39 protein-coding genes, 4 tRNA genes, 1 pseudogene and 1 riboswitch (2 of these 45 running past the window's edge) are annotated in these 57,671 nt (G+C 46.3%); of the genes and pseudogenes, 32 read left to right on the plus strand and 12 right to left on the minus strand.

Annotated elements, in window-relative coordinates; all coding sequences use genetic code 11:
- Positions 1–809: the 3' portion of a sensor histidine kinase gene (locus ACLD5M_RS03355; RefSeq protein ID WP_308581823.1), read on the plus strand. It extends 499 nt beyond the left edge of the window; the window shows 809 of its 1,308 coding nt (coding positions 500–1,308); the start codon falls outside the window, past its left edge; its stop codon occupies positions 807–809.
- Between the two features lie 16 nt (positions 810–825).
- On the opposite strand, the gene ACLD5M_RS03360 is transcribed toward ACLD5M_RS03355, so the two are convergent.
- Positions 826–1,080 carry a DUF2530 domain-containing protein gene (locus ACLD5M_RS03360; RefSeq protein WP_102694917.1) on the minus strand — a complete coding sequence of 85 codons (255 nt, stop codon included), beginning with the start codon at positions 1,078–1,080 and terminating at the stop codon, positions 826–828.
- A 233-nt stretch (positions 1,081–1,313) separates the two neighbouring features.
- Between ACLD5M_RS03360 and ACLD5M_RS03365 the strand changes: the two genes are divergently transcribed.
- The 3 genes from ACLD5M_RS03365 to ACLD5M_RS03375 all read left to right on the plus strand — a co-directional run bounded on the left by ACLD5M_RS03365 (position 1,314) and on the right by ACLD5M_RS03375 (position 4,584).
- Complete coding sequence (locus tag ACLD5M_RS03365) at positions 1,314–2,600, plus strand: CHAP domain-containing protein (protein ID WP_410314609.1); 1,287 nt, start codon at positions 1,314–1,316, stop codon at positions 2,598–2,600.
- Positions 2,601–2,730: 130 nt separating this feature from the next.
- Positions 2,731–3,447: a C40 family peptidase gene (locus tag ACLD5M_RS03370; RefSeq protein ID WP_004137023.1), complete on the plus strand. Its 717-nt coding sequence runs from the start codon at positions 2,731–2,733 to the stop codon at positions 3,445–3,447.
- A 111-nt stretch (positions 3,448–3,558) separates the two neighbouring features.
- The gene (locus ACLD5M_RS03375; protein ID WP_004137025.1) at positions 3,559–4,584 is read left to right on the plus strand and encodes a universal stress protein; all 1,026 of its coding nucleotides are present in this window, start codon (positions 3,559–3,561) and stop codon (positions 4,582–4,584) included.
- A gap of 390 nt (positions 4,585–4,974) precedes the next feature.
- Here the strand turns inward: ACLD5M_RS03375 and ACLD5M_RS03380 are convergent, their stop codons facing one another.
- Both ACLD5M_RS03380 and ACLD5M_RS03385 read right to left on the minus strand, forming a co-directional pair.
- The gene (locus ACLD5M_RS03380; protein ID WP_410314610.1) at positions 4,975–6,276 is read right to left on the minus strand and encodes a glycosyltransferase; all 1,302 of its coding nucleotides are present in this window, start codon (positions 6,274–6,276) and stop codon (positions 4,975–4,977) included.
- 148 nt (positions 6,277–6,424) lie between these two features.
- Positions 6,425–6,844: an OsmC family protein gene (locus ACLD5M_RS03385; protein ID WP_410314611.1), complete on the minus strand. Its 420-nt coding sequence runs from the start codon at positions 6,842–6,844 to the stop codon at positions 6,425–6,427.
- 97 nt (positions 6,845–6,941) lie between these two features.
- On the opposite strand from ACLD5M_RS03385, the gene ACLD5M_RS03390 reads away from it, so the two are divergent.
- The 18 genes and pseudogenes from ACLD5M_RS03390 to ileS all read left to right on the plus strand — a co-directional run bounded on the left by ACLD5M_RS03390 (position 6,942) and on the right by ileS (position 40,000).
- A complete protein-coding gene (locus tag ACLD5M_RS03390; protein WP_116793839.1) occupies positions 6,942–7,814 on the plus strand; it encodes a thymidylate synthase in 873 nt (290 codons plus the stop codon).
- 94 nt (positions 7,815–7,908) lie between these two features.
- A complete protein-coding gene (locus tag ACLD5M_RS03395) occupies positions 7,909–8,568 on the plus strand; it encodes a dihydrofolate reductase (protein WP_410314612.1) in 660 nt (219 codons plus the stop codon).
- 61 nt (positions 8,569–8,629) lie between these two features.
- Entirely contained in the window at positions 8,630–9,184 is a 555-nt protein-coding gene (locus ACLD5M_RS03400; RefSeq protein ID WP_410314613.1) for a low molecular weight protein-tyrosine-phosphatase, read from the plus strand.
- Between the two features lie 118 nt (positions 9,185–9,302).
- The gene (locus tag ACLD5M_RS03405) at positions 9,303–10,670 is read left to right on the plus strand and encodes a dipeptidase (RefSeq protein ID WP_410314614.1); all 1,368 of its coding nucleotides are present in this window, start codon (positions 9,303–9,305) and stop codon (positions 10,668–10,670) included.
- A 52-nt stretch (positions 10,671–10,722) separates the two neighbouring features.
- Positions 10,723–11,364, plus strand: a complete 642-nt coding sequence (locus tag ACLD5M_RS03410; RefSeq protein WP_410314615.1) for a DUF3043 domain-containing protein — start codon at positions 10,723–10,725, stop codon at positions 11,362–11,364.
- Between the two features lie 178 nt (positions 11,365–11,542).
- Entirely contained in the window at positions 11,543–12,385 is an 843-nt protein-coding gene (locus ACLD5M_RS03415) for a DUF4191 domain-containing protein (protein ID WP_373276884.1), read from the plus strand.
- Positions 12,386–12,440: 55 nt separating this feature from the next.
- Positions 12,441–12,557: riboswitch (TPP riboswitch) on the plus strand.
- Positions 12,558–12,651: 94 nt separating this feature from the next.
- Positions 12,652–13,260, plus strand: a complete 609-nt coding sequence (locus tag ACLD5M_RS03420; protein ID WP_004134507.1) for an ECF transporter S component — start codon at positions 12,652–12,654, stop codon at positions 13,258–13,260.
- A 54-nt stretch (positions 13,261–13,314) separates the two neighbouring features.
- Complete coding sequence (locus ACLD5M_RS03425) at positions 13,315–16,029, plus strand: ATP-binding cassette domain-containing protein (RefSeq protein ID WP_410314616.1); 2,715 nt, start codon at positions 13,315–13,317, stop codon at positions 16,027–16,029.
- Between the two features lie 296 nt (positions 16,030–16,325).
- Positions 16,326–16,398, plus strand: a tRNA-Arg gene (locus ACLD5M_RS03430).
- Between the two features lie 1,076 nt (positions 16,399–17,474).
- Entirely contained in the window at positions 17,475–22,634 is a 5,160-nt protein-coding gene (locus ACLD5M_RS03435) for a Rib/alpha-like domain-containing protein (protein ID WP_410314617.1), read from the plus strand.
- A 164-nt stretch (positions 22,635–22,798) separates the two neighbouring features.
- Positions 22,799–24,505 (plus strand): SpaH/EbpB family LPXTG-anchored major pilin, encoded by a 1,707-nt coding sequence (locus ACLD5M_RS03440; RefSeq protein WP_410314618.1) that lies wholly within the window; start codon positions 22,799–22,801, stop codon positions 24,503–24,505.
- Positions 24,506–25,199: 694 nt separating this feature from the next.
- Positions 25,200–26,363 (plus strand): class C sortase, encoded by a 1,164-nt coding sequence (locus tag ACLD5M_RS03445; RefSeq protein WP_410314619.1) that lies wholly within the window; start codon positions 25,200–25,202, stop codon positions 26,361–26,363.
- Positions 26,364–27,249: 886 nt separating this feature from the next.
- A pseudogene (locus tag ACLD5M_RS03450) lies at positions 27,250–33,449 on the plus strand (S8 family serine peptidase).
- A gap of 729 nt (positions 33,450–34,178) precedes the next feature.
- Positions 34,179–34,252 (plus strand) — tRNA-Lys (locus ACLD5M_RS03455).
- Positions 34,253–34,362: 110 nt separating this feature from the next.
- On the plus strand, positions 34,363–35,763 hold the full coding sequence (xseA, locus tag ACLD5M_RS03460; RefSeq protein WP_410314639.1) for an exodeoxyribonuclease VII large subunit: 1,401 nt from the start codon (positions 34,363–34,365) through the stop codon (positions 35,761–35,763).
- 45 nt (positions 35,764–35,808) lie between these two features.
- The gene (locus ACLD5M_RS03465; protein WP_019260809.1) at positions 35,809–36,129 is read left to right on the plus strand and encodes an exodeoxyribonuclease VII small subunit; all 321 of its coding nucleotides are present in this window, start codon (positions 35,809–35,811) and stop codon (positions 36,127–36,129) included.
- A gap of 44 nt (positions 36,130–36,173) precedes the next feature.
- Positions 36,174–36,246, plus strand: a tRNA-Arg gene (locus ACLD5M_RS03470).
- Positions 36,247–36,601: 355 nt separating this feature from the next.
- Positions 36,602–40,000 carry a mupirocin-resistant isoleucine--tRNA ligase gene (gene ileS / locus ACLD5M_RS03475; protein ID WP_410314620.1) on the plus strand — a complete coding sequence of 1,133 codons (3,399 nt, stop codon included), beginning with the start codon at positions 36,602–36,604 and terminating at the stop codon, positions 39,998–40,000.
- A 100-nt stretch (positions 40,001–40,100) separates the two neighbouring features.
- On the opposite strand, the gene ACLD5M_RS03480 is transcribed toward ileS, so the two are convergent.
- Together ACLD5M_RS03480 and ACLD5M_RS03485 are read right to left on the minus strand one after the other, a co-directional pair.
- Positions 40,101–40,304, minus strand: coding sequence for a hypothetical protein (locus tag ACLD5M_RS03480; protein ID WP_004134528.1), 204 nt, complete (start codon positions 40,302–40,304; stop codon positions 40,101–40,103).
- A complete protein-coding gene (locus ACLD5M_RS03485) occupies positions 40,282–40,557 on the minus strand; it encodes a BrnT family toxin (protein WP_004134531.1) in 276 nt (91 codons plus the stop codon). Before ACLD5M_RS03485 ends, ACLD5M_RS03480 begins: the two co-directional genes overlap by 23 nt.
- Positions 40,558–40,804: 247 nt before the next feature.
- Here ACLD5M_RS03485 and murI point away from each other — a divergent pair, with 247 nt between their 5' ends.
- Positions 40,805–41,578, plus strand: coding sequence for a glutamate racemase (gene murI / locus ACLD5M_RS03490; protein ID WP_410314621.1), 774 nt, complete (start codon positions 40,805–40,807; stop codon positions 41,576–41,578).
- Positions 41,579–41,604: 26 nt separating this feature from the next.
- Here murI and ACLD5M_RS03495 read toward each other — a convergent pair whose 3' ends face one another.
- The gene (locus tag ACLD5M_RS03495; RefSeq protein ID WP_375169017.1) at positions 41,605–42,252 is read right to left on the minus strand and encodes a vitamin K epoxide reductase family protein; all 648 of its coding nucleotides are present in this window, start codon (positions 42,250–42,252) and stop codon (positions 41,605–41,607) included.
- Positions 42,253–42,371: 119 nt separating this feature from the next.
- Here ACLD5M_RS03495 and ACLD5M_RS03500 point away from each other — a divergent pair, with 119 nt between their 5' ends.
- On the plus strand, positions 42,372–43,292 hold the full coding sequence (locus tag ACLD5M_RS03500; protein WP_375169016.1) for a PHP domain-containing protein: 921 nt from the start codon (positions 42,372–42,374) through the stop codon (positions 43,290–43,292).
- A gap of 5 nt (positions 43,293–43,297) precedes the next feature.
- On the opposite strand, the gene ACLD5M_RS03505 is transcribed toward ACLD5M_RS03500, so the two are convergent.
- Together ACLD5M_RS03505 and ACLD5M_RS03510 are read right to left on the minus strand one after the other, a co-directional pair.
- Positions 43,298–43,516, minus strand: coding sequence for a DUF3107 family protein (locus tag ACLD5M_RS03505; protein ID WP_004128724.1), 219 nt, complete (start codon positions 43,514–43,516; stop codon positions 43,298–43,300).
- A gap of 18 nt (positions 43,517–43,534) precedes the next feature.
- Positions 43,535–45,172: a phosphotransferase gene (locus tag ACLD5M_RS03510; RefSeq protein ID WP_410314640.1), complete on the minus strand. Its 1,638-nt coding sequence runs from the start codon at positions 45,170–45,172 to the stop codon at positions 43,535–43,537.
- A gap of 156 nt (positions 45,173–45,328) precedes the next feature.
- Here ACLD5M_RS03510 and ACLD5M_RS03515 point away from each other — a divergent pair, with 156 nt between their 5' ends.
- Positions 45,329–46,843: an ATP-dependent helicase gene (locus ACLD5M_RS03515; protein ID WP_410314622.1), complete on the plus strand. Its 1,515-nt coding sequence runs from the start codon at positions 45,329–45,331 to the stop codon at positions 46,841–46,843.
- Between the two features lies 1 nt (position 46,844).
- Here ACLD5M_RS03515 and ACLD5M_RS03520 read toward each other — a convergent pair whose 3' ends face one another.
- Entirely contained in the window at positions 46,845–48,353 is a 1,509-nt protein-coding gene (locus ACLD5M_RS03520) for a zinc-dependent metalloprotease (protein WP_246904621.1), read from the minus strand.
- A 136-nt stretch (positions 48,354–48,489) separates the two neighbouring features.
- Here ACLD5M_RS03520 and ACLD5M_RS03525 point away from each other — a divergent pair, with 136 nt between their 5' ends.
- A complete protein-coding gene (locus ACLD5M_RS03525) occupies positions 48,490–49,395 on the plus strand; it encodes a PDZ domain-containing protein (RefSeq protein WP_410314641.1) in 906 nt (301 codons plus the stop codon).
- A gap of 58 nt (positions 49,396–49,453) precedes the next feature.
- On the opposite strand, the gene ACLD5M_RS03530 is transcribed toward ACLD5M_RS03525, so the two are convergent.
- A tRNA-Val gene (locus ACLD5M_RS03530) sits at positions 49,454–49,527 on the minus strand.
- Between the two features lie 118 nt (positions 49,528–49,645).
- Here ACLD5M_RS03530 and ACLD5M_RS03535 point away from each other — a divergent pair.
- The 4 genes from ACLD5M_RS03535 (at position 49,646) to ACLD5M_RS03550 (ending at position 54,156) form a co-directional block, all read left to right on the plus strand.
- Positions 49,646–51,097 (plus strand): DivIVA domain-containing protein, encoded by a 1,452-nt coding sequence (locus tag ACLD5M_RS03535; RefSeq protein ID WP_410314623.1) that lies wholly within the window; start codon positions 49,646–49,648, stop codon positions 51,095–51,097.
- Between the two features lie 51 nt (positions 51,098–51,148).
- Positions 51,149–51,895 (plus strand): DNA repair protein RecO, encoded by a 747-nt coding sequence (gene recO, locus ACLD5M_RS03540; protein WP_410314624.1) that lies wholly within the window; start codon positions 51,149–51,151, stop codon positions 51,893–51,895.
- Positions 51,896–52,046: 151 nt separating this feature from the next.
- Positions 52,047–53,285: a hypothetical protein gene (locus ACLD5M_RS03545; RefSeq protein ID WP_410314625.1), complete on the plus strand. Its 1,239-nt coding sequence runs from the start codon at positions 52,047–52,049 to the stop codon at positions 53,283–53,285.
- Between the two features lie 76 nt (positions 53,286–53,361).
- Positions 53,362–54,156, plus strand: coding sequence for an isoprenyl transferase (locus ACLD5M_RS03550; RefSeq protein WP_004134558.1), 795 nt, complete (start codon positions 53,362–53,364; stop codon positions 54,154–54,156).
- 17 nt (positions 54,157–54,173) lie between these two features.
- Here ACLD5M_RS03550 and ACLD5M_RS03555 read toward each other — a convergent pair whose 3' ends face one another.
- On the minus strand, positions 54,174–55,406 hold the full coding sequence (locus tag ACLD5M_RS03555; RefSeq protein WP_004136270.1) for a M20 family metallopeptidase: 1,233 nt from the start codon (positions 55,404–55,406) through the stop codon (positions 54,174–54,176).
- Positions 55,407–55,470: 64 nt separating this feature from the next.
- On the minus strand, positions 55,471–55,836 hold the full coding sequence (locus ACLD5M_RS03560; RefSeq protein ID WP_410314626.1) for an MTH1187 family thiamine-binding protein: 366 nt from the start codon (positions 55,834–55,836) through the stop codon (positions 55,471–55,473).
- Positions 55,837–55,974: 138 nt separating this feature from the next.
- Between ACLD5M_RS03560 and ACLD5M_RS03565 the strand changes: the two genes are divergently transcribed.
- On the plus strand, positions 55,975–57,495 hold the full coding sequence (locus ACLD5M_RS03565) for a glycine--tRNA ligase (RefSeq protein ID WP_004136274.1): 1,521 nt from the start codon (positions 55,975–55,977) through the stop codon (positions 57,493–57,495).
- A gap of 78 nt (positions 57,496–57,573) precedes the next feature.
- Positions 57,574–57,671 carry the 5' end (the start) of a tRNA dihydrouridine synthase DusB gene (dusB, locus tag ACLD5M_RS03570; protein ID WP_410314627.1) on the plus strand. Its footprint extends 1,057 nt past the window's final position, so 98 of the gene's 1,155 nt are visible here — the first part of the coding sequence; its start codon is at positions 57,574–57,576; its stop codon lies off the right edge, out of view.

The raw sequence follows: 57,671 nt of genomic DNA on the forward strand, positions 1-57,671 counted from the left end.
ATAATTCCGAAGAATCTACTACGATTTCGCGCCCAAACTGGCTAAATATTACGGTAGGTAGCGTTGGCGGCGGTATGGTTGTGTTGATTATTGAGGACACGAGTGCGGCTCACCGTTTTGCGCAAACTCGAGACGACTTTATTGCAAACGTTTCTGATCAGCTAATAAATTCCACGCGCAGCTTAACTCAACTTACTAAAGTTTTGCAGGAAGATAACGTTTCTACGCAAAAAGTTAAGGAAATAGCGAAAATCGCAAATAAATCTTCCACAAAACTAGAGCACATGCTTGAAGATTTACTGTGGCTTGTTCGCGCGCAAAATCCTATTGACGTAAATGCGTCTAAATTGCTGTCGGTTGCAGATTTACTTGAGTCGGTTAAAAATCAGACTGACTCTTTTGCCCAAAATTGCGGCGTTTTGCTTAAGATAAAGGCCGATTCTTCTTTGCGCGTGCGCGGTGACGGCGATCAGATTAAAGCCGCGATTCGTAAGTTGATTGAAAACGCGATTACGTATTCGCCGGAAAACGCTACGGTTTCAATATCTGCCGCGCCTTCTTCGGATGGTCGTTACGCTGTAATTCGCGTGGTTGATAGGGGCGTTGGTATTGATTTAGAAGATCAGTCGCGCATTTTTGAGCGTTTTTACCGTGCGCAAAATCAGAATAATAAAAGTCAGGATGGCGTTGGCTTGGGGCTTGCAATTGCTAAGCATGTGGCACTTACGCATCACGGAAATATTACATTGTGGAGCAGGCCGGGGCAGGGGACTACAGTTAGTTTTGCCGTGCCGATTGCGAATAATTAAGTCCAGTGAATATAAGCTATTTTCCGAGCCGGCGATAATCCCAGCGGTCAAAATGCTCCCAAATTAAAAGCAGAATGCCAATAATCATTCCGCTTGCGCAAACTATCGCAGGAAACCAAGTAGTAATATGCAGAAGCGCAATAATAAACGTAACTACTGTTGCAATAATCCACGCTATCGTACCTATAGAAAAAACCTTGCGTAAATCGACGCGAAGTGGCTTTGGCGCGGGCTTTCTGGCGTCTGGATTAACTATAGGTGCTAATTTCATACTCTAACCATACAACTGAGTCGAGTCTAAAAAATTATGCAGCGCGATTAAGTGCGCTATTACGCTTGTGATTACGCACGCGATTGCGCACAAGATTCCAATAAGTGTTTCCTACATCCGCGCCACGTTGTAGTCTTAAATAGGTGTGTCGGTGGAAGGCGTGCGTTGGGTGTCGCTAAATCCACAATGTTCACAGCATTTACAGGCAAAGTTTACGTAAGAAAGTGATTCGTATGAAGCGTGCTGCACATGGTGCTCCGAAGGCAAAGGGGCGTAGCTATTCGCCGCTTTCGCTTTTTGTAGCACAGCATGGTGAGCATGGTGCGCATGGTTCGCACAGTGAGCATACTTCTTCGCATGATTCTTCGTATACTTCTTCGCATAGCCCTCGCACTTCGCGCGGAGCTCACGGCCTTCATGGCGCGCGTTCTTACCAAACTAATCGCAATAGTGAGCGTTTAGCTGCACTTTCAGCAAGCAATGGTGCTGTTGTTGAGGTTTCGGATGCTGTTGCCGAGCGTTTGCAAGAGATTATGCCGCAAAGCCGTCGCGAAATCAGGTTGTCTAGGCTTGCTAATGAGCGTCGTCGTCGCCTGCTTGTTTCAACTTCTATGATTGCTATGATTGGCGCTGTTGCGGCAACAATGTCGCTTACAAAAATTAATACTTTTGATTCTCGCGCAGCAGAGCTTGAGTCTGGCATAACTAGCGTTGACGATTCTTCGGCTTTGAATGTATCTCGCTCTAGCCAGCGCACTTCGCTTGATTCGCCAGATTCTATGGATGCAATCAATAACGCTGTTGACTCTATTGAAAACGCTAGTGGCTCAGACTCCGGTGATGCTTCACATGCAGCTCATGCCGCTCATGCTGCACATGCTGCACGCGCTGATTATGATGCAAATACTAATAATTCCGGTGCTTATGCTTCTTCGGGAATTTCCGGCCTTTTGGGTATTTCGACTGCAAGAAGCGCTGCAAGTTCGCATCCTGGAACCGCTTCTGTAATGTCTTCTAAGTCGGATTCTTGGAAGCTGGGTGCAGATTCTGGCTTTAATATTGCGGAAATGTCGCGTTCTGCTGCAGATAATCCTAAAGTCGCTTTGCTTATGGATAAAGACTTTGACGTATTGCCAAAGGGCTTTAATCCAAATCATGCAACTGGTGATACCGGTAACGCGTATGAGTTCAGCCAGTGCACTTGGTGGGTGTATGTGCGTAGGTCTCAGCTTGGTTTGCCTGTTGGTTCGCATTTTGGCAACGGAAACATGTGGGCTGATTCTGCGCGCGGACTCGGATATTGGGTTGATCGCACTCCTCGCCACGTTGGAGATATTATGGTTTTCCGCGCTGGTCAGGCTGGTTCGGATCCGTTCTACGGACATGTTGCAATTGTTGAGAAGATTAATCCAGACGGTTCGATTGAAACTTCGGAATCTGGCGCTTCTTTGCACGGAAAAACATTCTCTCGTAAGTTTGATGCAAAGCAGCTTTCTCAGTATCAATTCATTCACTACTAAAGCATTACTAAGCTGTTGATTAGCTTATTATCTATCTTTATTATCTATCTTTATTACCAATCGCTTATCAAAAGCGCGAAATTGTGCGCCAAACGCGCATGTAACAGCATAGTGTTAAACTTCTAAAAGTATGTTAAATCACAGTAAGATTTTTTCAGTTATTGCATCAGCAGTCACTGCGGCTTCAATGCTTGCTGTTATGGCTCCAATTGCCATGGCAGATTCTTCGCATGCGTCAGAGCAGGCGGCTGTTACTTCAACGCGCTCATTCCCAAAGATGTCGAGTGTGCGTCGAGATCTTTTGACTGAATCTACCTCTACTGATGTAGATTCCAACTCCCATTGGGGTGGAATTGAAAGCTTAAACGTTCCTCAAACTAAGACTCCTAGCGAACTTGCCGCTGCTGCCGCGCGAAACGCTTATGAAGCTGCAGCAAGCCGTTCTGAGTACCGTGGTGGCGCTCAGCCTGTTCAGCAGGCTAATATTGTGCCGCCAAACGGTAAGTCTGTTGAGGCTTTGCTTAATTTCGCTACGCAATTCTTAGGTAAGGTTCCGTATCGCAGTGGCGGTACAACTCCTGCTGGCTGGGATTGCTCCGGCTTCGTGCAGTACGTTTTTGCGGCTGTTGGTGTTTCTTTGCCTCGTACTTCTGGCGCGCAGGCAACTGTTGGAACTCCAATCCCAAGCCTTGATCAAGCACAGCCGGGCGATATTATTGCCAACGGTCAGCATGCTTCTATTTATGTTGGTAACGGAATGGTAATTAATTCCCAGCTTGCCGGCACTAAGTACGATCCAATCCGCTACGTTTTCCCTGGTGGATATTCTATTCGTCGAGTCTTGTAGTTATATATCGCAAAACTTGCGAGCAATCAATCTAAAATTACGCTACAATAGTAAATACGTTTGCGCACAAGTGACGCTGCTGCCACAAGTGCCCGTATGAGGAGGTTGGCGATGATTCCCGAAAAAGCTGTTTTAGTTGGAGTTGATGGCTCTCACGCGAGTTATAAGGCAGTTTGGTGGGCTGCAAATTACGCAAAACATGCAGGCTTACAGTTGCAAATTGTTTGCGCGTATTCTTTGCCGAGTTATGCGGCGGTTTCGTTTGATGCTACTTATACTGCGATTGGTGACGATAACGCGGCTCATCACGATGCGCAAGAAATTCTTTCAAAAGCTAAGGCTGTGGCGCTTGAGCAGGGCGTTGACGCAACTACTCTGATTGTTACAGGCGACCCTTCGTCGGTTTTCGTGGAGCTTTCGCGCAATTATCAGCTTATTGTGATCGGTAACCGTGGTAAAGGCGGCTTGGCGGAGCGTTTGCTTGGAACAACTAGCTCTTCGTTGCCGGCATACGCGTATTGCCCAATCGTGGTTGTGCCTTACACAGACGACGATGGTCAGCGAATACACTTAAATAACACGATTTCGCGCGTGGCTGTGGGTTCGGACGAATCTAAGTGGGGTCTTAAAGCGTTGGAAATTGCTGCTAATTTGGCAGATAGCTGGAATGCGGAGCTGGATGTTATTTCCGCAGTTCCAAGCGTGCAGGGCGCTGAGGGAGACACTGCAGTTATGGGATCTTATATGGAAGATCTTGAGGAGCGCGTGAAGCCGATTTTGCAACGTTTGCCGGATTTGAAGATTCACCGAACTGTTGTGCCTGGCTCTGCTGTTGATGCGCTGACTCAGGCTAGCTTGAATCATGATCTTGTGGTTGTTGGCTCGCGAGGCCGCGGCGGTTTTACTGGTCTTTTGCTTGGTTCGATTAGTCAGGGCTTGCTGCAGCATTCTTCGAGGCCTGTGTACGTTGTTCCAAGAAAGTATGTGGAATTTAGTGCGGCTCAGGTTGCGGCTGCTCAAAAGCAAAGCGAGAATGCGTCTATTGACGATATTTCTGGCGTGCATGAAGTTGATGTTCCAAAGGCTGGGGCAGAAGCGGCCAAGGAGATTGAGCAGACGATTGATCCTCTGCGTTAATGCAACAATCTGCTTATAGTGCGTTCGCGTTGCCGCGCGAGCGCACTTTTGTGTTTGGAGGGTTTGGTGTGGCGTATCGCTCCAAACGTGGGTAATTTATCTCGCATTTGGAGCGTTTGACGTGGTTTTGCGCTCCAAACGTGAGAGAATCATCTCGCATTTGGAGGGTTTTGGGTTGTGTATAGCTCCAAATGCGGGGTACTTGTCTCGTGTTTGGAGGGTTTGACGTGGTTTTGCGCTCCAAATGTGGGTAACTTGTCTCGTATTTGGAGGGTTTGACGTGGTTTTGCGCTCCAAATGTGGGTAATTTATCTCGCATTTGGAGGGTTTTGGGTTGTGTATCGCTCCAAACGTGAGGTATTTATCTCGTGTTTGGAGCGCGCAGGTCGTCTAGTCTTGCGTCTCTTGCGACTCTTTAGACTCCGCCTCAGTATTTGCGTGCTTATTTAGCATAAAACGCGCACGCCTTGCATCTCGCTTCGCCTTCTTTTCGGCGAGATCTTTCTTATTCATCTCAATTGCGCGCTCATAAATTTTAAGCAGCTCAAGCGCTTGACTCTTAAAATCGTTATTCTTCGAATACTCAAGCACATTCGCCTTAAGCTGAGCCTGCTCAGCCTCGCTCATATTCAAAACCTTGCTAAAAACCGCCTTAAAATCTTCGCGAGTATCCCACTGATACCCGTTTTGGCCGCTAATAATCTGGTTTTCGTTCGGCACATCGTGCTTCACAAGCGCAAACAGTCCGGAAGCCATTGCTTCGAGCATAGAAAGCGAGTGCATTTCGGAAAGCGAGGCGGTTGTGTAGTAGTCCATCGCGTGCAAATACTTTGGAATTTCCGTGTGCGAAATAGGTCCGAGAAGGCAGATTCTGTCGTCAAAACCGTTAGAGGCTACGCGCTCGCGCAACGATTCTAAATCTGGGCCGCCGCCAATCACAAATAATCGCGCTTTTTCGCGAGGAAAATCGCAATACATAAAGTTGTCAATAAGCTCAGAAATATTTTTCTCTGCACCAATTCTGCCTACGAAAACGAAAAGCTTAGTCGAATCCGAAACGCCGTATTTTTCGCGGAAAGATTTGCGGAAGGCAAGTCGTTCAGGCGTTGGCAAAAACTGCTTGTATTCCACGGCATTGTTGAGCACAACAACTTTTTTATCTACCTTCTGACGGTCAATATAAGCCTGCGCTTTAGCCGACATACTCGTAATAATTGTGGCATTTTTCGAGAATCGCATAAAATATTTCGCCGAAAGGTTGCGCGAAAACTCAGTAAAATGCTTCAAACCAATGTAAAACAGGAATTTATCGTATTCTGTGTGAAGTGTGTAAATAACAGGAATATGCTCTTTTTTCGCAACTTCCAAGCCGATTTCGCCAATTCCGAATTCGTTTTGAATATGAATAACATCCGGCTTGAATTTAAGCGGCAGCTGCTTTCGCATGTGGCCAATCGGAAGCGCCACGCGATACTTGTAAAGCTTTTTTAGCAAGATTCCAGGCACATAGACGACGCCGTCTTCAAGCTTGGTTTTGCGCTGTTTTTCGGAGCCGACCGTGACCACAAGCACCTCGTGACCAAGCTCTTCATACATTTTTTTGAGCATGTAGGACTGTGTTGCTACGCCATTTATGTACGGTGGATACGTTTCGGTAAAAATAGCGATTTTCAAAGTTTCCTCCGGTTGCATACATGCATGCGTAGCGTCAATATTGCGCAAGTATCTTGTGTACTCAATTCGCGTACTCAATTGGTGTATTCAATTGTGCCACACGTGGTGAATTTTAGGGTGATTTTAGGGTGATTTTAGCGTGATTTTTCGCGATTTTTGGCTTATTTTATCGGCGAACTGTAACGTTTACGCTTACTTTAGCCCCATTTTCGAGCGTATGTTTAACCGTGCAACCCCTGGAAATATGACGCTCCATGCGCTCTTTAAGCGCGGCCGCATCTTCCTCGCTCAGCGCAGGTTTTGCCGAAGTTGTATCGAGCGTAACGTCTTCTTGAAAACGCAAGTACGCTCCTTCTTCCGCATCATACGTGCCGTTTACCACGACTCGCGCTCCAGCACCCTCGCCAACCGCCTGCTCAGCCGCATACTGGCTGCTAAGGGCGGTGCAACCGGCCAAAGCAATCTGCATCAGCTCAACAGGGTTAAACATGCCTTCGCCGCGGCCAAACTTAAGGCTCGTGCCGTCCTCGCTTTTTGCTTCCCAAGTGCCGTCTTCGTTGCGTTCTACCCATAATCTTCTAGACATTTTTGCTCCTTTGCTACTGTTTGTTCTAACTATTTTACGCTAGATTGTTACCGCCACGACAGCACGATTCTTACCGTGCAATTGTTACCATTGAATCATGGCTTTAACAGAAGAAGAACTCGCCGCAATTCGCGCGCGCATCCCACAAAAACCGATTTCCAGCATCCCAACTCCTTACGAGGATTTAGTGCGAAAAATCCTTACGGAAGGCACTTTAAAATCAGATCGCACCGGCACTGGCACAATCTCACTTTTTGGCCAGCAAATCCGCTTCGATATTAGTAAATACTTCCCGCTTATCACCACAAAAACCGTGTTTTTCAAAGGACTTGCGTACGAATTGCTTTGGTTCCTTAAAGGCTCGAGCAACGTGCGCTGGTTGCAAGAAAATGGCGTTCATATTTGGGACGAGTGGGCGGACGAAAACGGTGATTTAGGCCCGGTTTACGGCGTTCAGTGGAGGAGTTGGCCTGCTCCTACCGCGGAAAATCCAAATCGCACAATTGACCAAATCGCGAATGTGCTGGATCTTATGAAAAATCACCCGGATTCTCGCCGAATGATTGTTAGCGCTTGGAATCCTGCGGAAGTTGAGCATATGGCGTTGCCACCTTGCCACTCGCTTTTCCAATTCTATGTTGCCGACGGCAAGCTTTCGTGCCAGCTTTACCAGCGCTCGTGCGACATGTTCCTCGGCGTGCCGTTTAACATTGCGTCTTACTCGCTTTTGACGATGATGATGGCTCAGCAGGCAGGTTTGGAGCCTGGCGAGTTTGTGTGGACGGGCGGCGATTGCCATATTTACGACAATCACGTTGAGCAGGTGCTTGAGCAGCTTTCGCGCGAGCCATACCCGTATCCGCAGCTTGAAATTCGTAAAGCGGATTCGATTTTTGACTACGATTACAGCGATTTTAAGGTTGTTGATTACCAGCATCATCCGACGATTAAAGCGCCGGTTGCGGTGTGATAATTGCGAATTATTTTGCTTGATTGAGCTTGATTCGGCTTGATTTGGCTTGATTTGGCTTGATTTTGCTTGATTTAGTTTTTAGGGGGCGAAAATGGAAAGTAGCGTAAGTGCGCTGAATAATTTCCCGGTGCGACTTATTTGGGGCGAGGCTTTCGGTTTGGACGGCAAGCCAGGAGCTATGGGCGTGAACGGAGGCATGCCGTGGCGACTTTCGCCGGATTTGCGCTATTTTAAGGCGATGACAATCGGCTGCCCTGTGATTATGGGCCGCGGTACGTGGGATGCAACGCCTCCGAAATTCCGTCCGCTGCCTGGCCGCGAAAATATTGTGGTGACTCATAATCCGGATTTTGTGGCAGATGGAGCGCGTACTTTTACTAGCATTGACGCGGCTTTAGATTACGCGCGAGAATGGCTGGAAAATAAGGAAGCGCTTGAAAATCACGCAAATCTTGAAAATGAGGAAAACGTATCTCAAGACTCGCCTAAAGACGGCCCCGCAATCTGGGTTATTGGTGGCGCTGCGATTTTGCGCGAAATGCTCGCGAATTATCACACGGACGCGGCCTACGTTACGCAAATCGAAGCAAAAGTTGCAGCGGACACGTTTGCTCCGAATATTCATGAGCTAGTTGAGGCAGGAAAATGGCGTGTTGCGCGCGAAGGCGAGTTTGAGGAAGCACCGCTTAAAGTTGGAAGCGAAAGCAATCCTGCGCGATACCGGTTTAAGGTATATGAGCCTGTGCAGTAAACGAAATCGCAAAATAAGCGAAATTGCAAAATAAACGAGACAGCAAAATAAACGAGGAAGCATGACTGAAGAATCAAGCAAAATCAAGGTAGATGCGCGTCACCCATACACTGTTATGACGGTTTGCACCGGAAATATTTGCCGCTCGCCAATGGCGGAAATCGTGTTGCGCAACGAGTTTCAGTTGAGGGGATTGGGCGACGTCGTTGCCGTGCAATCTTGCGGAGTTAGCGACGAAGAATACGGAAATCCGATTGACCGACGCGCGCAAAGGGAATTAACTAAACGCGGATACCACCTTCCGGCGTCGCATTTTGCGCATCGAATTGATGCGGATGAGATTGCGGAAACGAACCTGTTTTTGCCGATGACGGCATCGCATATGCACTCACTTTTGCGGCTGATTCCTGCGCAAAAGCGCGAGTTGGTGCATATGTATCGCACCTTTGATCCGTCGCTTCCGAAGCCGCAGCCGGGTCGCGAGGTGCTGCTCGATTTGGCAGATCCGTGGTACGGAGGTCCGCACGAGTTTGAGGTTGCGATGGATCAGATTGAGCAGTGCGCGCCTTATATTGTCGATTGGGTTGCCGCGCGCATTGAGAGGGCTGACCACTAATCTAAGCGCTTATAGCGCGAGCGTTTTTTCACGTTTGCGAATATAGTTTATAAGTATAATTTAGATATAGTTCTGTAAGCATCAATTACTGCTCTGCTACTTTTATTTGGGAGGATTTATGGCAGGTTTGGCTGTTGAAGACGTGCGCGCTCGCGTGCAAGACGTTTGGAATGACGTAGTTTCCGTGTTGAATAAGAAGATTTCGCTTGCGGCTGTGTCTGCTAAGGGCATTGCCGGCGAGCATATGCAAAAGTCCGCGCAATACGTGGCTGGGGTATTGCGTGAGGTTGGTATTGACGCGCGCGTCGAGCAGTCCACGAATCCGGACGGCACTCCTGGAGCTTTCGAAGTTGTGGGCTCGCGCATCGTGAACCCAAGCGCGCCAACGGTTTTGCTCTACGCTCATCACGATGTGCAGCCTGTTCCAGACCCATCCGAGTGGAACACAAACCCATTTGAAGGCACAGAGCGCGACGGTCGCCTCTACGGCCGCGGCTCTGCCGACGACGGCGGCGGAATCGCAATCCACTACGGAGCTTTGCGCGCACTAAGCGACGATTTGCGCGTAAATATTAAAGTTTTCATCGAAGGCGAAGAAGAAATGGGCTCGCCAAGCTTCATTCCTTTCATCGAGTCTCATAAAGCCGAATTCGAATCAGACGTAATCATCGTGGCCGACTCCGGCAACTGGTCCGCCGAAATCCCAAGCCTCACAACGAGTTTGCGCGGAAATACCGACGTAGACGTAAAAGTTAAAGTGCTCGGCCATCAAGTGCATTCCGGCCAGTTCGGCGGCCCAATTTTGGACGCTTACACGCTCGCTTCCATGCTTGTTGCTTCGCTTTATAACAAGGATGGCGACTTGGCTGTGCCTGGAATTGAAGCACAGGAGCCGGTTGGCGGTTTGCAGCGCGATTTGGATGAAGCGCAGGTGCGTGCCGACGCTTCCGTGGTCGATTCTTATAAGCTTGCCGGCACCGGTTCTTTGGCTGCGCGCATGTGGACTAAGCCAAGCCTTACGGTAATCGGCATGGACGCGCACCCGGTTGAGGGCAGTTTTAATGTGATTGCGCACGAAACTAAGCTGCGTCTTTCGCTTCGTACCGCGCCTTCGCAGCGTCCGGAAGAAGCGCAAAAAGCTTTGTGCGACTTTTTGGTATCTCACGCGCCTTTTGGTGCGGAAGTTACTGTAGAGCCGATTGATAACGGCATGGGCTGGGCAATGGATCCGGATGCTGTTGCAACGAAGGATGCGCTCGCTTCCATGCGCGACGCTTTCGGCGTGGAGCCGGTAAACAAGGGCGAGGGCGGTTCGATTCCGTTTATTCCGGAGCTTCAGCGCATCTTCCCGAAGGCGCAAGTGCTTGTGACTGGTCCGGAAGACCCTAAGTCTAATGCACACAGCCCGAACGAGTCGATTTCGCTTTCTGGTTTGCGCGGCAATATTGTGACCGAAGCGCTGCTTTTGGATCGATTGGCCGAGTAATTTCGTTTCTTCGCATCGTTCATGCGTCTAGTCTGTTGAGTAATCTGCAAACATGACATGGAATCCATTTGCAAAGAAAACCGCTGCTAACGAAGCTAAAGTCGGTGAGTCGGCTCAGCAAAAATCAGCCGAAAAATCAGCCGAAAAAGCAGCTGTGAAATCCCGCGAAAAAAACGCGCCAACTCCTAAGCGCAACGCGGCTCAAGCGCAAAATCTTCGTCCTCTTGTTCCAGCTGATCGTAAGGCCAGCGCAAAGCAGGCTCGCGCTCGAATTAGGCAGCGCGAAAATATTCAGTACGAGGCAATGCGCACGGGTGATTTGGCGCATATGCCAAAGGTTGAGCAGCTTCCGTGGCGCGTGTATATTCGCGATTACGTGGACGCGCGCTTTAGCCTCGGCGAGTTTTTCGTGCCGTTTGCAATTGTGATTATGGTATGCCTGTTTGCGCTTTCGCGGTTTGTGATTGTGTACATTGCGCTCGCTGTGCTGCTGTACACGTATCTTTTTGCTTCCGTGATCGACATGTTTATTATGTGGCGAAAGTTGCGTAAGGAGCTTGTGCGTCGTTATGGCGATGTTGCGGTGTCGAAGCAGTCGCGTTCTGGCATGTATGCTTGGAGCCGCGCGATGCAGATGCGTCGCTGGCGTTTGCCGAAACCAAGTTCGCCAAAGCGCGGAAATTGGCCGAAGTAAGCTGAAGTCAAGCTGAAGTTAAGCTGACGTTAAGCGAAAATAAGCAATATAGTTAGCGAAAGTTAGCGAAAGTAAGCGAAAGTAAGCAATATAGTAATCGCAAATTTACTAATATTTGCACAACCTACTATTATTATTTTGAATACTCAAAATAACGCGAATATCATGGGGTAGACGCATGGCACAAGGTAAAGCACAAGACAAATCGCATAGCACGAATCAGTCTGGAAATAAATCCGGAAGTAAATCCGGAAATAAGATGGGCATGCAGGGCATGTTTTCGCAGATTATCCGCATTTATAAGTACACGCATCCTGACGATAAGCAGCTTCCGCTGTGGCTGTCTGTGGCGTTTGCGGCGCCAATAGTTGTGGCTATTGTGCTTGGTTTGCTGCTGCGCTGGTCGATTTTTGCGTGGATTATGATGATTGTTACGGCGGTGATGGTTGGTTTGCTGCTGTTTACGGTTGTGCTTACGAAGCGCGCGGATAAGGTTGGTTACGCGAAGTTGGAAGGTCGCCCTGGGGCGGCGGCTGGAATTGTTTCTGCTATTAACAAGGGCGGATTTACCTTCCCTCAGCAGCCGGTGTGGGTGGATCCTCGTACGAAGGACGCGATTTGGCGCGGCACCGGTTTTAACGGAATCTTCCTTATTGGCGAGGGCAATTACGAGCGCTTGATGCACGCGATGGATCGTCAGGAGCATGCTATTAGAAGCGTTACGGCGGGATCTAATATACCTGTATACCGTATGGCTGTTGGTAATGGCGAAAACCAGGTGAAGCTTAAGGAATTGCGCGGAAAAGTGTTGCGCGCCAAGACTTTGCAGCCTTCGAATCACAAGTTTGCGCTGCTTAATAAGATTCATCCAAACCGCCGATTCTTCCTTACTAAGACGGAGCTGGCGATTTTGAACGAGCGTTTGCGCACGTTGCAAAGCAAGAGCGGATTTGGAATTCCGAAGGGGATTGATCCGACGCGTCCGCAGCGCATAAGCCGTCGTGCGATGCGCGGTAAGTAAATTTTGATGTTTTAACATCTTGTTGTGGCGTGCGTCTACGCGCTGCCGTACAATCGTCAATCGACACGGGTGCTTTGCGCCGACGCGTTACTCGCGCCGCCAAAGCTGAGAGAAAACCGCTTGAACGTGAATCCGGGTAATACCGGCGCACGGAGGTCTGTTTTTCCCGTGCCTGAGAGCTGTTGCAAGGTTTCGTTGTAACGCAAAATATTGCATTGCGCACAATGTAACGCATTGCAACACAAAATAAGAAAGGCACATTTTTTATGTCAGAAGAAAATTATCAGATTAACATGCAGTGGCGTGTTGCAGACATCGCAGTTGCTTCCGTAATTGGCGTTGTTTCTGCTTTTATTTACTGGATTGTTGCCATTTTTAGTGAGGTTCCATGGACTGCACTAAACAGCATTCTTCCAGGTTTTGCAGGTATTATTAACGGTCTTTGGCTCTTCGCTGCTCCTTTGGCAGCAGTAATCGTTCGCAAGCCAGGCGCTGCTATTTACGCTGAAGTCGTCGCTGGTGTGCTCGAAGCTTTGATGGGCAATCAGTGGGGTGGCGCTGCAACCTTCGGTATTGCAGTCTTCCAGGGCTTGTTCGCTGAAATTGCTTTCATTATTTTCGCTTACAAGAAGTGGAATTTGAGCACCATGGTTCTTTCCGGCGCTTTGACCGGCATCGGCTGCTGGGCTTACACCTTCCTCGATAAGTTGCAGGCTGTTAGCGTATTCGGCAAGTACGGTCTTCCATACTTCGTTAGCACCGTGGTTTCCGGCATTGTAATCGCAGGTGTTTTGATGTGGTTCTTGTATGTGGGAATCGCTAAGACCGGCGCGTTGGATCAGTTTGCGTCCGGTCGCGAAATCCGCGAAAAGTAACGAATAAAGTATTCGCAAAAATTAAAAATCTATCATTGCCATAAAGGATTTACTATGCCTGATGCTGTTAAATCGCAAGAATCTGAAACTTTCCTTCCATCAGCTTCAAGCGATTGCAATAGTGACAGCAGCGCTAATAGCGCTATCAGTAATGCAAGTGATAGCGCTAATAAAGCTAATAACGCTGAACTTCGTTTTGAGCATTGGGGTTATCGTCATGCTTCTCGTCGCGCTTTTGCTGTGCGCGGGTTGGACCTCACGATTAAGGCCGGAGAGCGCGTGTTGCTGCTGGGTGCGTCAGGCATTGGTAAATCCACGATTTTAAGCGGTGCGGCTGGTCTTATTGGCAATGATTTTGTGACGAAAAATAGCGCGAAAAATAGCGCAGATAGCGCAAAAAATAGCGCGAAATCTCAGCAAACCACTCTCGTCGAAGATGCCGATGGTGGTGTGAGCGAGGGTCGTGTTTTGGTTGACGGCGTGCCTGTTCGCCGCGCGCGAGGCAAGGTTGGGCTTGTTTTGCAGGATCCTGATGCGCAGGCGATTTTCCAGCGTTTGGGCGATAACGTTGCTTTTGGTCCGGAAAATATGAACGTTCCGCGCGAAGAGATTTGGGATCGTGTGCGCGAAAGTCTTAAAAAAGTTGGGTTGGATGGCTTGCAGTTGCATCGTTCAACTTCGCATCTAAGCGGCGGTCAGATGCAGCGTTTGGCGCTTGCTGGCGCGCTTGCTATGCAGCCGAGCGTTCTGCTTTTGGACGAGCCGACCGCGAATTTGGATCCGGACGGCACGCAGCAGATTGTGGGCGCTGTTCGCGCGGTTTTGGATTCTACGCGCGCCACGATGGTGCTTGTGGAGCATCACGCTGAGCCGTGGATTGAAATGATTGATCGCGTGGTGGTGCTTGGGCTTGAGAATGATGAGGATGCGAACGGAAATGCGAACGGAAAAGATGCGAACAGCGAAACCGTTCACAGCGAAACCGTTCACGACGACGATATTGCGCGCGCGGCTTCATCTCGCACGGTAATTGTGGCGGATGGCACGCCGGACGAGGTGTTTAATCGCACCGATTTGGACTTTGAAGATCTGGGTATTTGGCTTCCTGAGCGCTACAAGAAAAACGTAAAATCTTCCGAAAGTAAATCTTCCGAAACCTGCAATCCGTCAGAAGGCTACGGAGAAGTCCTGCTTTCTACGAAGGATCTCGCAATCAGCCACAGCAGCGAGCCGATTGCGCGTCACATCAATCTTGAGTTTAGAGCCGGGCAGATTACGGCTTTGGTCGGCGCGAACGGCACTGGAAAATCAACGCTTTCGCTAACTTTGGCGGGTCTTTTGCCGGCTGTAAGCGGCGAGGTTGTGGCGAGCGAGGCTCTTGCTAAAGGCGCGAACGGCGCGAATCCAATGAAGTGGAAGTCGCCGGATTTGGCGAAGCGAATTTCGTATGTTTTCCAAAATCCGGAGCATCAGTTTGCGTGCGGTTCGGTGCTGGACGAGGTTATGCTGGGTCCGCTTCGCACGGGAGTTCCGGCGGATGAGGCGCGCGCGAAGGCTCAGGAGCTGCTGAAGCGATTCCGTTTGGCGCGCTATGCGAACGCGAATCCGTACACGCTTTCGGGCGGCGAAAAGCGGCGATTGACTGTGGCGGCGTCGCTTGCTGCGGCTCCGCGCGTGCTGATTTTGGACGAGCCGACTTTCGGGCAGGATCGCAAAACTTGGCTGCAAATTATTCGCTTGATTGCAAGTTTGCGCGGCGAGGGCGTGAGCATTATTGTGGTGACTCACGACCGCGAGCTGGTTGAGGCGTTGGGCGCGCGCTTGGTGGAGCTTGTGCCGGATGCGAAAACTGAAGCTGCTGAAGCTGCGGAAGGTGCGGAAGGTGCAGTGAGCGCAGAATCTGCCGAATCTTCCGAAGCTCTTTCCGCCACCACCGGCGCAACCGACATTTCGCGAATCAAAGTGAGTGCCGTCAACAATCGCAGCGAAAAGCCGAAACTTTCAAGCCGTTCGCCGCTTATTGCGTCGATGAATCCGGTATTTCGTATTTTTGGAGCGTTCGCGGCTTCGATTCCGCTGATTTTTACGCTTGATTGCGTGTCGGCTTCTGTGGCGCTGGTGCTGGAATTTGCGATTTTTGCGTGCATCAAACTTACTCCTTGGCGTGTGATTCGCCTTTCGTGGCCTGTGTGGGTGGGTGCGCCGACTTCCGCGCTCACCGTGCTGCTATACGGCAAAAGTGGCGGAAATACTTGGTTCCAGTGGTGGCTTATGCATGCTACGGACCGATCGGCGATGCTGGCCGTTGCAACCTCGCTTAGGATTTTGGCGATTGGTATTCCGTCGATTGTGATGGTGATTGGCATGGACGCAACCGATTTGGCGGATGCTTTTAGCCAGGTGATGCATTTGCCGGACCGATTTGTGTACGGCGGTTTGGCGGGAATTAGGCTTTTTGGCGTGCTGCAGGATGATTGGGCGGCGCTGACGGCGTCGAGGCGTTCGCGCGGGCTTGGCGATGAGCATCGCGTGAGGGCGTTCTTCCCACAGTCGTTTGCGCTGCTTGTGCTTTCGATTCGGCGTTCGACGACGCTCGCCACGGCTATGGAAGCGCGCGGTTTTGGGGGAGTTGGGGCGCGTTCGCACGCTCGCGTGAGCAGTGTGCATGCGCGCGATTGGTGGATTTTGGTTGTTTGTGTGATTGTGCCGCTGGTTTCGGTGGCGTCGGCGCTTTACTTCGGTACTTTCGCCTTCCTTGGCGGTGCGTGATACTAGCGCTCCAAATGTGCGCAACTTTTCCCGTGTTTGTGGTTGTTTTTGACGAAGTTGACAACATTTGCCGTGTTTTTTCTCTGGCGTTTGTTGTCGTTTCTGCCGAATCTGACCACATTTGCCGTGTATTTTCTCTAGCGTTTGTTGTCGGTTTTGCCTAAGTTGACCACATTTGCCGTGATTTTTCTCTGGCGTTTGTTTCCGCTCCGAGTTGCTTTCGCGCGCGCTGTGCTGCGCTCAAGCAGGTCGTCACGCCTTGCATCCCCACTGGCGTGTATACTTTCTCGAGTCGCGGGCCTGTAGCTCAGTGGATAGAGCGTCTGCCTCCGGAGCAGAAGGTCGTGGGTTCGAGTCCCATTAGGCCCACTTTTGATTTTCTTGCGTATTGCGCGTGCAACTTTTCTCGCGTTGGCGCGACGACTGCTTGAGCGCTGCGATTTAGCGCGCGATGACTTGCTTTCTGCGCGAGTGTCTCATTTTGCCCATTTTGGGACACTGGTGCAGATGAGTTACTGCGTTATTGTCTCTGTTTGGTTGTTTTCGGACATTAGTGCAGATTGCGTACTGCGTTAGGGTCTCATTTTGCTTGTTTTGAGACATTCGTGCAGTACTATTACTGCGCGCGTGTCTGAAGACCGGCGTAGTGAAACATTTGCCGTGTATTTTTACTGGCGTTTGTTGTCGGTTTGGTCGCGGCTGACCACATTTGCCGTGCAATTTTCCGTCGTTTGTTGTCGGTTTGGGTTGGAATCTCGCCCGTCCGCTCTACCACAGCATATAGCACCACGCTGCGCGCAGCATACCTACATGTAGTATTTTAGCCCGTGGAAGCGGCCGGCTTTAGACACGCCGAAGACGCAATTTCCTCGTTTTGGCGTCGGAAATTATTCATTCTAAATGCATTTTTCAGTAGATTTTTTAGCGATACTAGTAGATTGTAGGAATTTTTCCATATGTGTGATTATATGCAATATTATATGCCCTTTTTGCTTGAAATCGTTCATGGGGGGGGGGTATAAATACTAAAGGCTTTAAAAGTACCATACTATTTTACTGACCGCTTTAGTCGCCGCACTTGCGTATAGGGCTTATAGGTATGTATACTCTCTACCTGTGGTTGGATTGCTGCGCTGCGCTGCATTGCTATGCGCGGCACTGCTACTAGCTTAGAGTTGGCTTGAGCACTTGGCTTTGAGTGTGACTAGTAGCGCTACTTATTAGTAGTACTACTGATTGGTTGGTTGACGGTTGGTTGACTAGTTAGCTTCGGTTGGGAGCTTGCTGATTAGCAGGGTAGATAGAAGGCTGCGGTTGGCTGCTTTCTAGATAGAAGGCTACGTCTTCTCTGCTACACAGCTGCTACACAGCTGCTACACAGTATGGTTACGCGAGGTTTAGAGGCTGCGGCTTTTGCGGCAGCGAAGGATTAGGAAGGCGAGAGAATGTTACCAGCAAAGTTCCGTGGATTCGCATCACGAGTGGGTCGTCTTGCGTCGCGCGCTTTGGCTTGGCATAAGACCAGCGAGCGCGATGCAGCGCTCAACGCTACCTCCACCACCTCCAGCACCTCCAGCACCGCACGCACTTCTCGCACCTTACTCCGCGCAATACTAGCGTTTTTTGTAGCCGCCGCCACGCTCCTTGCAATGCTCATCTTGCCGCCAGTGAATAAGGCGAAGGCTGGTGGTAAGGCTAATGTTTTTTGGGATTATATAGGTACAGGCTATATTTCTCCTTCTTCTGTTGATAATCATGACATATGGCGTGATATTGATTTTCAAAATCCAGTTATTAAAACAGAAAACGTTAATGGACGTAAAAAAACTACTATTACTTGGGAAGTCTTATACAATAAAGAGGCTTGCAGAATTAAAGCAATGGAAAATCCACTTATGAAGTGTGATCCTAAGGATGGTTCACATTCTTATGATGGTCAACCTGAATTTTATGCTGTTCTTCCTTCAGGTGTTAAAGATGAAACTGTTAGGATTACGCGTTATAGGACTGAGTTCGATAGAACCGGATTTTATAACGGTCGTCCTGCAAAATTCTATAGTTGGCATCTTAGAGGTAATGAAAATGAAGAGCCAGGAAAGTTTAACTCTGGCACTAATGTGACTAGAGTTCCAGGTGATGCTGAGTATGATGAGCTATGGAATCAACATATTGCAACATGTGGCATATTTTCAAATGAAGCATGCGAAGCTTGGAATTGGAAAAAACAAGGTAAATTCGGTAGATTATTTAAAACATGGGAACAGAACAATAGCGTAAGTGGTATTCGTTGGATTATCTCCGCTGAAGTTAAAGATAATCAAGATCCTTACAATTTGCCTTTCATGGCAGGGTTTGTTTCTTACAGAAATGGATCAGATAAGAATAAGTTTATTATTTGGGGTCCGTATGATCATGATGGTGATGGCATACCTGATTCTAAAGAATGGCATTATGGTTTTAATCCAACGAGCAATGATGATGTTCAATTTCCAAAAAAATCTAAAAAAGATGCCGTATATGGTGAAATTACTGATGTAGATCCATATTTTAAAACTGGCCATTGGGATGGCACGGCTGAACAGGGTAAATGGATATACGATAATACAGAGAAACCATTTGAACAAACTGATACAGGTATAACATTTTCTTTCAAAAAGAGTGGAGGGAAAGAGTTATTACCAAATGGTGTTACAAAGGCTAATAATCCTAACAGCATGCAACCTGGTCAAGCTTATATTGACCCTATAACAGGTAAAATTAAGTATAATCCAAAGAAAACCGATAGAGGTCATACTATACATTTTGACGTTCAAATCACTTACCCTAATCCAAGTGCGAATAGTTGTAAATATAAGCAACAAGTTGAGCAAGTCAAAGGCGTTGATATACACATTGTCTCTCAAGCATCCGTGTACAACCCGCATTACGACGAAACGGTTGTTAACTACGATACGAATAATAATAGGTTTAATCCTACTGATAGCAAAGAGCCTAAGAGTGTAAAAGATAGCCAAAAGCCGTGGGTTAGGGAAGGCGCGTTGCCTAGTGGTTCTACCTTTAAGTTAGAGAAGTACACTCAATACACTTCTCCTGTGCTTGATTGGTCTAAGATTGATTCAAAAAATACAGGAAACGGTAAAGTGACGTTTAGCCCGTCTAAAACAGAAGCTGGTACAAGTGATAAGACCCCTGTACTTGTTACGTATCCGGATGGTTCTACGTCTAAAGATAGTGACGCAGGTAATTATGACAAGGTTGTATATGCTCCTGTTAAAGTGCAAGAGTTGCCTGTTACAGACGGCGATTTGCATCTTAACCTTTACGACGGTACGCAAATAAATAACGGTCAGTTTGGTGGCTGGAGCTTTGGAGATGCGAATAAGCCTAAAGAGCTTTCTAAGGGCACGAAAATAGGTGCGCCAAAAGACAACAAGAATAACGGCATTGTGCTTGATTCGTGGGCTAATAACGCCAAAGGTCCTATTACCTTCCGCGCCGTGTGCCATAAGAAGAATGACACTAAGTATAAGCTGCTTAAGCCTGCCGAGGGCAATAGTAAGGCTAGTGGGGACATTAATGGCTTGCAGTTTGAAGAATTCCGCCAGTGGAAGAGGGGTAATGATAAGAATTGCAAGGATAAGAATACTTGTGATTTAAATACATACCTTCACAATAGCGAATACAACAAAGACACTATGGAGCGTTCGCGCGCGCTGATTGGCGGCAAGCCTAAGGAAGGCGGCGAGTACGAGTGTAAGGTGTTCGCGTTCCACCAGGCTCACGATGGTAAAGGTACGCAGCATAACGGTGCGCTCACAAAGTTTGATAAGTTAGCTAAAGACAACGGCGCAGGTTTTGTCTTTGCTTTTGATACTGGTGCTTTTGCATCCGTCAAGGGCAAAGAGTGGGTTTCTGGCAACTTCTACTTTAAAATCAAGCTCAAAGACAGCCAAAAGTATAATCCGACTTATAAGACGATTCCAACGATTCAAGCTGGTACGTTTGCTAATAAGGAGACTAATAGCTCCGGTCAGCCAAAGAGCCACACGAAGATTACGGTGAATGGCAAGCAGGTAAACGCTAACGGTGTTCCAGATGAAGACTTGGGCGGCGTTGAAGATGGCAAAGCTCTTCCACCAGGCACGTGGTTTGAGATTAAGAAGCTTGTTAAGAAGGTTGATAAAACGCAACCTGACAAGTTCCCATACGAGAAGGAACTTTGGTCTAACTTTGAGGGCGGCGAAGACAATAAGGCAGATGGCAAGAACGAGGCAAAAGATAAAGACCCTAAGTCAGTTCGCGAATACGGCTCCGTCACATTCCGTCCAGATAAGTGGAAAGACGCTGGGCAGTACTGGGCCGAGGTTGTTGTGCACTACCCAGACGGTTCTGCTTCAAGCGATGACGACTCTATTAACTACAAGCACCCTGTGTATGCAAAGGTGAATGTTACGCGCGACGACAAGGATAATCAACTTTATCTTAACCTGTATAAGCGCTACTTCGATATAGGCATGGGAGACGGCTACGACCTTAAAGTAGGCAAGTCGCTACCTAACGACGCAACCTTCGATTCGTGGATGACTAAGTCTGTTGGTAAGTTGCATCAGCATGTAATCTGCTCCAAGAAGGGTAAGGATGGCAAGTATAGCGATTATACTTACAACACTCTGCCTGGTCATGTTAATAACACGAAGTCGAAGGATGAGAACGAAAAAGACGGCTTGAGGTTTAAGAGCCAGAAAATCTGGGAGCACGCTAGCTTTAAGCAGCAGAAGCAGTGCCGTCTTGATAAGAGATGCGATAAAGACAACTATCTATACGACATTGACGGCGCTTCCGAGCAGACGCGCGGATATTTTGGCGGAAAGGCTCAAAAGACTGGCGACTACAAGTGCAAGGTCTACGTTATAAGTGGCAAAGATAAGTCTGAGGCGTTTGCGAATGCTGTTAAGGTTAATATAAAGAAGAGCACTTCCAAAGACCCAGCTGCTGGTCTGTTTGATAAGACTAAGGACGATAAGTATCCGTACGGTGAAGATGGTAAGGGTTATAAGATTGGCTCGTTCGAGATTCGTATTCACAACGACAACCACTTCTACAACCCGAAGTATGTTGATGTGAACGTTACGGCTGGTCAAAAGGTTGAGAATGCTGTGCCGCAAAGCGTTAAGAGCGCTAACGGTGCGGATAAATACCAGGATGCTGTGAAGGCTGGTGCGCTTCCGGATGGAACTTGGTTTGAGTTTAAGGATGCTACTCACGGCTTTGAGGTAAATGCTGACGGAACTAAGGGAAAGCAGGTTTCTCTAGACTGGTCGTATTGGGCCGGTAACGCCGCAGATAAAGCAGGTGATCAGAGCAATAAGCCTGACAATCCTAAAGATCCTAATAATCACAATGGCAAGCACAGTGCCAATGGTGACGGCACTCGTTACGGAAAGGTGACCTTCCACCCAGATCAATCTGTTGCTCCTAAAGCGTACTTTAAAGAGATTGTCATCCATTATCCGGATGGCTCCACTTCGGACGACCCGGATTCTGGAAACAACGGTAAGCCTGTGTATGCGAAAGTTATAGTTGGAGGCTTAGGTGGAGCCGACAAGGATCTTAAGATGACATTGCTCAGGTCTAAAGACGCTGATCCTGTTCATGACACGCTTGATGCTGGTAATTCTCTTACCGTTATGAGCGGCACGAGCCTTACTAAGAACCCGTATGTGCTTGCGTGGAGCTTGAAAGATCGTAGCAATATTTCATTGCGCATGATGTGCACTAAGCAAGGCGAGCAAAAGTGGAGCCGCGGGCTTGACGATACGCTCAATATGCACTTGAACCAGAATTATGGTGAAGGTGTGCAGCCTTGGAAGTTTGCAACTGCTGATCAGCGAAAGTCTTGCAGTCAAGACAGTAAGAATTGCAATGATAACTTGCTATATGGCTTCACGAAGAATAAAGATCCGAACAGCATAGAAAGCGCTGTGTCTCGCAGTGAAGACGATATTGCTGGCGTACCTCAAAAGGCTGGAAATTACACCTGCGCTGTGTTTGCGTTGAAGCCGAATGCGCTGACGGTGTTTGATAAAACTGTTAATGGAAGTCTTATTGAGGGTAACAAGTATTCGTCTACGGATATGAAAAGGGTTCAGCTTACAGGATTAAAGTCTGCTGTTGATTGGAACAGAATTTCCTTCGACGTGAACGTGATTGATCCGCCTAAATTCGCTCTGCCAAAGACCGGCGGCGAGGGGATGAGCATGGCGCTGCTGGTGGTGGCGATGATTGGCATGTGCGTTATGTGCGGCGCGTTCTTCGTTGATCAGACGAAGTGGGGTCACGCGATGCTCGTCGGCGCGGTTGGTGGTGTCGCTGGCGCGGCTGCTGGCATGATGCGCGGTTTGCGCGGCGCTACACAAAATAGCAACAGCAACAGTAACAGTAAGATTTCCGAAATTTGGCGCGGTTTAGTCAAAAAAGTCAAGGATATTAGGCGATTTGACGATTATTCTGCGTCCGTAAAAGATTTTGTCTGCAAAGTCACCGGATGGTTGCGCGCCGCATTTAGGCGCGTCAGAAGGTGGGCTACCGAAAGGTGGCGATGCTGATGAAAACATTTGCACGCAAACCTGCACGTCGGCTGGTCTAAAGACGCAACTGGCTCGCAAGCTTGCATGCGATTCGCGCTAAAACTTGTTGCGCAGAAAAATTAAAAATAAACGTATTTTCCTCAAAACCTGCCCCAAAAGGGGCCTGAACAAAGGAGAAGAAAGTGAATAAATTCACTAAACAATGCGTGGCCGCTGTGGCCTCGCTCGCAATGGCTGGCACGCTGTGCGTCGCCGGCGCCGTGGTGGCTGGCAGCTCCGCGTGGGCTGTTGATGGGACTGAATGCACAGCCAACAAGGCACCATGGGATACAACCCAAACCGCCAACTGCGTTGGTTCCATCACCATCAAGAAGTATGAGGATAAGGGTAATGGTGATACATCCGTTCCTCTTCCTGGTGCTAAATTCAAGGTACAAAGAGTTACGAAGCTTTCTACCTCTGATACCACAAACACAGATCTCAAAGATTATAAGAACTGGGAAGCTCTTGCTACTAAGGTGAAATCTCTTAACGATAATCCTAATCAGGCAGGCATGGAATTTGATGCAAGTGCTAGGAAAGAAGCTGTAACAGGTTCTGATGGTTCGAAGAAATTCAGCAATCTTCCTATCGGCCTTTATAAGGTAGAAGAAACACAGCCAGCACCTGGCCACTCTAATGACGTTACACCGTTCTACATGACTATTCCAGAAATCACTCATGAAGCAAATAAGCAAGTTACCTATGACTACAATGTAACTGCAAAACCAAAGAATCAGAGCCTTGCTGGTAAGATTACGAAGACTCTTGTTCGCGGTGAAAATGAGACAGCATTTGTGGGTAATGGCGATACCATGACCTACAAGATTTCTGCTGCTGTGACTAGTAATACCGATACAAAGCGTGATAGTTGGACTAAGGATGATCTGACGGGATACACTGTATTCGATCAGGCTCCTGCAGGTGTATTCAATGACTATACGGCAGCTGTTGTTAAGTCTGCAACAGTGGTTTATAAAGAAAACGGTACTACAGATAAATCTGTACCTTTGAAAGATGATAAAGGTACTAATAATATCTCTGTTGCTACTGAAGATGTTAAAGGTAAAGATAACAATACAACCGTAGCAACACGTATTAAGGTTTCTTTCAATGAAACTGGATTAACAAGCATCGCAACAGCAGCTAAAGCTGACGCTAATGCAAAGGTAGAAGTTGAATTTGCGTTCACGATTAAGGATCCTACGCAAGTCACTGAAAAGAGTTTCACCAATAAGTCTGGTTTTATTCCGGGACAGGGTAAGAATAAGCCAACTCCAACCCCAGAAGTTCCAGGCGATGGTGGCTCAACGGTTACATCCAATTACGGATACTTACAGGTGAACAAGTACGACGGTACTTTTAAATCAACAGATGCGAATACTCAGACGTCTAAGCCTAAGCTCGCTGGCGCTAAGTTCAAGCTCTTCGCTAAGAAGACTGATGCTGACGCATGTGCTGCAAATACAAGCGCAACTGAATGCCAAAACGCTTCAAAGGTTGGCGAACTCACTACTGTTGACGGTGGTAAGTTCCAAACTCCTGTGAAGGTTGTTGTTGATGATTCAACGCACCCATTCTACATTGTTGAGACTGAAGCTCCAGCTAACTATGAGCGCGATCATCAGGCCCATAAAGCAGTTGTTCTTGCAACTTCCACGGAACAAAATCCTACATCCGTCGACATTGCTAACGTGCCAACAAAGGACAACGGTTCTTGGTTCCACCTTCCAAAGACCGGTGCTGCTGGCGTTGTGATCTTCGCATTGGCTGGCGTGTGCTTGGTGTGCTTCGGCATCTTCGTCTTCATGCGTAACCGCAAGAAGGATGAAGAGCAGCAGGCTGCATGATTCTTCGCAATTCTTCAGAATTGCAATCAGCTAGGCGATTAAAGCTGTAAACGCGCTTCGCGCGAGATTTTAATCGCCTGGCTATAATTAAATACTCAGCAGGCTGCACTGTGTTCGCGCTTTGCGCGAGCATCCCTCTTCTTCGCACAGTGCAGTCTGCTGTCTTATTTTTCTTTTTTGAAAACATGGCTTTTTGACCACAAACTTCGTAAATTCTCCGGCGTTTGTGGCCGTAACGGCTAAAGCCGACAACAAATGCCAGGTTATTTTCCCGTATTTGTTTCTGAAGCTTTGCACCAATGCTCTGCAGACGCTGATTCCTGTTGATCAGCGAACACTAACATTCTCGCTGCTGCACACTCCACGCCAGGCACTACTCCTACCACACCACAAAACACTAGCGGTTTTACTAATAGTGAGAGATAGGAATTGCTTGTCGAGCAATATAAAAGCGGAGCGATAGTAATATCTTTTTGATAAATAAATATTTTTGAAAGAAAGTAACTAAAAAACTAAACTTAACTATGCAACCTTTAAGTCTAAATAAGGTATAAGAGCGTAGCGCTGCGAGACAAGTAATTCCTATCTCTCACAGCACTTCAGAAAACACGCCAGCCAAAAATCAGTCAAAACTCATAGACGATACTCAAAAATCAGTAAATCAAAGATAAGAAAAACACGAAACGGAGGAAGCATGAAATTAAACAGCGCCGTTACGAAAGTATATGTTTTCCTCAACAAAATCTCCCAAAATAAGCTTTTCAAAAACCAAACTAACCAAACTAATCAAACTAACCAACCTAACCAAACTAACTTAACCGCATCACCTGCAACCGAATCAGACGCAACTCAAATTATCCCTACCCAAATCACCCTTAATCAAACTAACGAAACCAATCAAACCGACGCACCAAATCAACCAAAGCCTCACGCCGCCCACAAATCCCAGCAAAAATCTATGCTCCGTAAAATCGTTGAGCCAATAGCCTTCGTGCTCGCGGGCCTGCTGTGCTTTGCGTATCCGGTGTGCTCCACGCTTTGGAATAATCGCGTTTCTAAGGAAATTTCTTCCGAGTACGATAAATATAATCACGATCAGGCTGGCGATGTGCGTCGTGCTCATCTGCGCGCGGCTCGCCGCTATAATGCGCGTCATAAGGCGATTATTACGTCTGATCCGTACGATGGCACAACGGATTACATGAATAAGCCGGAGTATAAGGAGTACGCCAAGCAGCTTGATGAGCCTATGGGCATTATGGGTATTGTGAAGATTCCGAAGATTGGCGTGAAGCTGCCGATTTACCATGGTAGTTCGCAGGAGGTTTTGGCGCATGGTGCGGGCCACTTGTATGGCATGGATTTGCCGGTGGGCGGTAAGAATCGTCATGCGGTGGTGACGGCGCATACGGGTTTGCCGGATGCCACGATGTTCGACGATTTGGTGAATTTGAAGAAGGGCGACTATTTTTACTTTGATGTGCAGGGGGAGACGCTGCGTTACAAGGTGTTTCGCATTAGCGTGGTCGATCCGCACGACATAAGCTTGCTGCAGCGCGAGAAGGGGCGCGACCTTGCGACGCTGCTTACGTGTACCCCGTATGGCGTTAACTCGCACAGACTGTTGGTGACTGGATACCGCGTGCTGCCGGATCCGGTGAAGGCGCCGGAGGATCGCGTGCAGTGGCCGCTTTGGATGACGCTGTTTGTGCTCGCTATGATTCTGACGTTTGCGGTGTTGGCAACGATGGTTGCGACTTTGTGGCGTAAGAAGCGCGATGAGATTTATGTGCGCGGACGGCATTTGCTGGCGGTGTCGCGCAATGTGCTGAGTAAGTTGCGTCGCGGTGGTGTGTGATGCGGTGTGATGCGTTGTGATGCGTTACTCGCGCAGTAGCTAATCTGCGCTAGTAACTAATGTTGGCTGTTTATCGTTACTCGCGCAGCGCGAACGATTTGCCTGAGCGCAGCATTGCGCGCGTTTGGAGCGACAAAGTAGTGTCAACGCTCCAAACGCCGTAAACTTTCCCCGCGCTTGGAGCGCTACGCAGCCTCAAACCCTCCAAACGTGAGAAGCTTTACCCGCGTTTGGAGGGTTTTGGGTTGTGTTTTGCTACAAATGTGGGGTAACGCTCTCGCCGTGTAAAGTTTCTGCCGTTTGCATCTATCGTCGGTTGGCTGAAAAATTTACGGTTTATATTGCGCAACGCACTAACATTTGTTGGTAATTAGCTCTAAATTTCTTAAAAAATAGTAACATTATGTATTTTTTCTCAAGTTTCATGTAAATTATATGTTAATACAGAATTTTTTCTATGTTGACATCGCAGAAAATATTTGTGTAAAAAGGGCTAAATTAAGCCATTTTTTATATAAAATGTGATTTTCTTCATATTTTTGTTTGTGAAAACGCAATTTATTTGGAATTGTTTCTGTCTCAAACAGTGCTAGAGTTTGTGAAAAATATTTTTGTTGCACCTGCTGAAAAGTGGCATTATTTGTTGATTTATATGGGTGGGGGGTATATCTCCCATTTGATATTTAGCGGAAATGCTTTAAATGAGCGTAACAAAAATATTTACACCGATATATGAAATTGTGCTGGAAATTTTGCATATATTGCACAAAGTTTCCAAGGAAATTTCACTTGCAGAATTTGGGATTAGTACCAACATTTTCTTGTGAAGTATCTATAAGCACTTTTCATTGGGTAGTTAACCACTATTTTGAAGGAGAGTATGTTTATGAAGTTCAAACGAACGTCATATCTGACTCGTTTAGCAGCATTAGGCGTTGCTGCGGCGACGCTTATGGTGCCGCTTGCTGATGTTTCTCCAGCGTTTGCGAAAGAAACATCAGGCACAGAATTCATTGCAGCGTCTGCCAAAACGCGTAAAAACACGAATTTCACCCCAGAACAGCTGCGTCACATTAATCCAACTCTTGCTAAAGCTTTTGAGAATTACGGTAAAAAAGATCAATTTAATAAAAATTCAAATGCTCAAGTGACTGTTGTTGTCACGTTGAAAAATAATCATCCGCAGCTCACTGATTATGATGAAAAAGCCAACATTCATGAGCAGGATGTTTTAATTAACCGCGTAAAGTCAAAGTACAATATGACGGTTCGTCGCAAAGTTGGTTATTTAATGAGTGCTTTTGAAGCTACTCTTCCTGAAAATCATATTCAAGCTTTGCGAAAGGAGCCAGGTGTAGTTTCTGTTGCAAAAGAACGCTTGTATTATCCAATGGAAAATTATGCTCGCGATTTGCAAGGCGTGCAGACGGTGTTTAAAAAGCATCATCTTGATGGAACTGGAATGCTGGTTTCCATCATCGATACCGGCATAGATCCAACTCACCAAGATATGAAGCTTGATGCTTCAGCTAAGCAACATCTTCGATTACAACCAACAGGTAAAGGCGACACTACTGACAAAGTTCCTGCAGGTTTCAATTATGCCGATGAAAACGATAACTTCACAGACTCTGGTGCAGAACAGCACGGTATGCATGTGGCTGGTATTGTTGCTGCAAATGGTGATGAACAGGATTCTCCTGCTTCAGAACATCATCGCGTTGATGGTGTAGCTCCAAACGCTCAGCTGCTTGCTATGAAAGTGTTCTCAAATAATCCTGAGGCACATGGCGCTCGCGATGTTGATATTGTTGCTGCAATCGAAGATTCCGTAAAACTTGGCGCCGATATTATCAACATGTCTCTCGGTTCAACTAATGGTTTTGCTGGAACTTCTAATGCCACTTCAATTGCACTTAAAAAGGCTCGCGAAGCTGGTTCACTACCGGTGATTTCTGCTGGAAACTCTGGCTTGAACTTTTCTCCTTCCGGCGGTGAGGATGATGCGCTTGGCAAGTGGGATGATGCTACTCTCGGCTCTCCATCTTCTTATCCTTCCGCTTTCAGCGTTGCTTCTGTAGAAAATTCCAACATTACGCAGCAAGCAGCAAACTGGACAGGGAAAGATGGCAAATCTCACGCAGTGCCATACAATCTTGCCATTGGTTCTTTAATAGACGCAGTATCTCAGCATGAACTTGTGGATGCTAAAAAAGCTACTGAAACTGATGTTAAAGATCTTGATCTTAAAGATAAGTATGCTCTTGTAGAACGTGGTGGCATTACTTTTACGGAAAAGTTTAAGAATGCTATTGCTAAAGGCGCTAAAGGTGTGATTGTTTATAATCACGACAAAGATTCATCCATGTTTATTGGAATGGGCGGATTGGAGAAAATCAAGGATTGCTTTGGTGCGTCCATACCTCGTTCTTATGCATTGCAAATTCTTACTGCTTTACATAAAGGCGAGAAAGTGAAGATAGCTTTCACGAACCAATTCACTACTATTGTTAATCCAGATAACGGTAAGCCTTCAACCTTCACTTCTTGGGGACCAACGCCAGAACTTGATTTAAACCTCATATTGCTGGCATTGGTGGTAACGTGTGGTCTACGCAGAATGGCAATAAATACACGAGCATGTCCGGTACTTCTATGGCTGCTCCAAACGTTTCCGGTCTTTCGGCGTTAGTGATGGAAAGCTATAAGAATCGTTTCCCTAAGCTTAAAAAGTCTGAAATGGCTACCCGTGTAAGCCAAGCATTAATGAATACAGCAAGTATTATTGGACGTAAAGATTCTGCAGATAGTAAGCAGATTCCGTATGCTCCTCGTCAAATTGGCGCTGGCTTAGCTCAGGTCGATAAAGCTGTTGCTACTAACGTGATTGCAACAGTCGATGGCAATTCGTACGTGGCTCTTAGAAACGTGAATGCTGATCGCAACTTTACAGTTACTTTACATAATTATGGTAAGAATCCAGTAAAATTTGCTGTCCCAGATCAGGATGTTGTCAATGAGTCTAATGAGGCCAATAAAGATACAGTAACCTCTATTAGTGATACTGAAACGTTGCAATCAAAAACGCGTGAAGTTACAGTAAAGCCTGGGAAAACCGCTGGTGTGAAGTTTACGTTAAGCCCAGATCGTTCTAAAGGCAATCATTATATTGAAGGTTGGGTGCGTTTTGAATCGCTGAGCGATACTCAGCCAGATGTTGCTGTGCCATACCTCGGTTTCGTAGGCGATTGGAATGCTGAACCAATTATGGTAAAGCCGGGAGAAAGCTATGGTGCAGATCATAGTGATCTTACGACTTCTTTACTTTCTGTAGCAGGCAGTATGGGCAAACTTCCAGTCAATAATGAAACTAAGCCGTATGTACTTGGTGAATTTTCACCTGCAAATCAAGATGGGTGGATGGATTACGTTGTGCCATCTATGTCTATGTTCCGAGGTGCGTCTGACATAAAGTATTCTGTGTTGGATTCTCATCATAAAACTAAGATTGTTCTTGGAACAGAATACAATGTAAATCGTTCTACTATCTCTGATGCTAGTGCAACCGACGGTTTAGCTGGAAATTTCGACGGGTCTGTGTGGAATCCAAAAACAAGTAGGTTTGACATTCTTCCTGATGGATGGTATACGTATCGCATTCAGGCTCGCTTAGGAGATAAGTTTGATTGGCAAACTTATGACATGAAGGTAGCAATCGATAATCATGGACCTAAAGTCACAGTATCTGATCGTGATGCTAACGGCAATGTGAAGATTGTTATTAGTGATGAATTGAGTCCTGATCCTGGCGTACCAACTATTCATCTTCCTGGTGTAAAAGATGCTTTGAACTATGGTGATGAAGATACTCAATGTCCGTTGAATGAAGCAACTCGTACGCGAGTGTGCAAGCCTATCCACATTGGTACGGACGCGCCATATATAGATGTGCTTGCTCGAGACAATGCTATGAACCCAACTGAGGTTAAGAAGGTGTTCAATAAGCATACTCGAAAAAATGCAAATGGTAAGGAAGAAGAAATATCGACTAGGAACATTATTATTCCAAATGAAAAAGTTCTTACTTCCCGCCAAATTAAAGCTAATGCTCTAGAAGAAAGTAAAACTAACCCGAATATTAATGGCAAGTTCTACATCGAAGGATACCTTACTGATAACGTCGCATCTATACAAGCTTACGTAACTCCTAAGGACGGTAAAAAGCAGCAAGTTACGAATGCTGCAAAACGCAAGGATGAGAATACTTTCTACGCGTTTGTGCCGCTGAAAAATGGCGAAAATACTGTGATCTTTAAGGCGTACGATGCAAAAGGTGATCGTCTTGGTAATAAGAAACTTAAGCTAACGTTCAACGCGCAAGCTCCAAACATTACCATGAATGGTCTTGACAACAAGGGTAATTTGCCTGTATCTGCAGATGGTAAAGTAACTGTTGCTGGTAAAGTAACGGACACTCCTGGAGATACTGTAAAACTAAAGTTGAAGTATCAGAAAGCTGCTGACAATACTACTTCAGCTAATGTTGTTGCTGGTTCGGGTGCCACTCATACTACTGCATCTTCTTCGCAAGCTGTTTCTGGAGCTAATACAACTTCAAAAGCGAGTATTAATGCAAATGTAAAGCAAGCAGAGGCGGCTGCAGCTGGTAAGGAAACTGAAGAAGTGGTAACTGTTGGCAAAGACGGTAGCTTTAAAACAGTGATTACTCCTGCTGCTAAAGCTGTGACGGTAACGCTCGTAGCTACAGATTCCGCAGAAAATAGCACTACTATGGGTCTAGCGCTTGCTGGTCGTGCAACTGCTACACCTGAAGCTCCACAGACAAAAGATTTCGTGCTTACTAATGCCGGTTCTATGGGTTCTTATGCGTGGTTAGTGCATAAGAAAGCTTATGGATCAGATGTTATTGGCAAAAATTATTTTGTTGCTCAAGGCGAAGTGGGTGCTAATGTAACGAGTGTACTGTTCACTCCAGCTACGCGAATTGATGCCAAAACCAAGAAGTTCGTAACTCCAAACCCATTGCGCGCGAATATTAAGAATGGCAAGTTTAGCGTAAAGTTGCCGATGCATCCAGGAATCAACGATTTCCGCTTGCAAGTAAATACAAAAGCAACTGACGAAGATGCTGATGAAGACGATGAAACGAATGTAATCGATACTCCTGCAGCTTTCTACTTCGACATTACGCCTCCAACAGCACGTTTTGACACGCCAAAGTTGTACGGACATACGTTATTTACAAATCGCGATACCGTTACCTTTAGTGGCAATGTGTCGGATGATGCTTTCGGTCAAACTTTGCGAATTAATAATGATTCTGTAGGTGATTTCTACACTTTGGATACGAATGGTACTGAAGTAACTCGTCGCCAATTCTCAACTGATATTCCAGTAAACGATGGTGACAAGTTGCTGCTGCACTTAAGTGATCAGGTTGAATCTCATTTACTCGGTGTGATTCCTGTTGTGCTTGATGAAACGGATCCAAAAGTTGAAGCTGGTTTGGTTGAAGGTGAAGAGATTGCTGATGGTCATGAAATCACTGTTCGAGCAACAGATGATCATTTGAAGTCTTTGCGTGTTATGGTTGATGGTCGTCCAGTAGCGTATACGGAAAATTATCTTCCAGTAAATACTGTTGAAAGCACCTTAGTTGATGTGAAGAACATCAACGATAATCCAACTCCAGATAAGCCAGATTCTACAACATTAACGTTGAAGATTCCGACTGAAAAGTTGGCTGATGGCACTCACACGCTTACTATTGAGGTGACTGATTTTGCTGGCAATACTGCTAGCGATACCAGTGATAATAGTGCTGATGCTACTGCGTACACATTTATTGTGAAGCGTAGTAAGAAACATACTGATGGTGAGAAGCCAGGTAAGCCGGGTAAGCCGGGTGATCACAAGGGTGAGAAGCCAGGTAAGCCAGGTAAGCCAAGCAAGCCAGGTAAGCCAAGCAAGCCGGGTAAGCCAAGCAAGCCAGGTAAGCCAGGCAAGCCGGGTAAGCCAGGCAAACCAGGCAAGCCAAGCAAGCCAAGCAAACCGGGTAAGCCAGGCAAGCCAGGCAAGAAGCCAGCTCCTGCTCCAAAGCCAACTCCAAAAAAGCCGGAAACTAAGGATGAATCAACTCAAACGGATTCAGCTCCGCTGCCTCCTGTTTCTACAGCAGAATTCACAAAGAATCTGATTGCTTTAGATACTAAGGAAATTGTTGCTGGCAAGGAACAGAGTGTGTATGTTTCTGGAAAACCTGCAGCTTTGAATAATGCTAAGAAAGATGCTCGCATGTATGCGTTCATCTACTCTACGCCTCAGCAGCTTAAGGGTGAAGATGGTCATGATTATGTAACAGTGCGTGCTGATGAGAACGGCAAGTACTACTTCAAAGCTATGATTCCAGCTGGTTTAACTGGCAAACATACCATTTTGCTTATGGATGCTGATGGTAGTCAGCTTGCTTCTGGTGAAGTGACTGTGTCTGCTGCACACGTTGCTGATGTCGATACTCAGTCTGACAATATGCCAGCTCCGAAGAAGCCAGCTGAATCTAAGCCAGCTCCGAAGAAGCCGGCTGAGAAGAAGCCTGAATCTAAGCCTGCTGAGAAAAAGCTAGAACATACTGGTCAGAGTCATTCAGATCGTGTTAATAATAGCCATTCTGCTAATCGTTCCTTTACTAAGAAAGGAAAGAATGCTAGTGGTTCTGTTCATGCTTCTGCAGAGTCGAAGTCAGGTGCTACAGAAGGTGGTGAGAATCATGAGAGTGCTAATGCCGTCACTGCAAATAAGTCCGACAGTGTTCAGTCTGAATCTAATGGCGCTACTGATAATAACAGTGCTAACAATTCTGCTGGTGTTGATGCTGGTAACTCAAGTAAGGAACAGACTGCTGAACGTGCAACTGCAAAGGAACTGACTTCAAAGTTAGCTGTTACTGGCAGTGGTGTTGTTGCTGCAGTTGTGACCTTCTTGGTACTGATGGTAAGTGGTGCAATAACATTCACCACGCGTCGCCATGGAGTGCATGCTGGTTCTAACGCTGCTGTTCGCAAATAAAACAATATAACTAAAAATAAAACTCGTGATTAGTTAAAAAGCTAAGAATGAGTGAATAAATGAAAAATGACTGAATTTAGTATTGGATTTTTGCATATTGAAAGATTTCAGTATTGAGTTTTGATTTTGCTAATTAATCTAAGTTTAGTTGTTGCTAACGGCTGGTAAAAGTGTCCACTGCTCTTATGAGTGTGTGGGCACTTTTTACTAATGGTGATAAGAATAAATATTCACACAGGTCGAACTCTGTTGAAATTGCAAGAGTTGTAAATCTTCTTCGCTAGATTACTATGAAAGAAGCACGACGATTTGCTTGAGCGTTGCGGTTTAGCGCGCGCGTTTGGAGCGCCGCACAACCCCAAACCCTCCAAACGCCGTAAACTTTCCCCGCGTTTGGAGAGTCTAACCCACCAAAACCCTCCAAATGCGAGATGATTCTCTCATGTTTGGAGTTCCCAACATGCAAGCGCTACCGCATTAGTGTATTGAGAATAAACCTATTGGCCGTCAGATTGTGCTTTCTTAAGGATATAAAGAAAGCACAATCGTTTGCGCTCCGACATTGAAAGCACACTGTGCTTTCAGCATTGAGTCGTCGCTACCGCATTGAGCTTGCTTGAAGCGCGCAATGCAGCTTCAAGCAAGGGCAATGCGACACGCCGGCTTGCGTACGCTCTCATTCTGAGTATAGTAGTTACTCGGTTCGCAAAGCGGGCCAAGATAACCAACGCCCCTTTAGCTCAGTTGGTTAGAGCAGCTGACTCTTAATCAGCGTGTCCAGGGTTCGAATCCCTGAGGGGGCACAAGCAAAACCCAAGCTTCGCGCTTGGGTTTTTTCGTATCAATCTCCACACGCAACGAAGCTCTCTTTGTCCCTCTTTGCAGTCAATCTTGAAGTATGACCTCGTCGAATATGATGCCGCAATTATTCCAGGATGATGCGCAGCCCGAGCAGCCGCCACAAAATCTTGCGCCGCTTGCTCAGCCGCTTGCTCAGCCGCTTACTCAGCCGCTTACTCCGCAGCAAGCTCAGCCGCGCCAGCTTCCTCTAAAAGCTGCCGACACAACCGCCGAAAATCCGTGGCCTGTTGCCGTCTTAAGCCAAAAGTTCCACAGCGCCGTCGAACGCTGGCCATCCGTGTGGATTGAGGGTCAAATCGTCGAAATCAACATGCGCCGCGCTTCTTCCGGCTACATCACTCTTCGCGACAGCAACGAGGAAGTCTCGATTTCCGTGATGGGCTTTAGCAATTTCGTGCAGCAGGCGCGCGAACTTCGCCAAGGCGACCGCGTAGTTGTTCACGGCAAGGCTGATATTTGGGTAAAAGCCACGCGTTTAAGCTTCGTTGCGGACGAAATTCGCCGCGTCGGCGCCGGCGACTTAAAAGCGCAAATTGACGAGTTGCGTAAAAAACTTAAGGGTGAGGGCCTGTTTGACGCTGAAAATAAGGTTCCACTGCCGGAGTTTCCTAAGTGCATCGGCCTCGTGTGTGCTCCTCAAGCGCGCGCTGAGGGCGATGTTATTACGAACGTGAATTTGCGCTGGCCTGTTACGCGCTTCAAGGTTGTTCACGCGCACGTGCAGGGCGTGCAGTGTCCGTCGGATATTATTGCCGCAATCAACCAGCTCGACGCGGACCCAGAGGTTGACGTTATTATCGTTGCTCGAGGCGGTGGCAGTTTTGAGGATTTGATTGGTTTTTCGGACGAGGGCGTGGTTCGCGCAACGGCTGCGTGCGTGACTCCGATTGTGTCTGCAATCGGCCACGAGGACGATTGGACGCTTATCGATTTGGCGGCGGATTTGCGCGCGTCGACTCCTACGGATGCTGCAAAGCGCGTGGTTCCGGACGTTCGCGAGCAGTGGCAGCTTATTGATAACGCGCTGCAAACTATGCGCATGCGAATTTCTGCGCGCGTTGACAATGAGATTCGTCTCGTTGAGGGTTATGCGAATCGCCCGAGCCTTACGCGCCCGAGCACTATGCTTGAGCCGCACGAGTTGTTTGTTAATCAGGCTGTTGAGAGAATGCGTCACGGTTTGGTGCGACTTCTTGACGACGCGAGCTTGACTGTTGAGAAAGCGCACGCGAGCTTGACTGCGTTAAGTCCGCAATCGACGTTGAACCGCGGGTACGCTGTAGTGCAGCTTAGCGGTGGGCGAGTGCTTGACGACTCGGCTTTAGCGAAAGTTGGCGACGATATGACTGTTACGCTTAAAAGCGGCGTTGTTCTTGGCAAGGTGACTGGCACTAAGTCTGCTGCCGTAAAGTCGGCTGCCGTAAATCCGTCTGCCGTAAAGTCAAGTAAGTAATTTTTTAGATATTTTAGATATTTTAGATATAGCGAAAGGTTAGATATGAGCGAGAAAGTAACGAAAAAGGCTGAAGAATCAGCAGAAAGCACAGAATTCGCAAGCACTCTTACGAAAGAAGAGCGCGCTGCGATTGAGGCGATGCCATACGAAGAGGCTCGCGAAAAGCTTGTTCAGGCGGTTCAGGCGCTGGAAGCTGGCGGTTTGACGCTCGACCAGTCCATGCGTCAGTGGGAGATTGGTGAGGCGTTGGCAAAGCGCGCTCAGGGTTTGCTTGCCACGGTTCGCGCCAAGTTGGACGCGGCGCAGGCGGAGCAGTCGGCGACGGCGGCGACGGCTGGCACGCAGTCTAATCTTGAGGATTAGTGCGCGCCGCAGTGACACGCCATAGTGTATAATTGCCATTTGTTGCCTCGGTAGCTCAGTGGATAGAGCACCACTCTCCTAAAGTGGGTGTCGTCAGTTCGATTCTGATCCGGGGCACTTTTATTACTTATTTACTTTGTTCGTATTATTCGCGAGTCGCGAAATTCTTCCTAATGTTAGGGGATAGTGTTAGATTATTTCTAACTTAAGCGATGATCCGTTATCGGCGGGGAGTTTTCGGAAGAACGGCGAGGATTCGTAAGGTTCTCGCTTATTAGAACCGACGGGGTTGGCCCGTACAGCCAAACACGAGAGGCTATAAGAATAGTTAGATTGCGTTTCGTATTTGCGTTACGCACGTAACCTACGTAACTTTCGTTACGTAATCGTCTTATAGCAAGCGAGGTGGTACCGCGGCAGTAGCTGTCGTCCTCGCAGGGAAATATTCACCCTGTTGAGCGAGGAGAGCACAGTGAGCGAATCCACTAATCCAGCCGAAAAGTCGTGCGCAAATAACGTATACCCAAAGGTAAGTGTTTCTGCATCTGCGCAAGAAACTGCCGGCGCGCAAGTTGCACCAAATCCTTCCTTCCCAAAGCTTGAAGAGTCCGTTCTTCAATACTGGGATGCAAATAACACTTTCCGCAAGTCAATCGAATACCGCCCGTCCGGCAAGGGTAGCCAAAACGAGTTCGTGTTCTTCGACGGCCCTCCATTCGCAAACGGTCTTCCTCACTACGGCCACCTGCTCACAGGCTACGCAAAAGACGTGGTTCCGCGCTATCAGACTATGCGCGGCCGCAAAGTAAACCGCGTTTTTGGTTGGGATACTCACGGTCTTCCTGCAGAGTTGGAAGCGCAGAAGGAGCTCGGCATCGAGTCGGTTGAGCAAATCGAAAAAATGGGCATCGCAAAGTTCAACGATGCTTGCCGTGCCAGCGTTTTGAAGTACACAAACGAGTGGCAAAACTACGTGCATCGTCAGGCTCGCTGGGTTGATTTCGAGCGCGGCTACAAAACGCTGAACATTCCATACATGGAATCCGTAATGTGGGCTTTTAAGCAGCTTTACGATAAGGGCTTGGCTTACAAGGGTTACCGCGTGCTTCCGTACTGCCCGAAGGACCAGACTCCGCTTTCCGCCCACGAGCTTCGCATGGATGCGGACGTTTACCAGAATCGTCAGGACACTACCGTTTCCGTGGCCGTTAAGCTTCGCGACGAAGCCGACGCTTACGCAGTCTTCTGGACCACTACTCCTTGGACTGTGCCAACCAACTTCGCAATCGTAGTTGGCGCAGACATCGACTACGTGGAAGTTCGCCCAACCGAAGGCAAGTTCGCTGGCAAAAAGTTCTACATCGGTAAGCCTTTGCTCGCCTCCTACACTAAGGAACTTGGCGAAAACTACGAGGTTGTGCGCGAACTTAAGGGTGCGCAGATGGCCGGTTGGCGCTACTACCCAGTGTTCCCTTATTTTGCAAGCGAATCTGCGCTCTCCGAGGGTGGTACTCCTGGTCCTAACGCTTTTACGATTTTCACTGCAGATTATGTTGACACCGCTGAAGGTACTGGCCTTGTTCACCAAGCTCCTTACGGCGAGGACGATATGAACACGCTTAACGCACACGAAATTCGCAGCGTTGACGTGCTCGACGCAGGCTGCAAGTTTACAAGCGACTGCCCAGATTACGAAGGCTTGTACGTTTTCGACGCCAACTTGCCTATTTTGCGTAACTTGCGTGCAGGAGACGGTCCGCTTGCTCAAATGCCGGAAGATCAGCGCGCGCTGCTATTCCAAGAAAAAAGCTACGTGCACAGCTATCCTCATTGCTGGCGTTGCGCAACTCCTCTTATTTACAAGCCTGTTTCTAGCTGGTTTGTGTCTGTTACGAAGATTAAGAAGCGTTTGCTTGAGCTTAATCAGGAGATTAATTGGATTCCTGGAAACGTTAAGGACGGCCAGTTTGGTAAGTGGCTTTCTAACGCTCGCGATTGGTCGATTAGCCGTAACCGCTTCTGGGGTTCGCCAATTCCAGTGTGGGTGAGTGACGATCCAAAGTATCCTCGCGTAGACGTGTACGGTTCGTTGGAAGAGCTTAAGGCTGATTTTGGCGATTATCCGCGCGACGACGACGGCAATGTGAATATGCACCGCCCGTATATCGATCGCCTTACTCGTCCAAATCCGGATGATCCTACTGGAAAGTCGCAAATGCACCGTATTACGGATGTTCTCGACTGCTGGTTTGAGTCTGGTTCTATGCCTTTCGCGCAGTTCCATTATCCGTTTGAAAATAAGGAATTCTTCGAAGAGCACTTCCCATGCGATTACATCGTTGAGTATATTGGTCAGACTCGCGGTTGGTTCTACACGCTTCACATTATGGCTACGGCTCTATTCGACCGTCCGGCTTATAAGAACGTGATTTGCCACGGCATTGTGCTTGGTTCCGATGGTCAGAAGATGAGTAAGCATTTGCGCAATTACCCGGATGTGAATGGCGTTTTCAACGAGTACGGTTCTGACGCTATGCGCTGGTTCCTTATGTCTTCGCCAATTTTGCGCGGTGGCAATTTGATTGTTACTGCAGACGGCATTAGGGATACTGTTCGTCAGGTTATGCTTCCAGTTTGGAGCTCTTACTACTTCTTCACTTTGTATGCTAACGCTGCAAACGGTGGTAAGGGTTATGATGCTCGTCGCCTTCGCGCGGACGAGGTTGCAGGACTTTGCAACATGGATCGTTATTTGCTTGCTCGCACGCGTTTGCTTGTTGAGCGCGTTGAAAAGTGCTTGAACGAGTTTGCTATTAGTGACGCTTGCGCGGCCGTTAGTGACTTTATTGACGTGCTTACGAATTGGTATATTCGCGGCAGCCGTGACCGCTTCTGGAATGAGGATGAAGCTGCTTTCAACACGCTTTACACTGTGTTGGAAGTGTTTATGCGCACGATTGCTCCTCTTGCTCCAATGGAAGCGGAGGCTGTGTGGCGTGGCCTTACTGGCGGCGAATCCGTGCATTTGGCTGATTGGCCTTATTTGGTTGAGCCTGAGACTCTTTCGGATGGTGAGAAGAACCCTAAGGCTGGCGAAGTCACCGAGCTTGGTGCTGTTCTTGCGCACGACGATGATTTGGTTACTGCTATGGATAAGGTTCGCGAGGTTGTGTCTTCTACGCTTTCGTTGCGTAAGGCGGAACAGTTGCGCGTGCGTCAGCCGTTGGCAAACTTGACTGTTGTTGCAGAAAATACTGCTTCTGTTGAGCCTTACGAGCAGGTTCTTGAGCGTGAACTTAACGTGAAGAATGTTACATTCTGCACTTTGCAGGATGCAAGCGAACACGGTTTGAAGATTGTTCACGAGCTTAAGGTGAATGCGCGTGCGGCTGGCCCTCGTTTGGGTAAGCAAGTGCAGTTTGCTATTAAGTCTTCTAAGAGTGGCGATTGGCATGTTGACGAGTCTGGCGCTCCTGTTGTTCAGACTCCAAACGGCGAAGTTGCGCTCGTTGAAGGCGAGTATGAGCTTGTGAATCGCGTTGAATCTTCGGATGCTAAATCTGCTCAAAATACGGCTTCTGCAGCTATGCCAACTGGCGGCTTCGTTATGCTCGACACTGCTTTGACTAGCGATTTGCTTGCGGAAGGTTATGCTCGTGACGCTATTCGCGCTGTTCAGGATGCGCGCAAGGAGAACGGTTTGGATGTTACTGACCGAATCGCTTTGACTTTGAGCGTGCCAGCTGTGGACGTTGCTAAAGTTAATCAGTTCCGTGATTTGATTGCGGAAGAAACTTTGGCTACGAGCTTCGAGGTTGTTGAGGCTGATTCTAGCGCAACTGAGCTTAGCGTAAGTCTTAAGCGTGCGTAAAACACAACTAACAGCTAATTAACTAAACAAAAACGTGCCGGCGTACAATTTAATACGTCGGCACGTTTTGTTTTATCTCTAGTTTTGCTTCTTTATTTGACTACAGTGTTGTAGCGACTCTAAAGAATTTCATTATTCTCAATATCCATTCAGGCATAATAAAAGTGACGTGCTTTTGTTCGTTAGAGTGGTTCTCTATAATTGGATGCTCCAAATCAAAGTATTCAAGTACGTCTTCGCCGTTATCGAATTTTCTATCAATTTCTTCTCCGCTTATTTCTCTACTTTTTGTGGTGTTTTTCATAATACTGTTCCTCCTTCTTGCGCGATCTTCTTACAGAAATAATACGAATTCGATTATTTCTTTTCGTTATTACTGCAGTCCAATATTTACTGTCTATCTTTCCAAAAACTAAGTAGCGAGAGTTGTCGTTTCCTGAATTTTTGGATTTTATTTCAGCTGTTTCATTGTTCCACAGTATTTGGGCTCTTTTGAAACTGATACCGTGTTTAGCTAAATTTTTTAAGCTTTTTGCAGGATCGTACTCAAAATTCATACTCACCTTCTATCGTCTATTTTAACGTAAAATAGCATCAATTGAAACTATTTTTGATTGATGTTGTTTTAGGTATCGTAAATGCTTTAATTTAGCTTTCATAGAGTTTTTGTGCATTGTGGATAAAAGTTATTTATAAAATTCGCTATATTGCATTGGATTGCTGTTTTACCGTCCAAAAGTAGGTTTGCTCTCATATATGTTGAGGCTCGCCATTAGAATCGTAAGCGTTTTTAGGAGGTAGTCTATGGCATCGTCGGCAGCAATTGGCGTTTTTGATTCGGGGCTTGGAGGCATTTCCGTAGCTCGTCAGTTACATGCTGCTCTTCCGCATGAGCGAATCATCTATTTTGGCGACTCTGCCAACGCTCCATACGGCATTAAAACTCCCGAGGAAGTTAAAAAGCTAAGCTTTGCAATTGTTGAGAGATTCGTTAGCTTAAATGTAAAAGCCATCGTAATTGCTTGCAACACCGCCACTTCCGCAGCTGTGAACGATTTGCGCGCGAACTACAATATACCTATCATAGGTATGGAGCCGGCGCTTAAATTAGCTTGCGATTTAGGCAAAGGCGAGTCTCAGCGCGTAATTGTGTCCGCAACTGAGCTTACTTTGCGCGAGCATAAGTTTGCGGATTTGCTGCAGCGTTTTTCTAAAAATCATACGATTTTTTCTCAAGCTTGCCCCGATTTAGTGCGTATTGTTGAGCGTGGGGAGCTTAATAATCGCAATACGGTTTTTGCAGCTCTTCACAAGTATTTCGACGAGTATGATTTAGAAAGTATTGATTCGGTTGTGCTTGGCTGCACTCATTTTGTGTTCTACCGTGATTATTTCCGCGAATTTTTGCCTGCGCGCACGAATATTGTTGACGGTAACGAAGGCACGATCAATCATTTGCGCAAAATATTGGAACTTAATAATGAGCTTGCAAGCAATTCTCAGGAAGGCTCAATTACGCTTACTAATTCGGATACTAGCGAGCGCATGCAGCAACTTGCAGAAAGCTTGTGTAAGTAGTCTTATATTTGATCTTTAGTATTTTACTAAAAAATTACTTTTGCATACTGGCTTAAAATCAGCGTAACTAACGCCGCAATCCACAGCACGTCAACTAGTAGGTCGTATCGCAAACGGTAATAGCTTTCAACCCACGTAAAACGCTTAACAAGTAGCTTTTGCGAGCTTACGCTTGCGTGCGTCAACGACATAAATTGCATTGTTGTGGAGAACATGAGCACAATGCACCACGGGCACAGAGCGTGAATCACGAACATTGATTGAGAAAACAGCCAGTAAGAGTAGGCGAGCGCGCATAATCCGCCAATCCAAGTGCAGATTGCGAACCAGCGCGGCACGCAAACGCGAATCATTCCAATAACAGCAAGTGTTACGAACACGCTTTCTGCAGCAATTCCAAAGAATGCGTTTGGGAAGCTTAATTCGCCGAATTTCACAATTTCTGCCTGCCAAGCTTGTGAAACGCGAGAGCAGGAGACAACGGTGTTAAAGTCGCAGCTAAGTAATTTTTTCGGTGCGCGCGCCAAAGCAAGCGTTTCTGCGGAAAGAATAAGCGATGTTATAAGCGCCACTGCGGAAAAGAACAGCATTATGCCGTAAGTCCACAAAGAGGAGTGTCTCCATCCGCGCAGTGTTGTTTCGTATTCTTCTTGCGCCGTGCTGGTCTGCTCCATCTCCGCTCCTAAAATTTACCGATAACAAATTATTAACAATGGGAATAATAGCAAATAATAGCGAATGATTATGAGTGCGTATTTATTTCTCTTTACATAGCACAGTTTACGATGATTATATGACCGAAAATAGCAACGAACAATGCGACGCATTTGATTATGCGAATGCTAGTAGCACGCATCTTACGCTGGCTGCGCGCGAACGCTGGGATTTGCACTGTCACACCGTTTATTCTGACGGAACTGCCATTCCAGAAGATTTGATTATGCAAGCTAAGCTCGCTGGTTTGCATGGAGTTGCTATTACCGATCATGACACTACTGCAGGTTGGGATGATTTTCGCGCTGCGGCTAAGCTTTCGAATATGCCCGTGCTTTTTGGTTCGGAAATTACTGCTCAAGATGCTGGAGTTTATGTGCACATGCTCGCATACCAGTACAATCCGCAAAATAGCATGATTGTGAGCATGTTTGAGCTTACTCGTAAGTATCGTTTTGAGCGCACAAAGCACATGGTTGAGCGCATTTCTAACGATTTTCCAATTACTTGGGATGATGTTTTAGCTCAAGCTAAGCTTGGTGATTTGACCACAATCGGCAGACCGCATATTGCGGATGCTTTGGTTAAAGCCGGCGTTTTTCGCACGCGCTCCGAGGCTTTTGCTGGCCCTATTTCTCCGCAAAGCAAGTACTATATTCCAACGCCTTCGCCGAATGTGCGTGAGGTTATTGATGCGGTTAAGAACGCTGGGGGAGTTGTTGTGATTGCGCATCCGGCGGATCCTGCGCGTAATCGTGTACTTCTTTCAGACGATCAGATTATATCGTTTGCAAAAGCTGGTCTTGACGGTTTAGAAGTGTATCATCGCGGAAATTCTAAAGACCAGCGTCAGCGTTTGCTTGATTTGGCGCAAAAGTGCGATTTGCTTGTAACAGGCGGCTCGGATTGGCATGGCTCAGGCAAACCAAACCGCCTGGGTGAAGAAACAACAAGCCGCGAAGTGGTGTCGGAAATACTTTCCCGCGGCTATAAGCTCTAAATCTTTTAGTTGAGGGCGCTGAAGCCTACTGAATGCTTTGGAGTGTCGCCGATTAGCGCGTAAGACAATGACGATGCTGAAATCATAATCGTACGACCGTTTACATCAGTAAACTCAAGCATATCTTTTGCATCGCTAATAATTGTGCGCACTTCGTCCGCGCTCTGGTTTGTTTCAAAATCAATTGAATCGGAAACGTTTTTTAATCCCAGCACTACTCGCATGCCGTCCTCCTATAAGTACTATAAACTACTTTCTTCTTCAGCGTCGCGCTTTGCTCGCTCTTCGCGCTCGTGAAGAGGAATAATAACCGTTTCTGGCTTATCGTCTTCTTCTTGTGCGGAAGTTTTTTCAGCGTCTGCATCTGTTTCAGCGTCTGCCTCTGCTTCAGTGTTCGTATTTGACTCAGCAACTGCCTCTGGCTCAGCGTCTGCTGCTTCAACATTTGCAACGCCATCTTCTGATTCTAATTCTGATTCTGCTTCAGTTTCTGCAGCGTCAGCATTATCATTTGAAGACTTAGCTTCAACATGCGTAATTACTTGAGTTGCCGTATCGTCCGCAATATGCGCGACCTTTTCAGCTTCCTCGTTGCTAGAAGAATTAGTTACAGCGTACTGAACTGTGCGCTCGTGAGTATCGTCGTTTTCGGCAGCTTCGTGCGCAACTTTTGTGTTATGATCGCTATCTTTAGAAACATTTCCTTCAACCGTAATATCGCGCTCATTGGTTTCGTCTCCATTTGCGGAATTTGCGGTATTTGCAGCATTTTCAGAAGAATTATTTTGCAAAATTTGGCGACTCTTTGTGTTGTCGTTTTCAAGAAGCGTGCCAACAGTAATAGTAGAAGCAGGGCTTCCAGCAGAGTGAGTTTTAGCGGCTTGAGCATTGTTAATACGGCTAAGCTCGTGCGCTAAACGTTCCACCTGCGCCTTAAAACGCATAATACTTGTTGTGTCTGCACGCTGCAAAGCCTGAATAAAATCTCCAACTTGCTCCATTTGCAGCCACAAATTCGCGCGAAGCATAATCAAACTATCGAGACGAGATCCCATCATCCTGCCGTATGCAGAAAGTACTGCGTTTCTGCGCTGTTCGTTGAGTTTTGCAAAAATCCAAGCCAAATCTCGAGCAGGATCGTTAATTTGCATTCCCTGCCAATTTGTTACGGCAGTAATAGTAGATCCTGAAAACAGAATATCTCCGTCAACAAAACCGCCGTGTACTGGGCATGTTTCAAATGACCACAATCCTTCAGTTTCCAACACTCTGGACCAGCTGTCCGTAATTTCTGTTGGAATGTGACCTGCTTGACGAAGCCTTTTAATCCAACCGGTTAACTGTGCTCGAATTTGGCCAGTAGTAAAAGCAGGATATTTTCCGCGAGTTACGAAGCTAGGTCGAAGTCTGTGAATTGCGCCGATTGCAGTTCCAACATTTGCGCAATCATCCGTTGTGAGAAGACGCAAGTCGCGCGCGCTTCCTTCAAGATGCTCGCAAATAAGCACAGTGTCATTGTCGTTTTCGTCGGAAATAATGCTAGACATTTGCATAGTCTGCTTAAGATTTGCGCTATCTGCATTATTTGTAGCATTCGCGGTTGCAGTATTGTTTTCTTCGCCTTCGCGTTTTCCTGGAATAAACGTAAGCATAGTGTCGTACGCAAATCCCAAAGCTGCTAAATCTTTGCTGTGCTCAAGCGTCCATGCTGCACGAGCTCGGTCGCGCAAACGCTTGCGACCCTTGTTGTCTGCGCTAATAAAAACGTCATAAAGCTTACCTGAAATATCTTGCACAACGGCGTGAGAAATTCCAGCCGCGGTATCAGTGGCATTAACTTGCTCACTTTGGCGCGTTCCTGCAAACTGTACTTCGGGCATGGCTGCAGATGCCAGTGCTGCCAACTTGAATCTACTGAGTTGTGTCACACTCCCACAGTAATACAAAGCACCGAGATTTTACCAATTTTTCGTAAGTTATACACATGTTTTTATTCAGCTTGCACAAGCGTCGTTATTGCTGCCACAATAGTAGTTATGAATTCTTCGCAAGTAACTTCTCCAGAAGCGCTTTTAGATGGTTTGGATGATTCGCAACGTGCAGCTGCCACGGCAGTAGAAGGCCCGGTGCGCATTATTGCTTGCGCTGGAGCGGGTAAGACGCGCACTATTACGCGTCGAATTGCGTATGCTTGCGCTAGTGGTAAGTGGAATCCTGAGCGTGTGCTTGCGGTTACATTTTCGGTAAAAGCTGCTGCGGAAATGCGTTCTAGAATTGAGGCTCTTGGCGTTAAAAATATTGGCTGTGTTGCAACTTTTCACTCGGCTGCATTGCAGCAGATTCGTAGCGTGTGGAGCGAAGTTTGTTCAGCGCCTTTTCCGTCTATTATGGAAGATCCTAAGCAAATAATATCTGCAGCTCTTAAGCGTTACCCGGATTTTGATGGCTTAACTTTGCTGCAAGCTCGAGATATTTTGGCGGAAATCAACTGGTCTAAAGTTTCGCTTATTTCGCCGGATGATTATATTCGCGCTTGTGCTGCAACTCATCGTCTGCCTCCTGCAGGATTAGAGCCGCAGCAATTCGTTGACGTTTACGAAGCTTACGAAACCGAAAAAAATTCGCATAATTGTATTGATTTTAACGATATTCTTTTGCTTGCATGTCATATTTTGAGAAATTTTCCGGAAGCTGCAAACCGTATTAGGCAATCGATCGGATGGATTACAGTTGACGAATATCAGGATGTGTCTCCTTTACAGCACGAATTGTTGCGATTGTGGATGGGGCAGAATCGCGATATTTGCGTAGTGGGCGACCCTGCACAAACTATCTACTCGTTTGCCGGCGCAAGTAGCTACGATTTGTTAGCTTTTCCGCAAGAATTTGCTCCAATAAGTGCCGATATTAGTTTGAATACGGATTACCGTTCCACAGAGCGCATAGTTGGTATTGCTAATCGCGTGCTTGCTTCTTCGCCGTATAAGCGTGACTACGTAAAAGTTAAGTCTCTTACTAAAGGCGGTACTCGCGTTTCTCAGCAGGTTTTTGCCACTGATGTTGATGAAGCTTTGGGCGTGGTCAATCAAATTGCAAAGCTTGTAAAAAGCGGCGTTGCTAATCCGGGAGATTGCGCAATACTAACGCGTACTAACGCTCAGCAGCAGGTTATTTGCAAAGCTTTAAAATTTGCCAAAATGCCATATCGCGTTAGAAAAGACGTTGGCTGGCAGCGAAATGTTTTGGAAGATGCGCAAAACTCAGCTTCTTTAGTTGCGAGTGATGCTTCTAAAACGCTTGATATTTCAACCGTTACAGTTTCTACTATTCACGCAGTTAAGGGTTTGGAGTTTACGCACGTTTATGTGATTGGCTGCTCGGAAGGCTTAATACCATTCGGTTCTGCTTCTACGGATGAAGATATAGAAGAGGAGCGCAGGCTTATGTATGTTGCTGTGACTCGTGCCGAAAAAACGCTTCACCTGTCTTATGCTTGCCGAAAAGAGGGAAGTGCGGGGATGAATCGCGCGCCTAGCCGATTCTTGGCTTAATCTAGTTTTCGTCGTCTTTCTTCTTTTTGCGCTCTTCTTCCTCAAGTAGTTTGCTAAAGTCAGCGTCCCAATTTTCGCTACCGTTAGTACCCAAGCTAGTACCCAAGCTAGTATCTAAGGTTTCGCTATTATTTGCGCTCGCACTTTCGCTACTATTTTCACGATTAGATTCGCTACCATCTTCCTTCGCGTTTTCGTTAGCTTCCGGCAAAGTTGGCAGCAAATCCGGGTGACTCCACAAACTATCTCGCTTATCAATTCCGCATTCTCGTGTAATCTTTTCCCACAATTTAGTGGCTTCTCTCATGCGGCGAGGTCTAAGTTTCAATCCCAAAAGCGATTCAAAAGTCACTTCTGCCGGGCCTCCTGCAGCGCGCTCGCGACGCATCATTTCGCGCAACTGTTCAATATGCACAATATGAGCCATTCCAGCCTGCCAAGTAACGCAATCAACCCATCCTTCAACAAGAGCAAGCAGGGTTTCCAAACTGTGCAATGCTTGACGCTGCTCCTCGGAATCGTTGCTACCAATATTCTGCAAATTTACAGCGCCCGAAATTGCTTCCGGATTCATTGTTTCCACATCTCGAAGCTGTTCTTCCATCGCCTCTAAATCAATGCTTATTCCGTTTGCATACTTAATAATAAGCGCTTCAAATCGCGGCATAAGCCATGGCACGGCTGCGAATAATCTTGCGTGAGCTGCTTCTCGTAAAGCCAAATAATTCATGACTTCTGTAATGTCCAGCTCCCACACTTTCGCATATTCAATGCAGTTGTATGGAATTAAGCCACCAGCAGGATTTTGCAATAACGCAAGTCCTTGATCAAAACTTCCGTGTACTTCGTGCGAAAGTGCGCCTGCAGCTTGCCCTAATTGCATAGCAAAGGAAGTATTTCCGAGTAGTTTCATTAGTTGCGAAGGATTATTCATTCCTTCCGGAAGTGGGATTGGCACAACGCCAGCAAAAAGTCCTTTTACTTCTGCATCGTCCACATCGCGGAATCGCTCTTCAATAACAGAAGTAAGCGCTTCGTTTACGGATTTTGCTACAGGATTTGCGAATTTTACCCACGCTCCGAGCGTTCCTTCAACCCAATCTGCTCTTGAAAGTACTGCTGGTGTTCCTGGAGCAGGATTGAAATTGCACGTAATATCAAGCCACAAATTTGCTTGACTTAGCGCACGCCTAGCCGAGTCAGCAACTTCCGCATTTACATTGCCTTGATCTCCGGTTGCACGTTGTAATGCAATTGATTGCGCAAGTTTTTGGTTAATTGGCCCTTCTTCAAGCGTTGCTTCCATTTCATTAGGATTATTTAGTCCTCCTGCGCTGAAAGCTTGCATCATGCTGCGAACTTCGTCCGGTTTAGGAAGCTTAGATGGGTTCTGATTTAAGAGTTGTTCGCGCAGCTCAAAAGGAAGTTGTTCAAGTTGTTTCCATGCTTCTTCGCCTTGTATTGGCCCAAAGCATTCAATAAGCCACTGGTGAATTGCATCATCGTTCATGAGTTCATCCTTTTACTGCGGTTTAAAGCAAATATGTTTTATACATTATATTTTGCATTATATTTTGCTTTATTTGCATTATAAGTCAAATCCAAAATTAAATTAATCTATATAGGGCTTGTGTAATGATACAAACATGCTTGGCTTTTCTAAACGTTTGCGCATATTTAGCACATTATCAGGTAGATTGCTAACATTTGCGAAGCAGTTTATTTCGTATATTGATTCACATTCTTTGCGCTATTTTGCGGGATTTTTCGCAGTAGTAGTTGCTTTAATTGCGTTGATGCTACCAAGTGCGTATGTTGTAGAAGAGCCGGGGCCTACTCAGGATGTTCTTGGTGTTTCTGGAGATTCAAAGCTTCCTGTAATTCAAATACTTTCAAAGCATGCAAAGCATAAGGATAGCGGAAAATTATTAATGCTCACTGTTAATACTTCTGGAGTTCCAGGGTATGAAGTTTCAACATTTTACGCGCTTATTTCGTGGCTGGATCCTCAAAAAGAGATAATTCCTCGCGAAGCAATTGTTCCTGTTGGTCAGAATGCAGATGATTACGATAAAGAATCCGAACACGAAATGGACAATTCGCAGGATGTTGCGCAAAACGTTGCTTTACAATACGCCTCTAAGCATCTTGGAATTAATACTAAGGGTGTGAAGTTGCGTTTGCATATTGAAGATGTTGGTGGTCCTTCTGCAGGAATGATGTATACGCTTGGAATTTTAGATAAGCTTACGCCTGAAAGCGAAACTGGCGGTAAAACTATAGCCGGTACTGGAACTATTGAAAAATCGAAGAAAATTGGCGCTATTGGCGGTATTCGTCTAAAAATGATTGCGGCTAAGCGAGATGGTGCTACCTGGTTTTTAGCTCCTAAAGATAATTGCGACGAAGTAGTTGGTCATGTTCCACAAGGTTTGCGAGTTGTTCGAGTTAGTACGATTGATGAAGCTTATAAAGCGTTGAAATCTATAGGTTCTGGCCGTGGCGCAGATAAATTGCCAAGCTGTAATGCAAAAGATGTAAATACAAAATAAATACAAAATAAATACAAAATAGGCAAATCTAAATAATAGAATCAAATCGAACAGAAAGTGGGCGATGAGGGACTCGAACCCCCGACATCCACCGTGTAAAGGTGGCGCTCTAGCCAGCTGAGCTAATCGCCCGTTTGCAACAAAGTAAAAACATACATGAAGGTATGTACGAATGCAACGTGTGGCGCGCGTCTCAACAATCGCGTAGAGTATACTCAATGGAAACATGTGCTCAGGAGGTCGATAGTAGATGACTCATAAACCTGATACCGCTCGTAATGCTTCAGGAATGGAGCGTGTGGGTAAGCGTAAGTTAGGATATAACGTCGCACAGGTAGATGCTTTTCTGGAGCGTGCGCACACTTTGTATGAAAGCGATGAGGCTCGACTTACTCAGCAAGACATTCAAGAAGTTTCTTTTGACTTAGAGCGCAATGGTTATGTTATTGGGCAGGTTGATGCTGCACTGTCTCGCTTAGAGCGCGCAGTTGTTGACAAATGCACAGAGCAGGAGATTTCCGAGTGCGGTAGGGTAGCTTGGAAAGCTCGTGCCGAAGAGTTGTATCGTAAGCTTTTGAAGCATGCTCAGCGTGATTATCGTGAACGTTTTGATAACGGCGCTTCTCGTCGACCATCTTATGCTCGTAAGCAAGTAGATATTATGGTTGATCAAGCTTTAGATAAGATTGCGCTTATGCTTGGTCACGAGCTTGAGTGGGAAACCGACGAAAATACTTTGAATGACATCAACTCCACATATGTTTCTAATGTTATTTTCACTCAAAAAACTGGCAAACATGGTTATGATGAGCGTCAGGTTGATTACTACTTGAATGCTTGCGTGCGTTTGTTAAGTAGCTTGGAATCTCTTAAGCGTTTAGACAAGTACGTTGATTCTGATTATTCAGGACATACTCTTGTTGAGGCTATTGCTGCTGCGTCTGCTGCTGAAGATAAGCGCGCGTCCGTTGCGGCTGCTTCTGCCGCTTCTGACGCTCCATCTTTTGCTCCTGCAGCAAAAGTGTCTAGCGCATCTTCTGTAGCATCTTCTGTAGCTTCTTCTGCAGAAAAGGGCGAAGCTTCAAACGTTTTGCCAAAGATTACTCGCTCTCAATTGGTTCCTAATGTTCCTGATCACGAAAAGCAAAGCATTTTTGCTCCGGTTGATTACAATAATCAACCTTCTAGTGATTCGTTTGAAGCGCTAAATAAGTCTGAGCGCGCGATCTTTACGGCTCATTCTGCAGAAAGCAAGTCCGCAAATCTTGAAGATGAAGATAGTAACGATGAGCTTTTGCAAAGTGCCACAGTAATGCATAATTCCTCTGCTTCTAATACTTTGCCTCCAACGTTGCCGCCAGCAGTGAAACCAGCTGCAAAGCCTGCTGCGAATACTTCTATGCCGCCGAGCGTGCCTCCTGCTTTCCCTCCGGTTTCGCATCGTACGCACGAAGCTGATGAATCTGCACCTGCACCTGCACCTGCGTCTTCTATACCATCTTTCCCGCCTGCAGCTCCTGCAAAGCGTGCATCTGATTCTATGCAAATCCCAGTTACGCATTTAGAGCCTAGCAAGCCATTGAGTTTGGATATTCCGGATCTTTCATTCCCAATAATCGGTCATATTGATGAATCAACTTCTTTCAATAATGATTCAGATAATGACGATACTAATGACGATACTAGCGACGGCTTAGCGTAAACGCTTTTATTTGCTAAGATTTGCAATAATTTTAGACTGGCAGTTTGATTTATGCCGTTGTATCGCGATGAAGCCGTTGTGCTTCGTGCTTTTCCTTTGGGTGAAGCAGATAGGATTGTAGTTTTGCTCACAAAGCAGCATGGAAAAGTTCGTGCTGTTGCAAAAGGAGTTCGTCGTCTTAAATCGCGCTTTGGTGGCCGACTTGAACCTCTTATGCGTGTTGATGTGCTTTTGGCGCAAGGAAAGTCTTTGGATGTTGTATCTCAGGCTGTTTCTATATCTGCCTACGCTGGCCCGATTTGTGCCGATTATACGTCCTATGAGTATGCAAGCGTTATGCTGGAAGTTGCAGATGCTCTAGTTTCCAACGAGTATACGGATGAGTATATGCGTGAATATCAAGATACTTCCGGGCAGTATCGTCTGCTTACTGCTGCTTTGTCGTCGCTATCTAACAGAAAGCATGCGCCGAATGCTATTGGAATTTCATACCTTTTGCGCGCAATGTCTTTGGCTGGTTGGTCTCCGCGTTTAAAAACTTGCGTTGTTTGCGGAAAAGAAGAAAATTTGTGCTACTTTTCTCCATCTGCCGGTGGCGTTATGTGTGCTGGAGATCATACTACCGAATCTATTATTTGTTCTGACGAAACACGTCTTCAACTATTCGCACTTTTGCAAGGCGATTGGCATTCTATTGACGGCGTGCAAATTGATTCTTCTACTCTTTCTTGCGCAAAACTTTGGGCGGAGTATTATCTTGAGCGCCCAATTCGTTCAATGGGACTAATTTCTGATTAGTTAGCTTGTAATTTTTCGTTAGACTTTAGTATTTTCAATATTTTTGCGCTTTTTGCCTTTTGTGATTTGCTGATTTAAGTCTTTTAATATTTTTTATTCGTGTAGTAAAATGAGCGTTAAGTGTTTGTTTTACGAGAGCTAGAGAGTCAAAATGGACGTTAATAACAATTCTGACGCTGTGAATAATCAGACTAATAGCGAGAACAGTAATTCTTATAATGCTGAAAATTCTTCTCAAAACGCGCAATCTTATGTAAATCAGCAATCTGATGTGTACAATCAGCCGCAATATGATCAATCTCAGTACCAGCAGGATCAGTACCAACAATCTCAGTACCAGCAGAATCAGTACCAACAGGATCAATACCAACAGAATCAATATCAGCCGACCCAGCCGCAGCAGTATGCACAGCCACAGTATGCTCAACAGCAGTATGCTCAACAACAGTATGCTCAGCCGCAACAAACTTACGCTCAGCAGTCGCAGTATTCTCAAGCTCAGTACGGACAGACACAGTACGGCCAGCCGCAGCAGCAGTATGCTCAGCAGCAGTATGCTCAGCAGCAGTATGCTCAGCCGCAGTATGGCTCACAGTATGGTGCTCCGCAGTATGGCAGCCCACAAGGCTACGCCCAGTCTCAGTACGGTGTAAACCAGTACGGTGGAAACCAGTACGGTGGTCCGCAGTACGGTGGGCCTGGTATGCCGCAATACGGCGCTCCTAGAGGTTACGCTCAATCTAGCTTATATAATCGTTTTAATGAGCACGAAAAGCTTGTTAATACTTTTTGCTCACAATGGAACGAAAAAGAAATAGGTTTAGTAATTATTTTATCTATTGCTGTTGCAATTAGTACATATCTTGTTATGATTACTAAATTTCCAAACTGGGTATATATAAATTCTTTAATTATTAATTGTGTTTATATTTCATACCCATTAGTTCCACTTGCGGTAGTATTGGGTTTTGCGCAAGTTGCTCGTAAAAATAATTTTGTTATTGTACCTTCTATTGTTTGGTTTATTGTTCGAACTATTTACTACATTTGGCTTCAGTATTATTACAATATGAAGTATTTTATTTTTTACATAATTTCAACATTGGTTTTTATTATTCTTTTAGAGGTTTTCCAAAGACAGTTTGTTGTTCGCAAACGTTCTAATATAGGCGGGTCTATTCTTGGCGTATTAATTTCTACTTTTGCTTATGTAATAATTATGCTTATTTTTGATATTATTAGTGGTTCAAGCATCTCTTACTTCTATCTTGAAGAATTTGCGTATACATTTATAACTCTTTCAATTTTGCCAATTATTTTAGCTGCAATTTTAAGAGCATTTGGTTTGGCAAAGTTCCTTAACCCTAAGCGAGAAGAAATGAATATGTAGATGATTGCGTATTTTATAAATACGCTGTTTTAGATGTGTGTCTTATTCGTTCAATGGGGTTGTTACATTCGTAAGTATGGCTTTTGAAAACGTGGATTATACGTCGCTTAATATTCCGGCGGCTCCTTTTAGTGACCCTTCTCGCATACCAGATTTTCCTAAGGGCAAGGTTCCTCGCCATGTTGGCGTGATTATGGACGGCAATGGTCGCTGGGCTAAAGAGCGAGGAATGATTCGCACAGAAGGCCACAAGGCCGCAGAGCCTGTTGTTTTTGACACTATTGCAGGCGCTATTGAAGCGGGAGTGCGCTATTTAAGTTTGTACACTTTTTCCACGGAAAATTGGAAGCGCTCGCCGCAAGAAGTGCGCTTCTTAATGGGATTTTCTAGGGATATTATTCACCGCAGAGTTGCGCAAATGAACGAGTGGGGAGTGCGCGTTCGTTGGGCAGGAAGGCGCCCTAGATTGTGGAAGTCTGTTATTGACGAGTTGGAAAAAGCGCAGGAAATTACCAAGAACAACAAAACTATTGATGTTGTTTTTTGCATAAATTACGGCGGTCGTGCAGAAATTGCGGATGCTTGTGCGCAAATTGCTAAAGAAATTCAAAATGGCAAAATTAAGGGCGATCGTGTTACTGAAAAAATGATTGCTGAGCACTTGTATAATCCAGATATTCCAGATTGCGATTTGGTTATTCGCACTTCCGGCGAGCAGCGCACTAGCAACTTTTTGCCTTGGCAAGCATCTTACGCGGAGCTTGATTTTGTGCCAGAACTCTTCCCGGATTACGGCCGCGAAGCGCTGTGGAGGTCGATCGACCGTTATGCGCATCGCGACCGTCGTTTTGGCGGCGTAAAAAATGCCTAGTATCCCACTAAGATTTGTTACTTTTCGCTAGCGAGCCAAGCGCAAGCTGCTACGACTGCAGCTTCTAATCCGCGATTAAGAGTGGGCTGCAAATCTGGGGCGAATGCCGGATTGTGATTTCCAGGAGCATTCTGCATATCCGCAAAACCACCTAAGCCCCAGTAAGCGTAAGGAGTTTTAAAAGCGTTCGCGACTATAGAAAAATCTTCCGAAGCAGAAGCGCGCGAAATATCTACAGAATCTTCTCCAAAGTATTCATCAAAAGCTTTACGCACGCGCAAAGATGCATTCTGATCATTATTCGTAAGCGGATAGTGATCAGAATACGTAAACTCTGGTTCTTTAGGACATCTTGCAAGCTCGCACTCTCCACGCACAATTCGTTCAATAGCATTGTGCACAAATTCTTGAGTATCTTCGCTATAAGTTCTTGTGTTAATTAAAAGCTCGGCGTCATCAGGAATAATATTCGACTTACTTCCTGCATTAAGCGCGCCAACTGTAACAATTGCGTAATCTTTAGCTGCAAGTTCGCGAGAAACAATCGTCTGCAATTTAAGCACAATTGATGAAGCAACAACCACCGGGTCAACGCTCAACTCGGGCATAGAACCATGCGAACCTTTACCAAAAATGTGCACGCGAATCGAAGCTGCAGTAGTTAAGAACGCGCCCGGACGAATACCGACTGTTCCTGCAGGAATAGCACCCAACACATGCTGACCAAGGTAAACGTCGGGCTTTGCAATCATGCTCGTAATGCCATTTTCCACCAAGTCTTTTGCGCCTTGAGCTGTTTCTTCTCCAGGCTGAAAAACGCCAATGTACGTTCCTCTCCAAGCATCTTTATGTTCATTAAAAGCCTTCAAGGCACCAAGTAGGCTGGAAATATGAAAATCGTGACCGCAAGCGTGTGAAACTCCAACCGTTTTGCCATTTTCGTCTTGCGTGCTAACTGTTGAAGTGTAATCTTTTCCTGAATTTTCTTTAATTGGAAGCGCATCGATATCCGCTCTCATAGCAACAACAGGACCTTCGCCGTTTTTAATCTCTGCCACAACGCCTGTTTTTCCAACTCGTTTTGTTTCAATCCCAGCTTTGCTAAGAATATCAATAATTGTTTGAGCTGTATGATCTTCTTTCATTGACAGTTCAGGATGTTGATGAAAGTATTTGTATTGTTTTTCTCGTTCTGCTTGGGTTTCATCTAAATCGGATAATATTTTCTGAACTGCCGTAAGTTGCAGCATAAATTCCTGCTTTCCTTTGTTTTATTATAACTTTTTTGAGTTTTGAGATTATTTGATTTCAGTTTTATTCTTCTTTATTCCGTTCGTCGAGAATTTTATTTACGAGCGCCGCTTTTGCGTCAATTTGATTGCTAAAACCAGGGCGAATATCCAACTTTAAGATTACCCCAGTTCGGTATCCTTTATTAACTAGCGTCATAGTTGCGTCACGAACAACGCGCATAACGTCATCAAATTCGCCCTCAATATTCGTGAACATTGCGTTAGTTTCGTTTTTTAATCCAGAATCGCGAATAACTTTCACAGCATCCGCAACGTACTCGCTTAACTCGTCACCAACTCCGCTTGGAGCAATACACAACGCCGCAACAGTGTTAGTTTTGTGCTCGCTCGCATTGTCTTTTGTATTCTCGCTATTATTTTCGCTCATAGTAATTCCTTTAAACTCGCGCAACGGCAAACGAACTGCAATATTTATGTTATTTTGATAATTCTACAAGCGTCACAGGGTTTTTCTATAATTAACACCGTTTCACCCGAATTTTCTAGTTTTACGAAAAGGTGTATTGTGGCTGTTTCAAAGCTTGATGAAGTCGTGTCCTTGGCTAAGCGTCGAGGTTTTGTGTTCCCAGCTGGCGAAATTTACGGTGGCACGCGCTCCGCGTGGGATTATGGTCCGTTGGGCGTTGCGTTAAAGGATAATATCAAGCGCGAATGGTGGCGCTACATGGTAACCACGCGCGGCGATGTTGTTGGCGTGGATACTTCCGTTATTCTGCCTTCGCAAGTTTGGGTTGCTTCCGGTCACGTTTCCGTGTTTAACGATCCTTTGATTGAGTGCTTGAACTGCCATAAGCGTCATCGTGCAGACAAGTTGGAAGAGTCTTATGCCGAAAAGCATGGCGATAAAATGCCAGAAAACGGCTTAAAAGATATTGCTTGCCCAGATTGCGGAACTCGCGGAAACTGGACTGAGCCACGTGACTTCAACATGATGCTTCGCACTCATTTAGGACCTGTTGAAGACGAAAACAGCTTGCACTATTTGCGTCCAGAAACAGCTCAGGGTATTTTCGTTGATTTTAAGAACGTCATGACTTCTACTCGTCAAAAGCCACCTTTTGGTATTGCAAATATTGGTAAGTCTTTCCGCAACGAAATTACGCCTGGAAACTTTATTTTCCGCACTCGTGAGTTTGAGCAGATGGAAATGGAGTTCTTCGTAGAGCCTGGAACAGACGAAGCTTGGCATCAGTATTGGATTGACACTCGCGTTCGCTGGTATGTGGATTTGGGTGTGAAGCCAGAAAACTTGCGCATGTACGAGCATCCTAAGGAGAAGCTCAGCCACTATTCCAAGCGCACTGTCGATATTGAATACAAATTCGGCTTCCAAGGTTCTGATTGGGGAGAGCTTGAGGGTATTGCAAACCGTACTGACTACGATTTGTCTGCTCATGCTAAGCATTCTGGTGAGGATTTGAGCTACTTTAACCAGGCTACTGGCGAAAAGTACGTTCCTTACGTTATTGAGCCTGCGGCTGGTCTTACGCGCTCGCTTATGGCGTTCTTGGTTGATGCTTACGATGTTGATGAAGCTCCAAACACTAAGGGCGGCGTTGACAAGCGTACTGTTCTTAGACTTGACCCTCGTTTGGCTCCTGTTAAGGCTGCAGTGTTGCCTTTGAGTAAGAAGCCAGAATTGCAGTCTGTTGCTCAAGATTTGGCTGCGGATCTTCGCCAGCATGATTGGGTTATTGATTATGACGAAGCAGGCGCTATTGGCCGCCGCTACCGTCGTGAGGACGAAATCGGTACTCCTTTGTGCGTAACAGTTGACTTCGATACTTTGGAAGATCATGCTGTTACTATTCGCGAGCGCGACACTATGCAGCAAGAGCGCGTTTCTTTGGACAAGGTTGCAGATTACGTTGCTAGCCGCATTAACGAGAAGCGCGTTAAATATCCGCAAGGACCTGTTGAGATTGTTGGCACTCGTTCGGCTGACGGCGCTACGGATGTTGCTAAAGAAGCAGGCGAGGACGAATCTAAGCCTGTTAAAATCGCAACTGCTGGCGGCTTGTACTAAATCGCGCTTAAGTATCGTTTAAGTGTAGCTTAAGCATTAAAGCAAAAATATTATTAAAGTGAATGGAGTTAAAGCAATATGAATTTTTCTATAAAACCAGTGGATTTAGGGAAAGTTCATATTGCTACTCCTGTTGTTTTGTCTCCAATGGCTGGAATTACCAACTGGCCATTTCG

Origin of the sequence: Gardnerella sp. Marseille-Q9185 (genome assembly GCF_046508745.1) — a bacterium.
Taxonomy (GTDB): Bacteria; Actinomycetota; Actinomycetes; order Actinomycetales; family Bifidobacteriaceae; genus Bifidobacterium; species Bifidobacterium greenwoodii.

What these genes read in the sequence shown, in the direction of transcription:
- ACLD5M_RS03360 (WP_102694917.1), bottom strand. Translation starts at nt 1,080, where the DNA reads ATGAAATTAGCACCTATAGTTAATCCAGACGCCAGAAAGCCCGCGCCA.
- ACLD5M_RS03365 (WP_410314609.1), top strand. Translation starts at nt 1,314, where the DNA reads ATGAAGCGTGCTGCACATGGTGCTCCGAAGGCAAAGGGGCGTAGCTAT.
- ACLD5M_RS03370 (WP_004137023.1), top strand. Translation starts at nt 2,731, where the DNA reads ATGTTAAATCACAGTAAGATTTTTTCAGTTATTGCATCAGCAGTCACT.
- ACLD5M_RS03375 (WP_004137025.1), top strand. Translation starts at nt 3,559, where the DNA reads ATGATTCCCGAAAAAGCTGTTTTAGTTGGAGTTGATGGCTCTCACGCG.
- ACLD5M_RS03380 (WP_410314610.1), bottom strand. Translation starts at nt 6,276, where the DNA reads ATGCAACCGGAGGAAACTTTGAAAATCGCTATTTTTACCGAAACGTAT.
- ACLD5M_RS03385 (WP_410314611.1), bottom strand. Translation starts at nt 6,844, where the DNA reads ATGTCTAGAAGATTATGGGTAGAACGCAACGAAGACGGCACTTGGGAA.
- ACLD5M_RS03390 (WP_116793839.1), top strand. Translation starts at nt 6,942, where the DNA reads ATGGCTTTAACAGAAGAAGAACTCGCCGCAATTCGCGCGCGCATCCCA.
- ACLD5M_RS03395 (WP_410314612.1), top strand. Translation starts at nt 7,909, where the DNA reads ATGGAAAGTAGCGTAAGTGCGCTGAATAATTTCCCGGTGCGACTTATT.
- ACLD5M_RS03400 (WP_410314613.1), top strand. Translation starts at nt 8,630, where the DNA reads ATGACTGAAGAATCAAGCAAAATCAAGGTAGATGCGCGTCACCCATAC.
- ACLD5M_RS03405 (WP_410314614.1), top strand. Translation starts at nt 9,303, where the DNA reads ATGGCAGGTTTGGCTGTTGAAGACGTGCGCGCTCGCGTGCAAGACGTT.
- ACLD5M_RS03410 (WP_410314615.1), top strand. Translation starts at nt 10,723, where the DNA reads ATGACATGGAATCCATTTGCAAAGAAAACCGCTGCTAACGAAGCTAAA.
- ACLD5M_RS03415 (WP_373276884.1), top strand. Translation starts at nt 11,543, where the DNA reads ATGGCACAAGGTAAAGCACAAGACAAATCGCATAGCACGAATCAGTCT.
- ACLD5M_RS03420 (WP_004134507.1), top strand. Translation starts at nt 12,652, where the DNA reads ATGTCAGAAGAAAATTATCAGATTAACATGCAGTGGCGTGTTGCAGAC.
- ACLD5M_RS03425 (WP_410314616.1), top strand. Translation starts at nt 13,315, where the DNA reads ATGCCTGATGCTGTTAAATCGCAAGAATCTGAAACTTTCCTTCCATCA.
- ACLD5M_RS03435 (WP_410314617.1), top strand. Translation starts at nt 17,475, where the DNA reads ATGTTACCAGCAAAGTTCCGTGGATTCGCATCACGAGTGGGTCGTCTT.
- ACLD5M_RS03445 (WP_410314619.1), top strand. Translation starts at nt 25,200, where the DNA reads ATGAAATTAAACAGCGCCGTTACGAAAGTATATGTTTTCCTCAACAAA.
- xseA (WP_410314639.1), top strand. Translation starts at nt 34,363, where the DNA reads ATGATGCCGCAATTATTCCAGGATGATGCGCAGCCCGAGCAGCCGCCA.
- ACLD5M_RS03465 (WP_019260809.1), top strand. Translation starts at nt 35,809, where the DNA reads ATGAGCGAGAAAGTAACGAAAAAGGCTGAAGAATCAGCAGAAAGCACA.
- ACLD5M_RS03480 (WP_004134528.1), bottom strand. Translation starts at nt 40,304, where the DNA reads ATGAAAAACACCACAAAAAGTAGAGAAATAAGCGGAGAAGAAATTGAT.
- ACLD5M_RS03485 (WP_004134531.1), bottom strand. Translation starts at nt 40,557, where the DNA reads ATGAATTTTGAGTACGATCCTGCAAAAAGCTTAAAAAATTTAGCTAAA.
- murI (WP_410314621.1), top strand. Translation starts at nt 40,805, where the DNA reads ATGGCATCGTCGGCAGCAATTGGCGTTTTTGATTCGGGGCTTGGAGGC.
- ACLD5M_RS03495 (WP_375169017.1), bottom strand. Translation starts at nt 42,252, where the DNA reads ATGGAGCAGACCAGCACGGCGCAAGAAGAATACGAAACAACACTGCGC.
- ACLD5M_RS03500 (WP_375169016.1), top strand. Translation starts at nt 42,372, where the DNA reads ATGACCGAAAATAGCAACGAACAATGCGACGCATTTGATTATGCGAAT.
- ACLD5M_RS03505 (WP_004128724.1), bottom strand. Translation starts at nt 43,516, where the DNA reads ATGCGAGTAGTGCTGGGATTAAAAAACGTTTCCGATTCAATTGATTTT.
- ACLD5M_RS03510 (WP_410314640.1), bottom strand. Translation starts at nt 45,172, where the DNA reads ATGCCCGAAGTACAGTTTGCAGGAACGCGCCAAAGTGAGCAAGTTAAT.
- ACLD5M_RS03515 (WP_410314622.1), top strand. Translation starts at nt 45,329, where the DNA reads ATGAATTCTTCGCAAGTAACTTCTCCAGAAGCGCTTTTAGATGGTTTG.
- ACLD5M_RS03520 (WP_246904621.1), bottom strand. Translation starts at nt 48,353, where the DNA reads ATGAACGATGATGCAATTCACCAGTGGCTTATTGAATGCTTTGGGCCA.
- ACLD5M_RS03525 (WP_410314641.1), top strand. Translation starts at nt 48,490, where the DNA reads ATGCTTGGCTTTTCTAAACGTTTGCGCATATTTAGCACATTATCAGGT.
- ACLD5M_RS03535 (WP_410314623.1), top strand. Translation starts at nt 49,646, where the DNA reads ATGACTCATAAACCTGATACCGCTCGTAATGCTTCAGGAATGGAGCGT.
- recO (WP_410314624.1), top strand. Translation starts at nt 51,149, where the DNA reads ATGCCGTTGTATCGCGATGAAGCCGTTGTGCTTCGTGCTTTTCCTTTG.
- ACLD5M_RS03545 (WP_410314625.1), top strand. Translation starts at nt 52,047, where the DNA reads ATGGACGTTAATAACAATTCTGACGCTGTGAATAATCAGACTAATAGC.
- ACLD5M_RS03550 (WP_004134558.1), top strand. Translation starts at nt 53,362, where the DNA reads ATGGCTTTTGAAAACGTGGATTATACGTCGCTTAATATTCCGGCGGCT.
- ACLD5M_RS03555 (WP_004136270.1), bottom strand. Translation starts at nt 55,406, where the DNA reads ATGCTGCAACTTACGGCAGTTCAGAAAATATTATCCGATTTAGATGAA.
- ACLD5M_RS03560 (WP_410314626.1), bottom strand. Translation starts at nt 55,836, where the DNA reads ATGAGCGAAAATAATAGCGAGAATACAAAAGACAATGCGAGCGAGCAC.